The organism is Hydrogenophaga sp., assembly GCF_035481345.1.
GTDB lineage: Bacteria > Pseudomonadota > Gammaproteobacteria > Burkholderiales > Burkholderiaceae_C > Hydrogenophaga.
In genome coordinates, this window is the sequence record NZ_DATIGV010000026.1 from 1 (window position 1) to 51,901 (window position 51,901).

Annotated in this window: 54 protein-coding genes; 10 read left to right on the plus strand and 44 right to left on the minus strand. The window is 67.5% G+C overall.

Annotated elements, in window-relative coordinates; all coding sequences use genetic code 11:
• On the plus strand, positions 1-471 hold a 471-nt coding region (locus VLG41_RS02540), incomplete at its 5' end, for a S1C family serine protease (RefSeq protein WP_325347830.1).
• Between the two features lie 22 nt (positions 472-493).
• Here the strand turns inward: VLG41_RS02540 and tatC are convergent.
• From tatC to VLG41_RS02720, 36 genes are all read right to left on the minus strand, one after another.
• Entirely contained in the window at positions 494-1,291 is a 798-nt protein-coding gene (gene tatC / locus VLG41_RS02545; RefSeq protein ID WP_325347831.1) for a twin-arginine translocase subunit TatC, read from the minus strand.
• Positions 1,291-1,794: a Sec-independent protein translocase protein TatB gene (gene tatB, locus VLG41_RS02550; RefSeq protein ID WP_325347832.1), complete on the minus strand. Its 504-nt coding sequence runs from the start codon at positions 1,792-1,794 to the stop codon at positions 1,291-1,293. The genes tatC and tatB overlap by 1 nt, the downstream gene beginning before the upstream one ends.
• Before the next feature lie 61 nt (positions 1,795-1,855).
• Entirely contained in the window at positions 1,856-2,101 is a 246-nt protein-coding gene (tatA, locus tag VLG41_RS02555) for a Sec-independent protein translocase subunit TatA (RefSeq protein WP_325347833.1), read from the minus strand.
• A gap of 107 nt (positions 2,102-2,208) precedes the next feature.
• Positions 2,209-2,574 (minus strand): histidine triad nucleotide-binding protein, encoded by a 366-nt coding sequence (locus tag VLG41_RS02560; RefSeq protein ID WP_325347834.1) that lies wholly within the window; start codon positions 2,572-2,574, stop codon positions 2,209-2,211.
• A 7-nt stretch (positions 2,575-2,581) separates the two neighbouring features.
• Positions 2,582-2,971: a hypothetical protein gene (locus VLG41_RS02565; RefSeq protein ID WP_325347835.1), complete on the minus strand. Its 390-nt coding sequence runs from the start codon at positions 2,969-2,971 to the stop codon at positions 2,582-2,584.
• Between the two features lie 16 nt (positions 2,972-2,987).
• Positions 2,988-3,356, minus strand: a complete 369-nt coding sequence (locus tag VLG41_RS02570) for a phosphoribosyl-ATP diphosphatase (protein WP_414652421.1) — start codon at positions 3,354-3,356, stop codon at positions 2,988-2,990.
• 66 nt (positions 3,357-3,422) lie between these two features.
• Positions 3,423-3,812: a phosphoribosyl-AMP cyclohydrolase gene (hisI, locus tag VLG41_RS02575; protein ID WP_325347837.1), complete on the minus strand. Its 390-nt coding sequence runs from the start codon at positions 3,810-3,812 to the stop codon at positions 3,423-3,425.
• Complete coding sequence (gene hisF, locus VLG41_RS02580; RefSeq protein ID WP_325347838.1) at positions 3,812-4,573, minus strand: imidazole glycerol phosphate synthase subunit HisF; 762 nt, start codon at positions 4,571-4,573, stop codon at positions 3,812-3,814. Before hisF ends, hisI begins: the two co-directional genes overlap by 1 nt.
• 88 nt (positions 4,574-4,661) lie before the next feature.
• Positions 4,662-5,402, minus strand: coding sequence for a 1-(5-phosphoribosyl)-5-[(5-phosphoribosylamino)methylideneamino]imidazole-4-carboxamide isomerase (gene hisA, locus VLG41_RS02585; RefSeq protein ID WP_325347839.1), 741 nt, complete (start codon positions 5,400-5,402; stop codon positions 4,662-4,664).
• Positions 5,403-5,429: 27 nt separating this feature from the next.
• A complete protein-coding gene (gene hisH / locus VLG41_RS02590) occupies positions 5,430-6,089 on the minus strand; it encodes an imidazole glycerol phosphate synthase subunit HisH (protein ID WP_325347840.1) in 660 nt (219 codons plus the stop codon).
• Positions 6,090-6,108: 19 nt separating this feature from the next.
• Complete coding sequence (hisB, locus tag VLG41_RS02595; protein WP_325347841.1) at positions 6,109-6,738, minus strand: imidazoleglycerol-phosphate dehydratase HisB; 630 nt, start codon at positions 6,736-6,738, stop codon at positions 6,109-6,111.
• Entirely contained in the window at positions 6,735-7,835 is a 1,101-nt protein-coding gene (hisC, locus tag VLG41_RS02600) for a histidinol-phosphate transaminase (RefSeq protein ID WP_325347842.1), read from the minus strand. Before hisC ends, hisB begins: the two co-directional genes overlap by 4 nt.
• Positions 7,832-9,232, minus strand: coding sequence for a histidinol dehydrogenase (hisD, locus tag VLG41_RS02605; protein WP_325347843.1), 1,401 nt, complete (start codon positions 9,230-9,232; stop codon positions 7,832-7,834). Before hisD ends, hisC begins: the two co-directional genes overlap by 4 nt.
• On the minus strand, positions 9,229-9,876 hold the full coding sequence (gene hisG / locus VLG41_RS02610; protein ID WP_325347844.1) for an ATP phosphoribosyltransferase: 648 nt from the start codon (positions 9,874-9,876) through the stop codon (positions 9,229-9,231). The genes hisD and hisG overlap by 4 nt, the downstream gene beginning before the upstream one ends.
• Positions 9,873-11,150, minus strand: a complete 1,278-nt coding sequence (gene murA / locus VLG41_RS02615) for a UDP-N-acetylglucosamine 1-carboxyvinyltransferase (protein ID WP_325347845.1) — start codon at positions 11,148-11,150, stop codon at positions 9,873-9,875. The genes hisG and murA overlap by 4 nt, the downstream gene beginning before the upstream one ends.
• 4 nt (positions 11,151-11,154) lie before the next feature.
• Positions 11,155-11,394, minus strand: coding sequence for a BolA family protein (locus tag VLG41_RS02620; protein WP_325347846.1), 240 nt, complete (start codon positions 11,392-11,394; stop codon positions 11,155-11,157).
• Between the two features lie 5 nt (positions 11,395-11,399).
• Positions 11,400-12,155: an ABC transporter permease gene (locus VLG41_RS02625; protein WP_325347847.1), complete on the minus strand. Its 756-nt coding sequence runs from the start codon at positions 12,153-12,155 to the stop codon at positions 11,400-11,402.
• Positions 12,152-13,099: an ABC transporter ATP-binding protein gene (locus tag VLG41_RS02630; RefSeq protein WP_325347848.1), complete on the minus strand. Its 948-nt coding sequence runs from the start codon at positions 13,097-13,099 to the stop codon at positions 12,152-12,154. The genes VLG41_RS02625 and VLG41_RS02630 overlap by 4 nt, the downstream gene beginning before the upstream one ends.
• Before the next feature lie 132 nt (positions 13,100-13,231).
• Complete coding sequence (locus VLG41_RS02635; RefSeq protein WP_325347849.1) at positions 13,232-13,504, minus strand: STAS domain-containing protein; 273 nt, start codon at positions 13,502-13,504, stop codon at positions 13,232-13,234.
• Complete coding sequence (locus tag VLG41_RS02640; RefSeq protein WP_325347850.1) at positions 13,504-14,133, minus strand: ABC transporter substrate-binding protein; 630 nt, start codon at positions 14,131-14,133, stop codon at positions 13,504-13,506. Before VLG41_RS02640 ends, VLG41_RS02635 begins: the two co-directional genes overlap by 1 nt.
• Before the next feature lie 127 nt (positions 14,134-14,260).
• Positions 14,261-14,995, minus strand: a complete 735-nt coding sequence (locus VLG41_RS02645) for a VacJ family lipoprotein (RefSeq protein ID WP_325347851.1) — start codon at positions 14,993-14,995, stop codon at positions 14,261-14,263.
• Positions 14,996-15,021: 26 nt separating this feature from the next.
• Complete coding sequence (gene mlaD, locus VLG41_RS02650; protein WP_325347852.1) at positions 15,022-15,510, minus strand: outer membrane lipid asymmetry maintenance protein MlaD; 489 nt, start codon at positions 15,508-15,510, stop codon at positions 15,022-15,024.
• Positions 15,511-15,530: 20 nt separating this feature from the next.
• The gene (mlaE, locus tag VLG41_RS02655; RefSeq protein ID WP_325347853.1) at positions 15,531-16,316 is read right to left on the minus strand and encodes a lipid asymmetry maintenance ABC transporter permease subunit MlaE; all 786 of its coding nucleotides are present in this window, start codon (positions 16,314-16,316) and stop codon (positions 15,531-15,533) included.
• Positions 16,316-17,131 (minus strand): ABC transporter ATP-binding protein, encoded by an 816-nt coding sequence (locus VLG41_RS02660; protein ID WP_325347854.1) that lies wholly within the window; start codon positions 17,129-17,131, stop codon positions 16,316-16,318. Before VLG41_RS02660 ends, mlaE begins: the two co-directional genes overlap by 1 nt.
• Positions 17,132-17,226: 95 nt before the next feature.
• Positions 17,227-18,693 (minus strand): glutamate synthase subunit beta, encoded by a 1,467-nt coding sequence (locus tag VLG41_RS02665; protein ID WP_325347855.1) that lies wholly within the window; start codon positions 18,691-18,693, stop codon positions 17,227-17,229.
• A 39-nt stretch (positions 18,694-18,732) separates the two neighbouring features.
• Positions 18,733-23,511 (minus strand): glutamate synthase-related protein, encoded by a 4,779-nt coding sequence (locus tag VLG41_RS02670; RefSeq protein WP_325347856.1) that lies wholly within the window; start codon positions 23,509-23,511, stop codon positions 18,733-18,735.
• 187 nt (positions 23,512-23,698) lie between these two features.
• Positions 23,699-24,406 carry an REP-associated tyrosine transposase gene (locus tag VLG41_RS02675; RefSeq protein WP_325347857.1) on the minus strand — a complete coding sequence of 236 codons (708 nt, stop codon included), beginning with the start codon at positions 24,404-24,406 and terminating at the stop codon, positions 23,699-23,701.
• Between the two features lie 41 nt (positions 24,407-24,447).
• Positions 24,448-25,641 carry a CynX/NimT family MFS transporter gene (locus VLG41_RS02680; RefSeq protein WP_325347858.1) on the minus strand — a complete coding sequence of 398 codons (1,194 nt, stop codon included), beginning with the start codon at positions 25,639-25,641 and terminating at the stop codon, positions 24,448-24,450.
• Positions 25,638-26,801 carry a deoxyguanosinetriphosphate triphosphohydrolase gene (locus VLG41_RS02685; protein WP_325347859.1) on the minus strand — a complete coding sequence of 388 codons (1,164 nt, stop codon included), beginning with the start codon at positions 26,799-26,801 and terminating at the stop codon, positions 25,638-25,640. The genes VLG41_RS02680 and VLG41_RS02685 overlap by 4 nt, the downstream gene beginning before the upstream one ends.
• 61 nt (positions 26,802-26,862) lie before the next feature.
• Positions 26,863-27,987 (minus strand): 3-dehydroquinate synthase, encoded by a 1,125-nt coding sequence (gene aroB / locus VLG41_RS02690; protein WP_325347860.1) that lies wholly within the window; start codon positions 27,985-27,987, stop codon positions 26,863-26,865.
• Positions 27,988-28,030: 43 nt separating this feature from the next.
• Positions 28,031-28,594 carry a shikimate kinase gene (locus VLG41_RS02695; protein ID WP_325347861.1) on the minus strand — a complete coding sequence of 188 codons (564 nt, stop codon included), beginning with the start codon at positions 28,592-28,594 and terminating at the stop codon, positions 28,031-28,033.
• Complete coding sequence (pilQ, locus tag VLG41_RS02700) at positions 28,595-30,724, minus strand: type IV pilus secretin PilQ (RefSeq protein ID WP_325347862.1); 2,130 nt, start codon at positions 30,722-30,724, stop codon at positions 28,595-28,597.
• A complete protein-coding gene (locus VLG41_RS02705) occupies positions 30,721-31,263 on the minus strand; it encodes a pilus assembly protein PilP (RefSeq protein ID WP_325347863.1) in 543 nt (180 codons plus the stop codon). The genes pilQ and VLG41_RS02705 overlap by 4 nt, the downstream gene beginning before the upstream one ends.
• Positions 31,260-31,931 (minus strand): type 4a pilus biogenesis protein PilO, encoded by a 672-nt coding sequence (locus VLG41_RS02710; RefSeq protein ID WP_325347864.1) that lies wholly within the window; start codon positions 31,929-31,931, stop codon positions 31,260-31,262. The genes VLG41_RS02705 and VLG41_RS02710 overlap by 4 nt, the downstream gene beginning before the upstream one ends.
• Positions 31,932-31,945: 14 nt before the next feature.
• Positions 31,946-32,563 (minus strand): PilN domain-containing protein, encoded by a 618-nt coding sequence (locus VLG41_RS02715; RefSeq protein ID WP_325347865.1) that lies wholly within the window; start codon positions 32,561-32,563, stop codon positions 31,946-31,948.
• A complete protein-coding gene (locus VLG41_RS02720; protein ID WP_035620287.1) occupies positions 32,560-33,639 on the minus strand; it encodes a pilus assembly protein PilM in 1,080 nt (359 codons plus the stop codon). The genes VLG41_RS02715 and VLG41_RS02720 overlap by 4 nt, the downstream gene beginning before the upstream one ends.
• Positions 33,640-33,905: 266 nt before the next feature.
• Between VLG41_RS02720 and VLG41_RS02725 the strand changes: the two genes are divergently transcribed.
• Positions 33,906-36,326, plus strand: coding sequence for a penicillin-binding protein 1A (locus VLG41_RS02725; protein ID WP_325347866.1), 2,421 nt, complete (start codon positions 33,906-33,908; stop codon positions 36,324-36,326).
• Here the strand turns inward: VLG41_RS02725 and cyaY are convergent.
• Positions 36,316-36,645, minus strand: coding sequence for an iron donor protein CyaY (cyaY, locus tag VLG41_RS02730; RefSeq protein ID WP_291019513.1), 330 nt, complete (start codon positions 36,643-36,645; stop codon positions 36,316-36,318). The two genes, VLG41_RS02725 and cyaY, sit on opposite strands and share 11 nt — an antisense overlap.
• A gap of 64 nt (positions 36,646-36,709) precedes the next feature.
• On the opposite strand from cyaY, the gene lptM reads away from it, so the two are divergent.
• On the plus strand, positions 36,710-36,850 hold the full coding sequence (gene lptM, locus VLG41_RS22825; protein ID WP_414652424.1) for an LPS translocon maturation chaperone LptM: 141 nt from the start codon (positions 36,710-36,712) through the stop codon (positions 36,848-36,850).
• Positions 36,813-38,078 carry a diaminopimelate decarboxylase gene (gene lysA / locus VLG41_RS02735; protein WP_325347867.1) on the plus strand — a complete coding sequence of 422 codons (1,266 nt, stop codon included), beginning with the start codon at positions 36,813-36,815 and terminating at the stop codon, positions 38,076-38,078. The genes lptM and lysA overlap by 38 nt, the downstream gene beginning before the upstream one ends.
• Here the strand turns inward: lysA and VLG41_RS02740 are convergent.
• The 5 genes from VLG41_RS02740 to VLG41_RS02760 form a co-directional block, all read right to left on the minus strand.
• Complete coding sequence (locus tag VLG41_RS02740; protein WP_325347868.1) at positions 38,048-38,689, minus strand: protein-methionine-sulfoxide reductase heme-binding subunit MsrQ; 642 nt, start codon at positions 38,687-38,689, stop codon at positions 38,048-38,050. The two genes, lysA and VLG41_RS02740, sit on opposite strands and share 31 nt — an antisense overlap.
• 88 nt (positions 38,690-38,777) lie before the next feature.
• The gene (gene msrP / locus VLG41_RS02745; RefSeq protein ID WP_325347869.1) at positions 38,778-39,764 is read right to left on the minus strand and encodes a protein-methionine-sulfoxide reductase catalytic subunit MsrP; all 987 of its coding nucleotides are present in this window, start codon (positions 39,762-39,764) and stop codon (positions 38,778-38,780) included.
• A gap of 94 nt (positions 39,765-39,858) precedes the next feature.
• On the minus strand, positions 39,859-41,226 hold the full coding sequence (gene ccsB / locus VLG41_RS02750; RefSeq protein ID WP_325347870.1) for a c-type cytochrome biogenesis protein CcsB: 1,368 nt from the start codon (positions 41,224-41,226) through the stop codon (positions 39,859-39,861).
• A gap of 4 nt (positions 41,227-41,230) precedes the next feature.
• Positions 41,231-43,372 (minus strand): cytochrome c biogenesis protein ResB, encoded by a 2,142-nt coding sequence (locus VLG41_RS02755; protein ID WP_325347871.1) that lies wholly within the window; start codon positions 43,370-43,372, stop codon positions 41,231-41,233.
• A 174-nt stretch (positions 43,373-43,546) separates the two neighbouring features.
• Positions 43,547-44,161 carry a c-type cytochrome gene (locus tag VLG41_RS02760; RefSeq protein ID WP_325347872.1) on the minus strand — a complete coding sequence of 205 codons (615 nt, stop codon included), beginning with the start codon at positions 44,159-44,161 and terminating at the stop codon, positions 43,547-43,549.
• A 100-nt stretch (positions 44,162-44,261) separates the two neighbouring features.
• On the opposite strand from VLG41_RS02760, the gene yihA reads away from it, so the two are divergent.
• Positions 44,262-44,984: a ribosome biogenesis GTP-binding protein YihA/YsxC gene (gene yihA, locus VLG41_RS02765; RefSeq protein ID WP_325347873.1), complete on the plus strand. Its 723-nt coding sequence runs from the start codon at positions 44,262-44,264 to the stop codon at positions 44,982-44,984.
• A gap of 21 nt (positions 44,985-45,005) precedes the next feature.
• On the opposite strand, the gene VLG41_RS02770 is transcribed toward yihA, so the two are convergent.
• Positions 45,006-45,935: a lipid A biosynthesis acyltransferase gene (locus tag VLG41_RS02770; RefSeq protein WP_325347874.1), complete on the minus strand. Its 930-nt coding sequence runs from the start codon at positions 45,933-45,935 to the stop codon at positions 45,006-45,008.
• A complete protein-coding gene (locus VLG41_RS02775) occupies positions 45,935-46,765 on the minus strand; it encodes a lysophospholipid acyltransferase family protein (protein WP_325347875.1) in 831 nt (276 codons plus the stop codon). The genes VLG41_RS02770 and VLG41_RS02775 overlap by 1 nt, the downstream gene beginning before the upstream one ends.
• Before the next feature lie 148 nt (positions 46,766-46,913).
• Between VLG41_RS02775 and metK the strand changes: the two genes are divergently transcribed.
• From metK to VLG41_RS02800, 5 genes are all read left to right on the plus strand, one after another.
• Entirely contained in the window at positions 46,914-48,098 is a 1,185-nt protein-coding gene (gene metK / locus VLG41_RS02780; protein ID WP_325347876.1) for a methionine adenosyltransferase, read from the plus strand.
• Between the two features lie 173 nt (positions 48,099-48,271).
• Positions 48,272-50,290, plus strand: coding sequence for a PAS domain S-box protein (locus VLG41_RS02785; protein WP_325347877.1), 2,019 nt, complete (start codon positions 48,272-48,274; stop codon positions 50,288-50,290).
• Between the two features lie 44 nt (positions 50,291-50,334).
• Positions 50,335-51,099: an SDR family oxidoreductase gene (locus VLG41_RS02790; protein WP_325347878.1), complete on the plus strand. Its 765-nt coding sequence runs from the start codon at positions 50,335-50,337 to the stop codon at positions 51,097-51,099.
• A 150-nt stretch (positions 51,100-51,249) separates the two neighbouring features.
• Positions 51,250-51,540: a co-chaperone GroES gene (locus tag VLG41_RS02795; RefSeq protein ID WP_325347879.1), complete on the plus strand. Its 291-nt coding sequence runs from the start codon at positions 51,250-51,252 to the stop codon at positions 51,538-51,540.
• Positions 51,541-51,574: 34 nt separating this feature from the next.
• Positions 51,575-51,901: TCP-1/cpn60 chaperonin family protein (locus VLG41_RS02800; protein ID WP_325347880.1), on the plus strand; the 327-nt coding region annotated here is incomplete at its 3' end.

A 51,901-nucleotide genomic window follows, 5' to 3' on the forward strand; every position in this document is an offset into this window, starting at 1 on the left:
GGCGCCCTGGTGGACGTGCAGGGCCACCTGATGGGCATCAACACCGCCATCTACTCGCGTTCGGGCGGCTCCATGGGCATCGGCTTCGCCATCCCCACGTCCACCGCGCGCAGCGTGATGGAGGCCATCGTCAAGGAAGGCCGGGTCACGCGCGGCTGGATCGGCGTCGAGCCGCAGGACCTGACGCCCGAACTGGCCGAAAGCTTCGGCGTGGGCGCGCGCAGCGGCGTCATCATCACCGGCGTGCTGCAGAACGGTCCCGCGGCTCAGGCGGGCATCCGCCCGGGCGACGTCATCACGGCGGTCAAGGGCCAGGAGGTCAGGAACGTGCCGCAGTTGCTGGCGGCCGTGGCGGCGCTGCCGCCCGGTGAAAAGGCCCGCCTGGACGTGTTGCGGCGCGACGCGTCGATGCAGATCGACGTGACGCCAGGTCGCCGCAACCTCACCCAGCAGGCCGCCAACCGCCGCTGAACCCGGCCGCTGGCGGGCCGGTTCAGGACGCGGTCTTTTCGCCTTCGCCCTCTTCGTCCTCGGCCTGGGTGCGCTTGATGAAGATCTGCGCCCCCCAGATGCCGGCCTCGTAGAGCACGCACATGGGCACCGCCAGCGCCAGCTGCGAGATCACGTCGGGCGGCGTCACGACCGCGGCGATGATGAACGAGATCACGATGAAGTAGCCGCGGAAGTCCTTGAGCTTCTGCACCGACACCATGCCCATCTTGACCAGCAGCACCACCACGATGGGCACCTGGAAGGCCAGGCCGAAGGCCAGGTAGAGGCCCAGGATGGCTTCCACGTAGGACGCGATGTCGGGCGTGGCGGCCACGCTGGCGGGTGTGAACTTCTGGATGAAGCCGAACATCTTGTCGAGCACGAAGAACTGCACGAACGCAATGCCCGCGTAAGCCAGCAGGCTGCCCAGGAAGATGAGCGGCACTGCGAAGCGCTTTTCGTGGCTGTAGAGCCCCGGCGCGATGAACGACCACAGTTGGTACATCCACCACGGCAGCGACAGCAGCACCGCGGCCATGGCCAGCACCTTCAGCGGCACGAAGAACGGCGAGAACACGCCCACGGCGATCAGCCGCGCGTCGGGCGGCATGTGGGCGCGGATGGGAATGGCGATGAGGTCGATCAGGCCACTGGGGCCGGGCCAGAACGCCAGCAGGGCCATGCACACCGCCAGGCCGATGACGCTGTAGAGCAGGCGGTCGCGCAGCTCCATCAGGTGCTGCACGAAGGGCTGTTCGGTACCGGCGAGCTCGTCGTCGGAGTCGGGCTTGGTGGACATCAGCGAGACGGGTTGGACGGGCGCGGGCGGAAGCGGGCCACGCGCGCGGCCCCCGACTGGGTGCGGGTGCGCACGCCCGTGCGCGCCTTGAACCACTGCGGCACCGCCTTCTGCTTGAGGCGGAAGTTCTTCTTGGGATGCGTGTAGACCGGGTACACCGGCTGGCCGATGGACTGCATCACGTCCGCCTCGGTCGGCTCGCGCAGCGTGTCGCCCTCAAGGCCGGCGGTGGCGTCGGACCAGGATTTCTCGAACTCGCTGGTGGTGTCCTGCACGGAGGACTGCACGTCGCGCGCCGCGGTCTCCACCGAGTCCTTCATCTTCTTGAGCTCTTCGAGCTCCATGGACCGGTTGACCTCGGCCTTGACGTCGGCCACGTAGCGCTGGGCCTTGCCCAGCAGGGCACCCACCGTGCGCGCCACGCGCGGCAGTTTCTCGGGGCCGATGACGACGAGCGCCACCGCCCCGATGAGGGCCAGTTTGGAAATGCCGAGATCGATCATGGATCAGCCAAGGTCGCGGGACGCGCACGGGACGCGCGCAGCGCGGCGGGGGTGATTCACGTCAGCTTTTCTGCTTGGCTTCGACGTCGATGGTGCCCTTGTCGGCCGAGCTGTTCTGCGTGACCTGGGGGGCGGGGGTGCCGGTGGCATCGGACGGGGCGTTCTGACCGCCCTCCTTCATGCCGTCCTTGAAACCCTTGACGGCGCCACCGAGGTCGGAACCGATGTTCTTGAGTTTCTTGGTGCCGAACACCATGACCACGATGAGCAGCACGATGAGCCAGTGCCAGATGGAAAACGTACCCATGTCAATCTCCAGAGAGGTGGGGTGAGCGCGCGCGCAATGCTCGGATTCTAAGCCGCGGCCCAGGGTTCAACCGGTCGTCCCGCGTATGCCAACAGCGGCCGGATGGATCAACCCTTGGCCCAGGGACGGGGACCGCCGATCACGTGCACGTGCAGGTGATGGACCTCCTGCCCACCCTCCTGGCCCGTGTTGCACACGATGCGAAATCCGCCTTCGGGATAGGGGTTGCAGCCCTGCTCCAGCGCCAGTTTCGGGGCCAGGGTGAGCAGGCGGCCCATCAGGCGCTCGTGTTCCGGCCCCACCTGGGCCATGGAGGGAATGTGCACCTTGGGCACCATGAGGAAGTGCACCGGCGCCCAGGGATGGATGTCGTGGAAGACGAACAGGTCCTCGTCCTCGTACACCTTGCGGGACGGGATCTGGCCCGCGACGATCTTGCAGAAGACGCAGTTCGGGTCGTGCTGAGCGCTCATGAGGGTCTTATTGCGGCATGGGGCGGTTGGCGTTCATGTTCACCATGCCCCGGACGATGCGGTAGAGGAACCAGATGGAGATCAGGCACCAGGCGATCCAGCCCGGCACGAAGAGCAGCAACCACAGCGGAATGGTCACCACGTACAGGATGGCCGCCCAGATGACCGAGCGGATGCGCCAGGAGAAGTGGCTGGCCTGCCAGGTGCCGGCGGCCTCGTCGCGCTTCACCAGGTCGATGATCAGCGCCACGATGAGCAGCGCGATGCCGGGCTGCGCCGACGGCAACACCGCGCCCACCGCCACGATGAGGTGCAGGATGTAACTAAGCCAGCCCACGCTCTTGAGCGACTGGGCCTTTTCGTTGTCGGTCGTTTCCACGTCGATCACGTCGCTCATGGCAGAACTCCTTGCGTCATTCCTTCGCTTCGCGTTCGCGCACCTTGCGCAGCGCCTTCTCTTCCAGCCCGCTCAGGCCTTCGCGGCGCACCAGCTCGGCCACCACATCGGCCGGCGTCAGGCCGAAGTGGGCCAGCGCGATCATGCTGTGGAACCACAGGTCGGCGGTCTCGTTCACCAGCTTCTGGCGGTCGGCGCCCCCGTGCTCCAGGTCCTTGGCGGCCATCACGGCCTCGGTCGCTTCCTCGCCGATCTTCTTGAGGAAGGCATCGGGTCCCTTGTGCAACAGGCGCGCGACGTAGCTCTTCACGGGGTCACCGCCGTTCGCGGGCTTGCGGCTCTCGATCACGGCCGCCAGGCGGGCCAGGTCGTCGGTGCTGCTCAATGGGATACCTCCGCGCAACGCGCTGCGGTGCGAGCGACTTCGGGCGGCCGTGCGTCGCTCATGCGTTTATTTGTAGATGGATTCCGGGTCTTTCAAGACCGGTTCCACGGTGACCCATTGGCCATTCTCGTGGCGCTGGAAGAAACAACTGTGCCGGCCCGTGTGGCAGGCGATGCCCGGATCGTGCCCGAGTTGCGTGACCTTGAGCAGCACCACGTCGTTGTCGCAGTCCAGGCGGATGTCGTGCACGGTCTGCACGTGGCCGGATTCCTCGCCCTTGAACCAGAGCCTGCCTCGCGAGCGACTGTAGTACACGGCGCGGCCCAGTTCGGCGGTCTTCTGCAGGGCCTCGCGGTTCATCCAGGCGAACATCAGCACGTCGCCGGTGGCGGCTTCCTGCGCAATCACGGGCACCAGCCCCTGATCGTCCCATTTCACGGCGTCCAGCCAGTCCATCACAGCCTCACCGGAATGCCGCGCGCGGCCATGCGGGCCTTGGCCTGCGCGACGGTGTATTCGCCATAGTGAAAGATGCTGGCGGCCAGCACCGCGTCGGCACCGCCTTCCTGCACCCCATCGGCCAGGTGATCCAGATTGCCCACGCCGCCCGAGGCAATCACCGGCACGTCCACCGCGTCGCTCACGGCCCGCGTGAGCGCGAGGTCAAAGCCCGACTTGGTGCCGTCGCGGTCCATGCTGGTGAGCAGGATCTCGCCGGCGCCGAAGTCGGCCATCTGCTTCGCCCAGGCCACGGCGTCCAGCCCGGTGTTCTGGCGCCCGCCATGGCTGTAGACGTCCCAGCCCGCGCCATTGGCGCGGCGCTTGGCGTCGATGGCCACCACGATGCATTGGGCGCCGTACTTGTCGGACGCGTCGCGGATGACCTGGGGGTTGGCGATGGCCGCCGAGTTGAAGCTGGTCTTGTCGGCGCCCGCGTTGAGCAGGCGGCGCACGTCGTCCACGGTGCGCACGCCGCCGCCGACGGTGAGCGGAATGAAGACCTGCGAGGCCACGGACTCGATGATGGGCAGGATCAGGTCGCGGCCGTCGCTGGTGGCGGTGATGTCGAGGAAGGTGAGCTCGTCGGCGCCCTGCTCGTTGTAGCGGGCCGCGATTTCCACCGGATCGCCCGCGTCGCGCAGCTCGACGAAGTTGACGCCTTTCACGACACGGCCACCGGTGACGTCGAGGCAGGGGATGATCCGTTTGGCCAGCATCAGGCCGCGGCGCCGGGCCGCCCCAAGCAAGGCCGCACCCCCTCGGGGGGCAGCGAATACATGAAGTGATAAGCGTGGGGGTGCATGTTCATCCGTTGAGCTCGTCCGCGAGCTTCTGCGCGGCTTCGAAATCGAGGTCGCCGCTGTAGATGGAGCGCCCGCAGATCACGCCCTCCACGCCCTCATCCTCCACGGCGCAGAGTTTGCGGATGTCGTCGAGGTTGGAGAGGCCGCCCGAGGCGATGACCGGGATGGACAGCGACTGCGCGAGCTTGACCGTGGCATCGATGTTGATGCCGCTGAGCATGCCGTCGCGGCCGATGTCGGTGTAGACGATGGACTCGACGCCGTAGTCCTCGAATTTCTTGCCGAGGTCCACCACCTCGTGCCCGGTGAGCTTGCTCCAGCCATCGGTGGCGACCTTGCCGTCCTTGGCGTCCAGGCCCACGATGATGTGGCCGCCGAACGCCGTGCAGGCGTCCTGCAGGAAGCCGGGGTTCTTCACGGCCGCGGTGCCGATGATCACGTAGCGCAGGCCGGCGTCGAGGTAGCGCTCGATGGTGTCGAGGTCGCGGATGCCGCCGCCGAGCTGCACGTCCACCTCGCTGCCGATCTCCTTGAGGATGGCGCGGATGGCCTGCTCGTTCTTCGGCTTGCCCGCGAAGGCACCGTTCAGGTCCACCAGGTGCACGCGGCGCGCGCCCTTGTCGACCCAGTTGCGCGCCATGGCGGCCGGGTCCTCACTGAACACCGTGGATTGGTCCATGTCGCCCTGTTTGAGGCGAACGCAGTGGCCGTCCTTGAGGTCGATGGCGGGAATCAGCAGCATGGTCGTGGGCGGGCGCTGGCGCGCGGCTCAGGGGTTCCAGTGGAGGAAGTTGCGGTAGAGCGCGAGACCCTGGTCGGCGCTCTTCTCGGGGTGGAATTGGGTCGCAAAAATGTTATCGCGCGCGATCGCGGCTGCAAAGCGGCCACCGTAGTCCGCCACGCCCGCCACGTGCTCGGGCCTCTCGGGCCGCGCGTAGTAACTGTGCACGAAGTAGAAGTACGCGCCGTCGTCGATGCCCGCCCACAAAGGGTGCGCATCGCGGCCCAGGTCGTGGAACACGCGGTTCCAGCCCATCTGCGGCACTTTGTAGCGGCTGCCGTCGGGTTGGCGCCGCCCCTCGAGTTCGAAGCGCACCACCTGACCAGGGATCAGGCCCAGGCCGTCGGTGGGCCCTTCGTCGCTGCGGTCCAGCAGCATCTGCATGCCCACGCAGACGCCGAACAAGGGCTTGTTGGCGGCGGCGTGCAGCACGGCGTCCTTCAGGCCCGAGGCGGCCAGCGCGCGCATGCAGTCGCCCATGTGGCCCTGGCCGGGCAGCACCACGCGCTCGGCGGCCATCACGTCCTCCGGGCGCTGGGTCACGATGACCTGCACGCCGCTGCCCTGAGCGGCGTGCAGCACCGCCTGCGAAACCGAGCGCAGGTTTCCGCTCTCGTAGTCGACGACGGCGACCGTCCTGGCTTTCATCACGCGGAAAACGGAGGGTTCAGAGCGAACCTTTGGTGGAGGGGATCGCATCGCCCAGGCGCGGATCGCGCTCGAGGGCGAAGCGCACGGCGCGCGCGAAGGCCTTGAACACGGTCTCGGCCTGGTGGTGCGCGTTTTCGCCGTGCAGGTTGTCCACGTGCAGCGTGACGCCGGCGTGGTTGACGAAGCCCTGGAAGAATTCGTAGGTTAGCTGGGTGTCGAACGCGCCGATCATGCCGGCCTTGAAGGGCACGCGCATGTGCAGACCCGGGCGGCCGGAGAAGTCGATCACCACGCGCGAGAGCGCCTCGTCGAGCGGCACGTAGGCGTGGCCGTAGCGGCGGATGCCTTTCTTGTCGCCCACGGCCTGCGCGAAGGCCTGGCCCAGGGTGATGCCCACGTCTTCCACGGTGTGGTGGCCGTCGATGTGCAGGTCGCCCTTGGCGATGATCTCCAGGTCGATCAGGCCGTGGCGGGCGATCTGGTCGAGCATGTGGTCGAAGAAGCCGATGCCGGTGGACAGCACGGCCACACCGGCGCCGTCGAGGTTGATGCGCACACCGATCTGGGTCTCGTTGGTGTTGCGCTGCACCTGGGCCGCGCGGTCATGGGGGCCCGGGACGGGGAAAACGGGCGGGATCGAAGTCATAGGGCGGTCTGCAAGGCCTGGATGAGCCGGGCGTTCTCGTCGGGCGTGCCCACGGTGAGCCGCAGGCATTGGGCCAGCAGCGGATGCATTTTAGAAACATTCTTCACGAGCACGCCCTGGGCCTTGAGACCGTCGAAGGCGCGCTGCGCATCGGGCACACGCGCGAGCACCATGTTGGCCTCGCTCGGGAAGGGCGTGACGCCCGGCAGCCGCGCCAGCGCGGCCATCAGCGCCTCGCGTTGCTCACGGATCACGGCCGCCTGTTGCGCGAACACCTCGGCGTGCTCCAGCGCGAACAGCGCGCACTCGGCGTTGAGCGCGCTCACGTTGTAGGGCGGGCGCAGCTTGTCCACCTCGTTCACCAGAGCCGCCCGGCCCACCAGGTAGCCGATGCGCACGCCAGCCAGGCCGAACTTGGAGAGCGTGCGCATGAGCAGCACGTGGGCGTTGGCCTCGGGCCGGGCGCGCATCTCGTCGAGCCAGGTGTGGCTGGAGAAGGGCTGGTAGGCCTCATCGACCACCACCAGCCCGCCGAAGCTGGCGGCCTCGGCGATGAGGCGGCGCATGACGTCCACGTCGAAGCGGTTGGCCGTGGGGTTGTTCGGGTAGGCCAGGTAGGTGATGGACGGCCGGTGCGCGCGCATCGCCGCGCGCATGGCGGCCTCGTCGAGTTCGAAGCCGGCGGTGAGTGGCACGCCATGGAAGGCCAGGCCCTGCAACTGCGCGCTCATGGCGTACATCACGAAGCCGGGCACGGGCGCCAGCACGCTGGCGCCAGGCAGGTCGCAGGCCATGGCCAGCAGCGAGATGAGCTCGTCGGAGCCGTTGCCCAGCATCAGCGCCTGCCCGGCGGCCAGGTCGACGAACCGCTCCAGGGCGTGCTTGAGTTCGTCCACGCGCGCGCCGGGGTAGCGGTTGATGGCCACGGCGCCCAGGCGCCGGCCCAGCTCGGCCTGCAGCTCGGGCGGCAGCGCGAAGGGGTTTTCCATCGCGTCGAGCTTGAGCATGCCGGCCGAGTCCTGGATGGCGTAGGCCTGCATGGACTGGATGTCCTGTCGGATGCGCGCCAGCGCTTGGGGCAGGAGGGCGCTGTTCATCGCGGCGCTCCCCGCATCGGCGGCACGGTGGGCAGCCGCAGTTCGGCCGCGCGCGCGTGGGCCTGCAGGCCTTCGCCATAGGCCAGTTCGGCGGCCACGGTGCCCAGGGCCTGCGCGCCCCGCTCGCTCACCTCGATCAGGCTGCTGCGCTTCTGGAAGTCGTAGACGCCCAGCGGCGAGGAAAAGCGCGCGGTGCCGCTGGTGGGCAGCACGTGGTTGGGGCCGGCGCAGTAGTCGCCCAGGCTTTCGCTGGTGTAAGCACCCAGGAAGATGGCGCCCGCGTGCTTGAGCAGTGGCTCCCAGCGGTGCGGGTCGGCGCTGGACACTTCCAGGTGCTCGGGCGCGATGCGGTTGCTGATGGCGCAGGCCTCCTCCATGTCGCGCGTGAGGATGAGCGCGCCACGGTCGTTGAGGCTCTTGGCAATGATGGCCGCGCGCGGCATGGTGGGCAGGAGGCGCTCGATGGCGGCCTGCACGGCGTCGATGTAGGCCGCGTCCGGGCACAAGAGGATGCTCTGCGCCAGCTCGTCGTGCTCGGCCTGACTGAACAGGTCCATGGCCACCCAGTCGGCCGGCGTGCTGCCGTCGGCCAGCACCAGGATCTCGCTGGGCCCCGCGATCATGTCGATGCCCACGGTACCGAAGACGCGCTTCTTGGCGCTGGCCACGTAGGCGTTGCCGGGGCCGGTGATCTTGTCGACCTTGGGCACGGTGGCCGTGCCGTAGGCCAGCGCGGCCACGGCCTGGGCACCGCCGATGGTGAAGGCGCGCGTGACGCCGGCCACGTAGGCCGCCGCGAGCACGAGTTCGTTGCGCTCGCCGCGCGTGCCCGTGGCGGCACCGTTGCCACCTTCCGCGCCACCGGTCGCCACGCTGCCGCGCACGGGCGTGGGCACCACCATCACGATCTCGGGCACACCGGCCACGTGCGCGGGCACGGCGTTCATGATGAGGCTGGACGGATAAGCCGCCTTGCCACCGGGCACGTAGATGCCCACACGATCCAGGGGCGTGACCTTCTGGCCCAGCAAGGTGCCGTCTTCGTCGCGGTAACTCCAGCTTTCGCCGTTGGCCTTCTTCTGCGCCTCGTGGTAGCGGCGCACGCGCGCGGTGGCGGCCTGCAGGGCCTCGCGTTGCGCCACGGGCAAGGCGTCGAAGGCGGCCTTGAAATCGGCCTGGGTGAGCTCGAGCTCGCCCACACTCGCGGCCCGCAGGCCGTCGAAGCGCGCGGTGTATTCCAGCACCGCCGCGTCGCCGCGCCGCTGCACGTCGGCCAGGATGTCGGCCACCCGCTGCTCGATCGCGTGATCCGTCTCGCTCGACCAATGCAGGCGCTCGGCGAAGCGCGCCTCGAAATCGGACTGGGCGGTGGACAGGCGAAGGGGCTGGGCGTTCATGCGGGGGTGGGAACAATGGCGCCGGCGAAGGCGTCGATGAGCGGGCGCAGGCGCGCCTGTTTGAGTTTGAGGGCCGCCTGGTTCACCACCAGGCGCGAGCTGATGTCCATGATGCGCTCGACCTCGACGAGGTGGTTGGCCTTGAGCGTGTTGCCGGTGGACACGAGGTCCACGATGGCGTCGGCCAGGCCGGTGAGCGGGGCCAGTTCCATGCTGCCGTAGAGCTTGATCAGGTCCACGTGCACGCCCTTGCTGGCGAAGAACTCGCGCGCGATGGTGGTGTACTTGGTGGCCACGCGCAGGCGCGAGCCCTGGCGCACGGCCGAGGCGTAGTCGAAGTCGGCGCGCACGGCCACGCTGACGCGGCAGCGCGCGATGTTCAGGTCCAGCGGCTGGTACAGGCCCTGGCCGCCATGCTCGATCAAGGTGTCCTTGCCGGTCACGCCGAGGTCGGCGCCGCCGTTTTCCACGTAGGTGGGCACGTCGGTGGCGCGCACCAGCACCACGCGCACGTCGCTGTGGTTGGTGGGCAGGATGAGCTTGCGTGACTTCTCGGGGTCTTCCAGCACCTCGATGCCGGCCGCGCGCAGCAGCGGCAGGGTCTCGTCGAAGATGCGGCCTTTGGACAGCGCGAGCGTGATCACTTGATTCTTTCGATGTCCGCGCCGATGGCGCGCAGCTTCACTTCCATCTGATCGTAACCACGGTCCAGGTGGTAGATGCGGTCGACGATGGTCTCGCCCTCGGCCACCAGGCCGGCAATCACCAAGCTGGCCGAGGCGCGCAGGTCGGTGGCCATCACGGTGGCGCCGGACAGGCGCTCCACACCCTCCACCATCGCCACCTTGCCCTCGGTCTGGATGCGCGCGCCCAGGCGCACCAGTTCGTTCACGTGCATGAAGCGGTTCTCGAAGATGGTCTCCGTCACCTTGCTCGCGCCCTCGGCGATGCAGTTGACGGTCATGAACTGCGCCTGCATGTCGGTGGGAAAGCCGGGGTACTCGGTGGTGCGGAAACTCTGCGCCTTCATGCGGCCCGAGGCGCGGATGCGGATGAAGGGGCCGGCCGCGTTGGCGCCCGCCTCGATCTCTGCGCCCGCCTCGGTGAGCTTGTCGATCACCGCGTCCAGGTGGTCGGCGCGGCCGCAGCGCAGCAGCACGTCGCCGCCGGTGGCGGCCACGGCGCACAGGAAGGTGCCGGCTTCGATGCGGTCGGCCACCACCTGGTGCTCGCAGCCCTTCAGGCGGTCGACGCCCTGCACGTGGATGCGGCTGGTGCCGTGCCCCTCGATCTTCGCGCCCATGCGGATGAGCATCTCGGCCAGGTCGGTGACCTCGGGCTCCTGCGCGGCGTTCTCCAGCAGGGTCTCGCCCTGCGCCAGGGCCGCGGCCATCAGGAAGTTCTCGGTGCCGGTGACGGTCACCATGTCGGTGGCGATGCGCGCGCCGTGCAGGCGCCGCCCCTGCGGCAGGCGCGCCTCCATGTAGCCGTGCTCGACCGAGATCTCGGCGCCCATGGCCTGCATGCCCTTGATGTGCTGGTCCACCGGTCGCGAGCCGATGGCGCAGCCACCCGGCAGCGAGACGCGCGCGCGCCCGAAGCGCGCCAGCAGCGGCCCCAGCACCAGCACCGACGCGCGCATGGTCTTCACCAGGTCGTACGGGGCCTCGGCCCGCAGGCCGTCGGGCGCCTGCAGGCGGATGCCGCCGCGCTCGCCCAGGGTGTCGGTGCGCACGCCCATGTTGTTGAGCAGTTGCCGCATGGTCGCCACGTCGCGCAGGCGCGGCACGTTGGTCAGCGTCACGGCCTCATCGGTCAGCAAGGCGGCGCACAGTTCCGGCAGCGCGGCGTTCTTGGCGCCGGAGATCGGCACCTCGCCGCTGAGCGTGCGGCCCCCGCGGATCAGCAGTTTGTCCATGGTGTCAGTGTTGTGCCGCCCATTCGGCGGGGGTCAGGGTCTGCATCGACAGGGCGTGCACCTCGTCGGTCTGCATGCGGTTGCCCAGCGTGGCGTAGACGGCCTGATGGCGCTGGATCAGGCGCTTGCCTTCGAAAGCCGGCGACACGATGACGGCGGACCAGTGGCGGCCATCGCCCGTCACCTCGACGTGCTCGCAGGCCAGGCCGGCGGCGATGAGGGATTGCAGTTGTTCGGCGGTCATGGGTTTCAGTGGCGGACCTTGTAGCCGATCTTCAACAGGTGCAGGGCCAGGGCACTGACCGCCAGCAGCGCGCCGCCCACCAGGGCCAGGCTCAACCAGGGCGAGACGTCGCTCTGGCCGAAGAAGCCGTAGCGAAAGCCGTCGATCATGTAGAAGAAGGGGTTGAGGTGGCTCACGCGCTGCCAGAACTCGGGCAGCGAATGGATGGAATAGAACACGCCCGACAGGAAGGTCATGGGCATGATGATGAAGTTCTGGAACGCGGCCATCTGGTCGAACTTCTCGGCCCAGAGGCCTGCGATCAGCCCCAGCGCGCCCAGCAGCGCGGCACCCAGCACGCCGAACACCAGGATCCACAGCGGCGCCACGACGCTGGGTTGCGCGAACAGCCAGGCCACGACGAGCACGCCCAGGCCCACCGCGACGCCGCGCACGATGGACGAGCCCACGTAGGCCACGAACCAGGCGCGGTGCGACAGCGGCGTGAGCAGCAGGAACACCAGGTTGCCCATGATCTTGCTCTGGATGAGCGAGGAACTGCTGTTGGCGAAGGCGTTCTGCAGCACGCTCATCATCACCAGGCCGGGAACGAGGAACGCGGTGTAGCTCACGTCGCCGTACACCTGGGCGCGGCCTTCGAGCACGTGAGCGAACACGGCCAGGTACAGCAGCGCGGTGATGACGGGCGCGGCCACGGTCTGGAAGCCCACCTTCCAGAAGCGCAGCACCTCTTTGTAGAACAGGGTCTGCCAGCCGGTCATGCGGAGACTTTCGTGGACGAGGCCGAGGGCACCACCGGCGCGCCGCTGCCCGTGAGATCGAGGAAAACGTCCTCCAGGTCGGCCTTGCGGACCTCAATGTCCTCGGGCATGACACCGGCCTCGCGCAGGCGCGAGAGCACATGTTCCACCGCACGCGCGTCCAGCGCGGGCAGTTGCACCACGCGGCCGGTGATGCGCGCCTGCGCCGCGATATCGGCCGGCAGGGGCGTGTCGGTCTTGAAGCGCAGCACGTTGGAGGCCGCGCGCGCCAGCAGCGCCGAGGTGGATTCGAGCGCCACCACCTGCCCCAGCTTGAGCATGGCGATGCGGCTGCACAGGGCCTCGGCCTCTTCCAGGTAGTGGGTGGTGAGCAGCACCGTGCTGCCCAGGCGCTTGTTCAGGCCCGAGACGAATTGCCACAGGGTCTGGCGCAGCTCCACATCCACGCCGGCCGTGGGCTCGTCGAGCACGATGACCGGCGGCTTGTGCACCAGGGCCTGGGCGATCAGCACGCGCCGCTTCATGCCGCCCGAGAGCTGGCGCATGTTGGCCGAGGCCTTGTCGGCCAGGCCCAGGCCGGTGAGCAGCTCGTCGATCCAGTCGTCGTTGCGGCGGATGCCGAAGTAGCCCGACTGGATGCGCAGGGCCTCGCGCACGTTGAAGAAGGGGTCGAACACCAGCTCCTGTGGCACCACGCCCAACTGGCGGCGCGCGGCCTGGTAGTCGGCGTGCACGTCGTGGCCGTGGACGGTGATGCGGCCTTCGGTGGCGCGCGCCAGGCCGGCCAGGATGCTGATGAGCGTGGTCTTGCCCGCCCCGTTGGGGCCGAGCAGTCCGAAGAACTCACCCGGTTCGATGTCAAAGCTGACCGAACGCAGGGCGTGCAGGTCGCCACGCGAGGTGGCGTAGGTCTTGGAGACGTTCTGGAATGAGACGGCTGGCATGCGCAGCTACACCGCGGGACTGGGGCCCGTGGCACGGGACATCCGTGGCGGGCAAAGAACCGGGGATTCTACGGCTGGCCCTTCACCCGCGCTGGCCAAGGGGCGCGCGCCCGGGCCGCGTGGGGGCGGCCTTCAGGCAGGCAGCAGTTCCTGCACGCCGTAGGCCGCCACCAGTTCCCGCAGGCGAGGCGGCCAGTTCGTCACGTTCAGGGTGCGTCCGGCGCGCTGCGCGTCGCGCCGCAACTCCAGCAACAGCGCCACGGCGGACGAATCGAAGCTTCGCAAGTCACCGGCATCGACGAGGAAGGCACCCGCCGCTTGCGCGGTCAAGGCCCGACGCAGTTCCTGCAGCACGGCCGGGGCCTCCGACGTGGTCAGCCGCGCCGGCAGCCTTGCTTCGCTCATCAGTTGGTCTTGGCGGTGCCGCCGCCACTCTTGTTGCGCTGGGCCAGGGATTCGATCAGGCCGTCGATGCCCTTGGCGTTGATTTCCTGCGCGAACTGGGTGCGGTAGGTCTCCACCAGCCACAGGCCCAGCACGTTGAGGTCGTAGATCTTCCAGCTGTCGTTGGTCTTTTCCATGCGGTAGTCGAGCTGGATGGGCTCGCCACGGCCACGCACCTCGGAGCGCACCACCACCTCGGTGTCGGTCGGCTGCATGCGCAGGGGTTTGAAGCTCAGGGTCTGGTCGCGGACCTCGCCCAGGGCGCCGGAGTAGGTGCGCACCAGCAGGGCTTTGAACTCGGCCTGCAGGCGCTGCTGCTGCTCGGGCGTGGCCTGGCGCCAGTGGCGGCCCACGGCGGAGGACGTCATGCGGGTGAAGTTCACGTTGGGCATGATCTTCTCGTCCACCACGGCCATGATGCGGTCGATGTTGCCGGCCTTGATGGCCGGGTCGGCCTTGATCAGCTCCAGCACCTCGGTGGACAGGCGCTTGACCATGGCGTCGGGGGCCTCGGCCGCGCTCGCGGGCAGGGTGATGGCGGTGAACGCCAGCGCGATGCCGGCCAGCCAGGAACGTCGGTGCAATTTCATCATGTGTGAGTCCTTTCAAGGGCTTGTGGCCCGAGTGACGGCATTGTGGCGGTGCGAGGCGCGGCGAATGTGACCGGTTCCCCGGCGATGGTGACGAGGCGTATCGCAGCGAGCGCCCACTATCGCCTTATTCGGCGCCGTCTCCGTCGCCCAGGCCGATGCCCTTGTCGATCATGTCGTCGATCTGGCGCTGACGGCGGCCCAGGTAGAAATCGCGCATGAGGCTGTAGGGATCGAGCGCGGCGTCGTCAAAGATCTGACCGGCGCGCAGCAGGCCGGCGCGCGTGTCGACCACGCGCAGGGCGTACAGCGAGTTGCGGCTGGGCACGTGGTCCACGTGGGCCACCGGGTCGGCGGCGCTGTCGGCCACCAGGCCGCCGGCGTCGCGCACGGTGGACGGGCCGAAGAACGGCAGCACCAGATAGGCCCCCGAGGGCACACCCCAGCGGCCCAGGGTCTGGCCGAAGTCGATGCGGGTGCGCTGAATGCCGGCCTCGCTGGCGATGTCCAGCAGGCCACCAAAGCCCAGCACGGTGTTGACACCGAAGCGCATCAGGTTGTCGGCGGTCTCACGCGGGCGCAGCTGCAGGCCGGCGTTGACGGCGGACCACAGGTCACCCAGGTTGCCGAAGAAGTTGTTGACGCCGGTGCGCACCGGGCTGGGCGTGACGTCGACGTAGGCCGTGGCCACCGGCTTGAGCACCGCCCGGTCGACCGCGTCGTTGAAGCGGTAGACGCCGCGGTTGAAGGGCTCCAGCGGGTCCTTGGGGTTGGCGTCGGGGCCGGTGGCGCAGCCGGCCAGCAGCACCAGGGCCGCGGCCGCCGCCAGCGCGGGACGGAAGATGAATCGTGGGGTGGTCATTCTGCGAACTCCCTGGGGATCGGGGCTTATTCGGTGCCCGCTTCGGGCTTCTTTTCGGCGCCGTCGGCCGCGCGGCTGAACAGGAACTGGCCGATCAGGTTCTCCAGCACCAGGGCCGACTGCGTCTGCGTCACCAGTGCGCCATCGGCCAGGTTTTCCGGGTCGCCGCCCGGCTCGATGCCCACGTACTGCTCGCCCAGCAGGCCGCTGGTGAGGATCTTCATGGAGCTGTCGCGCGGGAAGGCGTAGCGCTTTTCCAGCGTGAGCGCGACGCTGGCCTGGAAGGTCTTGTCGTCGAAGCCGATGGTTTCGACCCGACCCACCACCACGCCGGCCGAGCGCACGGCCGCGCCGGCCTTGAGACCGCCCGCGTTGTCGAAGCGGGCCGTGACGCGGTAGGTGGGCTCGAAGCTGATCTGCAAGAGGTTGGCCGATTGCAGCGCGAGGAACAGGATGGCCGCGCCGCCGATGAGCACGAACAGGCCGACCCAGAAGTCGTTTTTGGAGGAGGTCATGGTGTTTCTCCGATGGGCCCTCAGATGCTGAACATCATGGCAGTGAGCACGAAATCGAGACCCAGCACGGTGAGCGATGCCATCACCACCGTGCGGGTCGTGGCACGAGAGACGCCTTCCGGCGTGGGTTGCGCCAGGTAGCCCTGCAACAGGGCAATGAAGGTGACGGCGAAGCCGAAGACGGCGCTCTTGATGACGCCATTACCGACGTCCGCCCAGACGTCCACGCCGCCTTGCATCTGGCTCCAGAAGGCGCCGCCGTCCAGGCCGATGAGGCCGACACCGACCACCCAGCCGCCGATGACGCCGACCGCGCTGAACACCGCCGCCAGCAAGGGCATGGCGATGACGCCGGCCCAGAAGCGCGGCGCCAGCACGCGGCGCACGGGATCCACGGCCATCATTTCCATGGCACTGAGCTGTTCGCCCGCCTTCATGAGGCCGATTTCAGCGGTCAGCGAGGTGCCCGCCCGGCCCGCGAACAGCAAGGCGCTCACCACCGGGCCGAGTTCGCGCACGAGCGAGAGGGCCACCAGCAAACCCAGGGCTTCGGTGGCGCCATAGATGCGCAGCGTGTAGTAGCCCTGCAGACCCAGCACGAAACCCACGAAAAGGCCCGAGACGCCAATGATGGACAGCGAGTGGTTGCCCAGGAAATGGACCTGGTCGCGGACCAGTCCGAAACGGCGCAAGGCGCTGCCGCCCAGGGCGAGCAAACGCAGGAACAGGCGCGCGCCATAACCCAGCGCAGTGATCTGCTGGCGCACGGCGCGGCCGACGGTGGCGGGATGCAGGGCCTTGAGCATCAGGTGGCTCCCTCGCCGAAGTCCTCGGCCAGCGTGGGTGCCGGGTGGTGAAAGTGCACCGGGCCATCGGGCCGGGCGTTGACGAACTGCGCCACGAGCGGGTCGGTGCTGTGGCGCACCTCATCGGGCGTGCCCTGCGCGGCGATCTTGCCGTTGGCCAGCACGATCACCTGGTCGGCGATGCCGAAGGTCTCGTTCAGGTCGTGCGAGACCACGATGCTGGTGAGGCCCAGGGCGCCATTGAGTTCGCGGATCAGGCGCGCGGCGGTGCCGAGCGAGATCGGGTCGAGGCCGGCGAAGGGCTCGTCGTACATGACGAGTTCGGGGTCGAGCGCGATGGCGCGCGCCAGCGCCACGCGCCGCGCCATGCCGCCGGAGAGCTCGCTGGGCATGAGGTCGCGCGCGCCGCGCAGGCCCACGGCATTGAGCTTGAGCAGCACGATGTCGCGCACCAGGGCTTCGGGCAATTTCGTGTGTTCGCGCAGCGGAAAGGCCACGTTGTCGAACACGCTCATGTCGGTGAACAACGCACCAAACTGGAACAGCATGCCCATGCGCCGGCGCGCGGCATAGAGCGCGCGCTGGTCCATGGTGGTGACGTCGGTACCGTCGAACAGGGTCTGGCCGCGCTGGGCGCGGATCTGGCCGCCAATGAGGCGCAGCACCGTGGTCTTGCCACCGCCCGAGGCGCCCATGAGCGCCGTGACCTTGCCACGCGGCACGGTCAGCGAGATGTTGTCGAGGATCACCCGCGGGCCGTAGCCGAAGGTGAGATCGCGCAGTTCGACGAGGGGGGTGGGCGGGGTGGTGCTCATCAAGCAAAAGCCGGGCATGGACCCGGCCGCCGCATGATACGGGATCCCGACTGAGCGGAATCCCGTCGCACCCTTACGTTTTGGTAATCGAGTGTTCAGCGCGGCAGGTCGGAATACCCCATGAGGAATTCGTCCACCGAACGCGCGGCCTGGCGCCCTTCGCGGATGGCCCAGACCACCAGCGACTGGCCCCGGCGCATGTCGCCCGCGGCGAACACCTTGGGCACGTTGGTCGCGTAGCCGCCGGTGAAATCGGTCGTGGCCTTGGCGTTGCCGCGGGCGTCCTTGTCGACACCGAAGGCCTCGAGCACCGTGGCCACGGGGTTGGTGAAGCCCATGGCGAGCAGCACCAGATCGGCCTGGTACTCCTTCTCGGTGCCAGGCACCTCGACGAACTTGCCGTCCTTGAATTCCACGTGCACGGTCTTCAGGCCCGTGACCTTGCCGTTCTTGCCGATGAATTCCTTGGTGGACACCGCGAACTCGCGCGTGCAGCCTTCTTCGTGGCTGGAGCTGGTGCGCAGCTTGAGCGGCCAGTAGGGCCAGACCAGGGGCTTGTTCTCCTGCTCGGGCGGCTGGGGCATCACCTCGAACTGGGTGACGCTGAGCGCGCCGTGGCGGTTGCTGGTGCCCACGCAGTCGGAGCCGGTGTCGCCACCGCCGATGACGATGACGTGCTTGCCGTCGGCGCGCAGTTGCCCTTTGATCTTGTCGCCCGCGTTGACCTTGTTCTGTTGCGGCAGGAACTCCATGGCGAAGTGGATGCCGTCGAGCTCGCGGCCGGGCACGGGCAGGTCGCGGCTCTGCTCCGAGCCGCCGGTGAGCAGCACGGCGTCGAACTCGGCCTGGAGCTGCTCGGCGCTGACGGTTTCCTTGGCCCAGTTGGTGACCTTGCTGCCGGCGGGCATGGCGCCCACCAGCACGCCGGTGCGGAATACCACGCCCTCGGCCTGCATCTGCTCGACGCGGCGGTCGATGTGCGACTTCTCCATCTTGAAGTCGGGGATGCCGTAGCGCAGCAGACCACCGACGCGGTCGTTCTTCTCGAACACGGTCACGTCGTGACCGGCGCGCGCCAGTTGTTGCGCGGCCGCCAGCCCCGCGGGGCCGGAGCCCACCACCGCCACCTTCTTGCCGGTCCTGTGCTTGGCCGGTTGCGCCGGCACCCAGCCTTCGGCCCAGGCGCGGTCGATGATGGCGTGTTCGATGGACTTGATGCCCACCGGGTCGTCGTTCACGTTGAGCACGCAGGCGGCCTCGCAGGGCGCGGGGCAGATGCGGCCGGTGAACTCGGGGAAGTTGTTGGTGCTGTGCAGGACCGTGATCGCGTTCTTCCAGTCGCCCTGGTAAACGAGGTCGTTGAAGTCCGGGATGATGTTGTTGACCGGGCAGCCGCTGTTGCAGAACGGCGTGCCGCAGTCCATGCAGCGCGCGCCCTGGACCTTGGCCTGCTGGTCATCGAGACCGACGACGAATTCCTTGTAGTGCTTCAGGCGATCGGGCACGGGCGCGTAGCCCTCCTCGATGCGCTCGTATTCCATGAAGCCGGTGACTTTTCCCATGGTGCTGTCCTGTCTCTCGTGGGGCGGTATCTCGTGGACTTACTTGGCTGGCACGGTGGCCTTCTTGGCCGCGCCCTGCGCCTTGGTGGTCGCGGCGGCGGCCGTCTGCTTCGCGGCCATCTCGCCCAGCGCGCGCTTGTATTCGTTCGGGAACACCTTGACGAACTTGCCACGCGCCGTGGCCCAGTTGTCCAGCAGTTCGCGCGCGCGCTTGCTGCCGGTCCAGCGGTTGTGGTCTTCCAGCAGCTTCTTGAGCAGGGCTTCGTCGGTCTGGCCGCGGTGCCAGGTGCCAGGGGCGGATGCAGCCTCCTGTTCCTTGGCCGTGGGCACGCCCTCCAGGCTCACCATGGCCGTGTTGCAGCGCTCGGCGAAGCGGCCATCCTCGTCGTAGACGTAGGCCACGCCGCCGCTCATGCCGGCGGCGAAGTTGCGGCCGGTCTTGCCCAGCACCACCACAGTGCCGCCGGTCATGTACTCGCAACCGTGGTCCCCAGTGCCCTCCACCACCGCGGTGGCGCCCGACAGGCGCACCGCGAAGCGCTCGCCGGCCACGCCGGAGAAGTAGGCCTCGCCCGTCGTCGCGCCATAGAGCACGGTGTTGCCCACGATGATGTTGCGCGTGGCCTCGCCGCGGAAGTCGATGCTGGGGCGCACCACCACGCGGCCACCCGACAGGCCCTTGCCGGTGTAGTCGTTGGCGTCACCGATCAGGTACATCGTGATGCCCTTGGCCAGGAAAGCGCCGAAGGACTGGCCGCCCGTGCCCTCGAGCTGGATGCGGATGGAGTCGTCCGGCAGGCCTTCGGGGTGATGCTTGGTGAGCTCGCCGGAGAGCATGGCGCCCACGGAGCGGTTCACGTTGCGAGCGACCTCGATGAACTGCACACGTTCGCCTTTCTCGATGGCGGGTCGGCATTTCTCGATCAGCACCTTGTCCAGCGCCTTCTCCAGGCCGTGTTCCTGCTGCTCGGTGTGCTTGCGCGGCACTTCGGCCGGCACGGCGGGCAGGGCCAACAGGCGGCTGAAGTCCAGGCCCCGCGCCTTCCAGTGCGCGATGCCGGCGCGCGTGTCGAGCAAGTCGGCGCGGCCGACCAGTTCGTCGAAGGTGCGGATGCCCAGCTGCGCCATGATCTGGCGCGCCTCTTCGGCGACGAAGAAGAAGTAGTTGACGACGTGCTCGGGCTTGCCCGAGAACTTCTTGCGCAGCACCGGGTCCTGCGTGGCCACGCCCACCGGGCAGGTGTTGAGGTGGCACTTGCGCATCATGATGCAGCCCTCCACCACCAGCGGCGCGGTGGCGAAGCCGAACTCGTCGGCACCCAGCATGGCGCCGATGACCACATCGCGACCGGTCTTCATCTGTCCGTCGGCCTGCACACGGATGCGGCTGCGCAGGCGGTTGAGCACCAGGGTCTGCTGGGTCTCGGCCAGGCCGATTTCCCAGGGGCTGCCCGCGTGCTTGATGGACGACCAGGGCGAGGCGCCGGTGCCGCCGTCGTGACCAGCGATCACCACGTGGTCGGCCTTGCACTTGGCCACGCCCGCGGCGATGGTGCCCACGCCCACTTCCGACACGAGCTTGACGCTGATGCTGGCGTGCGGCGCCACGTTCTTCAGGTCGTGGATGAGCTGGGCCAGGTCCTCGATGGAGTAGATGTCGTGGTGCGGCGGCGGGCTGATGAGGCCCACACCCGGCACGGAGTAGCGCAGCTTGCCGATGTAGGTGGACACCTTGCCGCCGGGCAACTGGCCGCCCTCGCCGGGCTTGGCGCCCTGCGCCATCTTGATCTGCACCTGGTCGGCGCTCTGCAGGTACTCGGCCGTGACGCCGAAGCGGCCCGAGGCCACCTGCTTGATCTTCGAGCGCAGGCTGTCGCCGTCTTCCAGCGGCAGGTCGACCTCGACCACGTCCTCGCCGATGATGGATTTCAGCGTCTCGCCCTTGGTGATCTTGATGCCCTTGAGCTCGTTGCGGTAGCGGCGCTCATCCTCACCGCCCTCGCCGGTGTTGCTCTTGCCGCCGATGCGGTTCATGGCCACGGCCAGCGTGGCGTGTGCCTCGGTGCTGATGGAGCCCAGCGACATGGCGCCGGTGGCGAAGCGCTTGACGATCTCCTTGGCGGGCTCCACCTCGTCGATGGGGATCGCCTTGCTCGGGTCGAGCTTGAACTCGAACAGGCCGCGCAGCGTCATCTGGCGACGGCTCTGGTCGTTGATGATCTGGGCGTATTCCTTGTACGTGTTCCAGTTGTTGGCGCGCGTGCTGTGCTGCAGCTTGGCGATGGCGTCGGGCGACCACATGTGCTCTTCGCCGCGCGTGCGCCAGGCGTATTCGCCGCCGGCGTCCAGCATGCTGGCCAGCACCGGGTCGTCGCCGAAGGCGGCCTTGTGCATGCGGATGGCTTCCTCGGCGATCTCGAAGACGCCGATGCCTTCCACGCGGCTGGCGGTGCCGGTGAAGTACTTGGCCACGGTGTCGCTGTTGAGGCCGATGGCCTCGAACAGCTGGGCGCCGCAGTAGCTCATGTACGTGCTCACGCCCATCTTGGACATGATCTTGGACAGGCCCTTGCCGATCGCCTTGGTGTAGTTGTAGATGGCCTTGTCGGCGCTGAGCGCGCCAGGCAGGTCCTTGTGGATGGCGACCAGGGTCTCCATCGCCAGGTAGGGGTGCACGGCCTCGGCGCCGTAGCCGGCCAGCACGGCGAAATGGTGCACCTCGCGCGCGGTGCCGGTCTCCACCACCAGGCCGGCGCTGGTGCGCAGGCCTTCACGCACCAGGTGCTGGTGGATGGCTGAGAGCGCCAGCAGCGCGGGGATGGCCACCTGCGCCGGGCCCACACCGCGGTCGCTGATGATGAGGATGTTCTTGCCGCCCTTGATCGCGTCCACCGCGGCCGCGCACAGCGAGGCCAGCTTGGCTTCCACGCCCTCGCGGCCCCAAGCCGCGGGGTAGGTGATGTCCAGCGTGACGCTGCGGAACTTGCCCTGCGTCACTGCTTCGATGTTGCGCAGCTTGGCCATGTCGGCAAAGTCCAGCACGGGCTGGCTCACCTCCAGGCGCATCGGCGGGTTGACCTGGTTGATATCGAGCAGGTTGGGCTTGGGGCCGATGAAGGACACCAGCGACATCACGATGGCTTCGCGGATCGGGTCGATCGGCGGGTTCGTGACCTGCGCGAACAACTGCTTGAAGTAGTTGTAGAGCGGCTTGTTCTTGTCCGACAGCACCGCCAGCGGGCTGTCGTTGCCCATGGAGCCGATGCCCTCCTCGCCGTTGGTGGCCATGGGGCTCATGAGGAACTTGATGTCCTCCTGCGTGTAGCCGAAGGCCTGCTGACGGTCCAGCAGTTCGGGCGAGACGCGCTCCACACCGGCCGACTGCGGTTCGGTCTGGGCCACGGGCAGTTCCTGCGCGGCCTCGCCGGCCACCGGGTGCTCCACGTCGTCCAGGCGGATGCGCAGGTTGTCGATCCACTGCTTGTAGGGCTTGCTGTTGGCGAGGTTGGCCTTGAGCTCCTCGTCATCGATCATGCGGCCCTGCTCCAGGTCGATCAGGAACATCTTGCCGGGCTGCAGGCGCCACTTGCGCACGATCTTGTTCTCGGGCACGGGCAGCACGCCCGATTCCGAGGCCATGATGACCAGGTCGTCGTCGGTGACGCAGTAGCGCGAGGGGCGCAGGCCGTTGCGGTCCAGCGTGGCGCCGATCTGGCGGCCGTCGGTGAACACGATGGAGGCCGGACCGTCCCAGGGCTCCAGCATGGCCGCATGGTATTCATAGAAGGCGCGGCGGCGCGGGTCCATGGTGGTGTGCTGTTCCCAGGGCTCCGGGATCATCATCATCACGGCCTGCGACAACGGGTAGCCCGCCATGGTGAGCAACTCGAGGCAGTTGTCGAAGGTGGCGGTGTCGGACTGGTGCGCGAAGCTGATCGGATAGAGCTTCTGCAGGTCGGCGCCCAGCACGGGCGAGCTCATCACGCCCTCGCGCGCCTTCATCCAGTTGTAGTTGCCCTTGACCGTGTTGATCTCGCCGTTGTGCGCGACGTAGCGGTAGGGGTGGGCCAGCGGCCACTCGGGGAAGGTGTTGGTGGAAAAGCGCTGGTGCACCAGGCCCAGGGCCGAGACGCAGCGCGGGTCCTGCAGGTCCTTGAAGTAGGTGCCCACCTGATCGGCCAGCAGCAGGCCCTTGTAGACCACGGTGCGGCTGCTCATGCTCACCACGTAGTACTCCTTGGAGTGCGTGAGCTTGAGGCGCTGGATGGCCGCGCTGGCGGTCTTGCGGATCACGTAGAGCTTGCGCTCCAGCGCATCCTGCACGATGACGTCGTTGCCGCGGCCGATGAAGACCTGGCGGATGATGGGTTCCTTGGCGCGCACCGTGGGCGACATGGGCATCTCCATGTTCACCGGCACCTCGCGCCAGCCCAGCAGCACCTGGCCTTCAGCGGCGATGGCGCGCTCCATTTCCTGCTCGCAGGCGAGGCGGCTGGCGTGCTCCTTGGGCATGAAGATCATGCCCACGCCGTACTCGCCGGCGGGCGGGAGTGTCACGCCCTGCGCGGCCATTTCCTCGCGGTACAGCGCGTCGGGCATCTGGATCAGCAGGCCCGCGCCATCGCCCATGAGCTTGTCGGCGCCCACTGCGCCGCGGTGGTCGAGGTTCTCGAGGATCTTGAGCGCCTGCTCGACGATCGCGTGGCTCTTCTCGCCCTTGATATGGGCCACGAAGCCGACACCACAGGCGTCGTGCTCGTTCGCCGGGTCGTACAGACCGTGCTGTTGCAGGTGCTCTTTTTCGGCGGCCGTGTTCATGGCGCTCATCCTTCTCGTCTGTGGGGCGAATCCGTCGGGATCGCGAGCTTATTGCATTGCACCATGCGTGCCAAGCATTTTAAATGGGGTCAGATTCCATTTAATTACTGATTTGTTTGATCAACATTTAAATGGGGACATATTTAAAGACTCGGTATTGGGGGTCCCGTTGGCCATGCTGGGCCGTTCAGGAGACGGCCTTATCCGCCGTCGCTGCGGCGGGGCGCCCCTTGGCGGCGCGCGACACGCGACGGCTGGTCTGCTTCTGCAGCTCTCCGGCGAAATCTTCGTCCCCCAGGGCCCAGCCGTGCAGGGCGGCATCGGTGATGGCCTTCTGCTGTTGCGCGCTGAGGCCCGATCGCACCCAGTCGGCGTAGGCGGCTTCGCGGGCGAAGGGGGTGTTGCCCAGGGCCCAGTAGACCGGGTGGGCGCTCAGGTACCGGTCCACGCGCTGACCAATGTGGTGCAGGTGGCTCGACCAGGGGTACTGGCGCGGCTCGGCCACCATGCCGGCACGCACCGGATTGAGCTCGATGTAGGCCATGCACGCCAGGAAGTAGCGCTCGGTCTGGATGAGGGTGGACTTGTAGCGGCCCTCCCACAGGGTGCCGGTGCGCTGGTGGCGGTCGTTGAAGCGGCGCACGTAGCTGCGCCCGACGTCCTGCATCCACCGTGGCACGCCCTCGGCGGTTTCAGGTGTGGCCAGCAGGTGGAAGTGGTTGTCCATCAACACCCAGGCGTGCAGTGCCACGCCGTGTTGGCGCGCCCGGGTGGTGATCAGTTCGAGCAGGGTTTCGCGGTCCTCGTCGTCGCGCACGATGGCCTGGCGGTTGTTGCCGCGCTGGATGATGTGGTGCGGGTAACCAGGAACGGTCAGGCGCGGCAGTCGGGCCATGGGGGGGAACCAGGAAATGGAATCTGACCCCAATTAAAGCATCAGGCCGGCAAGGTGCGCTGGATGCGGTGGGCGACCCAAAGGCCCAGCAGCGAGGCGGCACCGGTGACGACCCAGGTGAGCTGCCAGCCACCCATTTGCGTGGCCACCCAGGCCACGAAGGGGGGACCCGCGAACTGGCCGAGGGCCGAGAACTGCTGCATCCAACCCACGGTCGTGGAGAGGGTGTCCTCCCCCGGAGCCAAGCGGATCGCCAGGCCGAACAGGGTGCCGGGAATGAGCCCGCCGAGACCGGAGAACGCCAGGATGGCGAGGTACTGCACCACCGGCGCATCCTGCAGACCGAAGGCCAGCATCGCCCCGACGCCCATGGCCAGGTAGGCGAAGCCCATGACGACCCGGGGGCGCCCGCCCCGCGCGATCCAGCGGCCAGCGCCGATGTTGCCCGCCATGTTCACCGCGGCGGCGCCCGCGCTCAGCACGCCGGCCGTCATGCCGCCGAACCCCGCTTGCGCCAGGATAGTGGGCAGGAACCCCACGACCGCCAGCCATTGCCCCGAGTAGAGGAAGAACGCCAGGGCGACCAGCCAGGGACCGGGCGCCGCGAGTGTGCGGCGCAGGCGAGGAGCGATCGAGGCGCCCTGCCCCGCCAGCACCGCGTCGGGCGGCAAGCCCCGCCACAGGCCCACCAGCGCCAGCAGCGAGCACGCCGTCAGGCCCAGCCACACGGCGCGCCACCCCAGCCATTCGATCACCGGCGCCCCCAGCAGCAGCGCCAGCGCGGTGCCCAGGGGCATGTAGGCCCCCCACCAGCCCAGGGCCTTGGCGAGCAGGCGCGGATCGGCCACGTGGCGCCGGATGAGGCCCGGCGCCGGCAGCACGGCGAGCAGGAAACCCAGGCCCTCCAGGGCCCGCGACGCCAGCAGGTCGGCGGGCGACACCGCCATCGCACCCCAGGCGCTGCCCAGGGCCAGGCCGATCAGGCCGAACAGCATCACCCGCCGCGGCCCGAGGCGGTCGGCCGCCAGGCCCACGAACAGGCCCAGGGTCATGCCCGCCAGTTGCACCAGCGAGAGCAGGAAGCCCGCTTGCACCAGGCCCACCCCCAGGCCGGACTGCAAGGCGGGAATGGCCACGGGCAGCTTGCCGATGTGCAAGGCGCAGGTGACGCCCACGGCCACCACCAGTGCGGCGGCGCGGACGGCGGCGGATGAAGAGGACGGCCGGGATGTCATGGAAAGAGAACCGCGCCGAACAGGCGCTCGTGCTCGCGGATGGCGAAGCGGTCGGTCATGCCGGCGATGTAGTCCGCCACGGCGCGCTCCAGGTGGCGGCGCTGCCCGTGGGCGTCGGGCATTTCACCGGGCTCGGCGAGGTAGCGATCGAACAGGTCCTGGATCACCCGACGCGCGCGGCCGGTGGTTTCGACCACCTGCGGGTGGCGGTAGAGGTTGCGGAATAGGAAGGTCTTGAGCGCCTGGCTGCGCTCGCGCATCGAATCCGAGAACGCCACAAGCGCCGGCAAGGCGCGCGCCTCGTCGGCGCTTTGCACGCCCGAGCGTTCCAGGCGCTCGCGCGTGGCCGAGATCACGTCGTACACCTGATCGCTGAGCATGCGCCGGATGCTTTCGAACAGCAGCCGCCTCCCCTGCAGGTGCGGGTGTTCCTGCAGGGCCTGGCGACGGTAGTGGTCGAACAGTTCCACGGATTCGAGTTGCTCCAGCGTGAGCAGGCCGGAGCGCACGCCGTCGTCGATGTCGTGCGCGTTGTAGGCGATTTCGTCAGCGAGGTTGCACAACTGCGCCTCCAGCGAGGGCGAGCCACCGCGCAGAAAGCGCGCGGCCACACCACCGGGTTCGAGGCGCTCCAGCCGCTCGGCGTTGCGCCGCGAGCAGTGCTTGAGGATGCCTTCGCGCGTCTCGAAGGACAGGTTCAAGCCATCGAACGCGGGGTATCGCTCCTCGAGTTCATCCACCACGCGCAGGCTCTGCAGGTTGTGCTCGAAGCCCCAGCCATCGGGCGCTCGGCCATCGGGACCCAGCGCCTGCAAGGCCGCGTGCAGTGCGTCCTGACCCGCGTGACCGAAGGGGGTGTGCCCAAGGTCGTGCGCCAGCGCCACCGCTTCGACCAGGTCTTCGTTGAGACACAGCGACCGTGCGATGCTGCGGCCGAGCTGGGCGACCTCCAGCGAGTGCGTGAGACGGGTGCGAAACAGATCGCCCTCGTGGTTGAGGAACACCTGCGTCTTGTAGACCAGCCGGCGAAACGCGGTGGAATGAATGACCCGGTCGCGGTCGCGCTGGTACTCGGTGCGAGTGGGCGCGGGCGGTTCCGGGTAGCGTCGTCCGCGGCTGCGCGCCGGGTCGCTCGCGTAGGGCGCGAGTGCGAGGTTCACGGGACGGCCCTCCGTGCAACACACCGCGAGGACGCGCGCGTGGGGAGCGGCCCGGCGGCGCTCATGCCGGTCGGCAACTGCGCGCGATCACGTCGGCCACCAGGGCGTCGCTGGCCGGCCTGAGCGAGGCACTACCCGGCGGATCGATCAGCACGAAACGGATCTCGCCGGCCTCGGCCTTCTTGTCGACGCGCATGAGTTCCAGGTAGCGATCGGCGTTCCGCGAAGGGTCGAGCACCGGCGCGACGATCGGAAGCCCGGCCCGCTTCACCAGGGTGGTCAACCGCTTCACGAAGGCCTCGTCCACCAGGCCCAGGGCCTGCGACAGCCGCGCGGCCATCACCATGCCGCAGCCCACCGCCTCACCGTGCAGCCAGGCGCCATACCCCATGCCGGCCTCGATCGCATGGCCGAAGGTGTGGCCGAAGTTCAGGATGGCGCGCACACCCGACTCGCGTTCATCGGCGCCCACCACCTGTGCCTTGATCTCGCAGCTCCGGCGCACGGCGTGCGCCAGACACGCCGGATCGCGCGCCATGAGTGCGTCGATGTTGGCTTCGATCCAGTCGAGGAAAGCCATGTCGGCAATCGGCCCGTACTTGATGATCTCGGCCATGCCGGCACTGAATTCGCGATCGGGCAGCGAACGCAGCACGTCCAGGTCGCACACCACCTTCAGCGGCTGGTGGAAGGCGCCGATCATGTTTTTGCCAAGGGGGTGGTTGATGCCCGTCTTGCCACCCACCGACGAGTCCACTTGCGCCAAGAGGGTGGTGGGCACCTGCACGAAGGACACGCCCCGCATGTAGCACGCGGCCGCGAAACCGGTCATGTCACCCACCACGCCGCCGCCGAGCGCGTACAGCACGGTCTTGCGGTCGCAGCCGGCCTCCAGCAAGTGATCGAAGATGGTTTGCAGGGTGAGCCACTGTTTGTGGGATTCGCCGTCGGGCAGCACCACGTCCAGCACGCGCGCGTGGCGAGCCTGCAGCGCGCCACGCAACGCCGGCAGGTACAAGGGCGCCACCACCTCGTTGGTGACGATCACGCCCGTGCTCGCGCGGGGCAGGTCGGCGAAGGTTTCGCTGCGGCCGATCAGGTCGGCGCCGATGTCGATGTCGTAACTGCGGTCGCCCAGGTCGATGCGAACGCGTTGTGTCTCGGTGATCCGGGTGGCGGGCAACATGTCTCGAGTGTATGCCGGCCTCTGCCGGGCGCCGACGCAGCGGTCAAGACGTCGGTGGCGGGTCGTGTTGCGGGACGTTCGCCACCCAACCAGCCAGTTCCAGTTGCATGAGGATCATGTTGACCAGTGTCGCCACGGAAGGGCGGCCCGTGTCGATGGCGAAGTGCGCCGTCTCGGCATACAGGGGGTGCCGTTGGGCGTACAGATCCTTGAGCCTGACCAAGGGATCGGCCACTTGCAGCAGGGGGCGATGGCGATCGTTGCGCAGGCGGCGGGCCAGGTCTTCCGGCGTGGAGCGCAGATAGACGACGCGCCCGCGATCGTGCAGGCAGGCACGGTTTTCCGGGCGCAGCACAGCACCGCCACCGGTGGCAACCACTGCCAAGGGGCCACCCGTGACTTCGTCAATGACCTGCGATTCGAGGTCCCGGAACGCCTCCTCCCCCTCACGGTCGAAGAACGCGCGGATGCTCGACCCGATGCGTTGCTCGATCACCTGATCGGAATCGACAAAGGGCAAACCCAGGCGCCGGGACAGTTGGCGCCCGACGGTGGATTTGCCCGATCCAGGCAGCCCGACCAGAAAGACCGACTGCGAGGCGTTCAATTAGTTGATGGCGGTGCGCCCCAGGACGCGCGGGGTGATGAAGATCAACAGCTCGGAACGCTGATCCAGCTGGTTGCGCGACTTGAACAGGTTGCCCACGCCAGGGAGGTCACCCAGCAGCGGCACCTTCTGGATCTCGTTGCGCTCGGTGCGCTCGAAGATGCCACCGATCACCACTGTGCCGCCGTTTTCGACGAGCACCTGGGTCTGCACGTGCTTGGTGTCGATCGCGATACCTTCGGCCGTGGTCTCGCCCCGGGTGTCCTTGTTCACGTCGAGGTCGAGAATGATGTTGCCTTCGGGGGTGATCTGCGGCGTCACCTCGAGCTTGAGGTTGGCCTTGCGGAACGCGATGGCCGTCGCACCGCTGGACGTGGCCGTCTGGTACGGGAATTCCGTGCCCTGTTCGATGAGCGCCTTGACCTGGTCCGCTGTGACCACTCGGGGACTGGACACGACGCGGCCCTTGCCATCGGATTCGAGGGCCGAAATCTCCAGCGCCAGGAAACGCGAGGCGTTCGGGCTGAACAGCGACAACGCATAGGACGCCGCCTGGCCGGACGGTGGCAAGGCCGGCAGGTTCACGAACGGCGACGATGTCAGCGCCGGACCGGTCGTCACGGCCGAGTAGTTGCTCCCGAAGTTGCCGCGCACCGGGTTGCCGTTGGCGGAACCCGCACTGAAGTCCCGTACGCCACCACCCAGACGCACACCAATGGACTTGCTGAAGTCGTCATCGGCTTCCACGATGCGCGCTTCGATCAGCACCTGGCGAATCGGAATGTCGAGCTTCGTGATCAGCTGCTGCACTTGCTCGAGACGCGAAGGAATGTCCGTGACGAACAATTGGTTGGTGCGCGGCTCGGCGATCACACTGCCTCGAGGAGACAGGATGCGCGCATTGCCAGAGCCGCTCGACGAACCACCGGAAGACCCCGTTCCCGACGTCAGCTGCGCGGCGATATCGGCCGCTTTGGCGTAGTTCATCTGGAACGACTGCGTGCGAACCTGCTCCAGGCTCTCCACCGTGGCGCGCGCTTCCAGCTCCTGCTTTTCTCGCGCCGCGATCTCATCGCGCGGCGCGATCCAGAGCACGTTGCCCGACTTGCGCAAGCCCAGGCCCTTGGCCTGCATGATGATGTCCAGCGCCTGGTCCCAAGGCACGTCCTTCAGGCGCAAGGTCACCGAGCCAGAGACGGAGTCGGACGTCACGATGTTGAAGTTCGTGAAGTCGGCAATGACCTGCAGCAGCGCACGAACCTCGATGTTCTGGAAGTTCAGCGACAACTTCTCACCCGTGTAGCCCGGGCCCTGGCTGAGCTTGTTCGGATCGATGCGTTGCTCACGCACCTCGAGCACGAACTGGTTGTCGCTCTGGTACGCGGAGTGCTCCCAGTTGCCCACGGAAGACACCACCATGCGCACCCGGTCACCGGTCTGCGTGGTCGTCACCGATTGCACCGGTGTGCCAAAGTCGGTCACATCCAGTCGGCGGCGCAGCCCTTCGGGCAAGGAGCTCTTCAGGAACTCGACGACCAGTCCGGAGCCCTGTTGCCGGATGTCGACGCCAACCTGGTTGTTGGGCAGTTCGACCACCACACGGCCCGTGTTGCCGGTCCCGCGGCGGAAGTCGATGTCGCGCAAGGCGCTGACGTCCAGATTGCGGCTCTCTGCAAAGTGGGTGGATGGGTTGGTTTGTGCCGTGACCGCCTCGGGCCGCTCCAGCACCACGAGCAGGCTGCTGCCCTCCACGCGCGTCTGGAACTGCGCGGGTTGCTTGAGGTTGATCACCACGCGCGTGCGGTCACCGGCCTGCACCACCGTGGCCGAGCGCAGGTTCCCTTCGTTGATGTCGACCGTGCTGCGGCCCATGGCATTGGCCACGCCCGGGAAATCAAGCGCGATGCGCGCGGGCGATTGCACGGAGAAACTCGATGGCGTCGCCTTCAAGGGCTCCGACAGATTGATCCGGATCACCTCGGCACCACTCTGGATGCCACCGGTCACCGACTGGATGGCGGTTTGTGCCTGAGCCCAGCATGCCGACAAGACGAGGCCGAGCACCAGCCCCCCCTTGACAATCCTCCGCCCCCACGCTGTTCCAGCGGTCGCCTGTTCTGGCTTGTTCATTTAGCGTCCTCTACTAACTGCAGCGCCGTGGGGCGCTCGATCCATTCACCCGACGGGTCTTGAACGATTTCGCGCAAGGCAATCTCGGTTTCGGTGATGCGGGTCACGCGTCCGAAGTTCTGGCCCAGGTACTGCCCCTGACGGACCTGGTACAGCAGACGATCCACCTTGATAAGCGCCACCAATTGGCCGGAGCGGTCAAGGCTGCCCACCATGGTCATGGAGTCCAGGGGGAAGGCTTCCAGCGGCTGACGCCGACGGGCCAGCTCCGGCTCGATCAGCGCGGCGTTGGCGGCGGTGGCCGTTTGGGTTCCGCGCAGCAGGCTGGCCAGCTTCTCCGTGCTGAAGGGCGGGGTCTCGCGTTCTACGCTGTAGGGCTGAGGCTCAAACCGCGTGGGTTCAGGAATCGGCTGCACAGACGGTTTGATCGAATTGCGTTCGGTCTGCATCCATGACTGCAGCTCGTCCTGCCCGGACGACGTGCAGCCCGCAAGCACAGCGGCCAGGGCCAACAGGGAGCAAGGTGCCAAGCGCTTCACTTCTTCGCCCCTTTCGCCTTCTGCTGGGCAGCAACTTCCTCTGGGTCGAGGTAGCGGAAGGTCTTGGCCACGCCGTCCATCGTCAGGTAGCCTTCACGGCCGGCAATGGGCGTGAGGCTGAGGTTGTTCAGGGTCACGATCCGGGACAGGTTGGCGACGTCAGCGGCGAACAGGCCGACGTCGTGGTACTTGCCCGTAACGCGAATGGTGATGGGCAATTCCGCGTAGTACTCGCGAACCACGATCTGGCCCGGGCGGAACAACTCGAACTGCAAACTGCGCCCCAGGCCCGCCTGGTTGATGTCGGAGAGCAAGGCGTCCATCTCGGCCTTGCTGGGCAGTTGCTTTTCCAGTTGCGTCACGTATTGCTGCACCTGCTCGAGCTGTTTGCGCAGGGCGTCCAGGTTGACTGCCTGCACCAGCTTGCTGCGATATGTGGTGCGCAGTTGTTCTTCACGGGCCTTCTCCGCCACCAGTTCTTCGTCGACTCCCTTGAGCCAGAAGAACCACAGCGCGGCCAGGACACCGACGCAGACCGCCACGAACAGCAGGTTGCGGGGCAATGCCGGCCACAAAGACGGGTCGTTGGGATCAAGGCCGGTGAACTGGGCGCGCAGCTTGTCCTGCACACCCTTGAGGTCGATATTGATGTTTGACTTCTTTGCCATCACGCCACCCTGGGTCAAACCTTGCCCGCCGCCGGTGCGGTGGCTGGCGCGGCGGAAGCAGCGGGCTTAGCCGCCGGCTTGCGCAAGGTCACGCGCATGGTGAAGTTGGCCACGCGGCGCGCGTCGGTGCCGCTGACTGCAGCGTTGGCGGACACGATCTCCACCAGTTCAGGGCGCGTCAGGGCCGGACTGTTGTTCGACAGGTTGCGCAGCAGTTCGGACACGCGCTCTTGCGATTGCGCGGTACCCGTGAGCAGCACGCTCATGTTCTCCTGCTTCATGGAACGCAGGAAAACACCTTCAGGCAATTGATTGACAAGTTCCTCGAGCAGGTACACGGGGAGGTTCCGACCCGCCTGAAGGTCTTCCACCGCCGTCTGACGAGCCCGCAGCGAAGCAATCTGCTGCTGCAGCGTTGCAATGTCCTTGATTTCCGCATCGAGCTTGGCGATCTCTTGCGTGAGGAACTGGTTGCGCTCTTGCTGGGCCGAGATCTGCCCCTGGTACCACGTGAAGACGGCCCCGCCGATGATGCCGCCCAACATGGCCGACAGCGCCAACTGCGTGAAGAACCGCTCCTTCTGGCGCTTGCGCGCTGCCTCGCGGTGAGGCAGCAGGTTGATGAGGATCATTGGTAGAACCTCCGCAGCGCCAAGCCGGTGGACGTCAGATACGCCGGCGCTTCACGGGAGATCTTTCGCGCCTGAATCGAGGACCCCAGTTCCATGGCGTCGAACGGATTGATCAACATGCAGGCGAACGACGTCTGGTGCGTCACCGCCTCGGTCAAGCCCAACAGGGCGGCACTGCCGCCCGCCAACAGGATGTGGTCGATCTTGTTGTACGGCGTGCTCGTGAAGAAGAACTGCAGGGCGCGTCCGACTTCCTGGGACATGCTCTCGATGAAGGGCTCCAGCACAGCGCTCTGGTAGTCCTCCGGCAGATCCCCGGACCGCTTCTTGGCTTCGGCCTCATCGGGAGAAAAGCCGTATTGGCGAATGATGAGCTGGGTCAGCTGGCCGCCGCCAAACGCCTGATCGCGCTCATACAGCACCTCGTCGTTGCGAATGACCTGAAGGCTGGTGGTCATTGACCCGATTTCAAACAGGGCCACCAATGCATCGACACCCTGATTCGGCAGGGTCTCGATGACACGGCCCGCAGCCAGGCGCGATGCATAGGACTCGACATCCATGACCACCGGCTTGAGACCCGCGGCTTCCGCCAGACCCTGGCGGTCGGACACCTTTTCCTTGCGAGAGGCTGCGATGAGCACCTCGACATCGCCCACGGAGGTGGCGCTGGGACCGACCACGCAGAAGTCGAGGCTCACCTCGTCAAGCGAAAACGGGATGTACTGGTTCGCTTCGGACTCGACCTGGGCTTCGAGCTCCTTGTCGCTCATGCCACCAGGGAGGACGATCTTTTTGGTGATCACCGCCGAGGCGGGAAGGGCCAGGGCCACGTTCCTGGTCTTGCTGCCGCTCTTGCGGACCACGCGCCGCACGGCATCGGCCACCTCATCGAACTTTTCGATGTTGCCATCGGTGATCCAGCCGCGCTCCAGCGGCTCCATGGCACACCGCTCCAGCACGAATTCACCCGCGCGGTTGCGACTGAGCTCCACGAGCTTGACGCTCGACGTGCTCACGTCAATGCCCAGCAAGGGCGCTGGTTCTCGGCTGAAAAGCGATCCCATTGAGATCAAGATGGCCCCCAAATCGCGTGGCGCGGTGCCCCGCCAGACTTAAGAAATCACTTCAATGCTAGCAGTAAGCCCATTGAGCGGCAAAGATTTATTGCCAAACGCACAATTCGAAACGTTGTCAAAAGCCGACGGGACAAGGACCCGGTATGTCGGACGGAACGCCCTTCGACAGACCGGATCCGATACCCACATCCACCCGCTCCGGTGATTCAATGTCGGCGTCCAGACCGACTTCTAAAATGCGGGACGTTTCAGTTCCAGTTCGCATGCCCCAAGAATCCAAGTCCTCTCAAGCAGGCACTGCGAAGGCAGTATCTGCGGCTCCTCGCACACTCATCTGGATCGGTCGCTTGGTGGTGGCTGTAGCCGGACTGGCGGCTGCGGGTGTTGCAGCCTTGTTGGTGGCGGTCGGCATCGCTTTGGCGGTGGCTTATCCCAACCTGCCCGACGTCACCGGTCTGGCCGACTACCGCCCCAAACTTCCCCTGCGCGTGCTCGCGGTGGATGGGCAACTCATCGGCGAATTCGGCGAAGAGCGACGCAACCTGCTGACGATCGACCAGATCCCCGATGTGATGAAGAACGCGGTGCTGGCCATCGAGGACGCACGTTTCTTCGAGCACAGCGGCGTGGACTACCGCGGCATGGTGCGGGCTGCGTTGGCCAACCTGCGGGAAGCCAAGAGCCAGGGGGCGTCGACCATCACCATGCAGGTGGCGCGCAACGTGTACCTGTCGGCGGAGAAGAGCTACACGCGCAAGATCTACGAGGTGCTGCTCACGTTCAAGCTGGAGCACATGCTCACCAAGGAGCAGATCCTCGAGATCTACATGAACCAGATCTTCCTGGGTCGGCGGGCCTACGGCTTCGCCTCGGCGTCGCAGATCTACTTCGGCAAGCCGCTGCAGAACGTGACCATCGCCGAAGCCGCGATGCTGGCGGGCCTGCCGCAGGCGCCCTCGGCCTACAACCCGGTGCGCAATCCCAAGCGCGCCCGCGCGCGCCAGCTGTACATCATCGATCGCATGGTGGAGAACGGCTTCATCACGCCCGAGCAGGCGGAACAGGCCAAGGCGCAGGAGATCAAGCTGCACCGCGGCGCACAGGACGAAGGCCTGCACGCGGAGTTTGCCGCGGAAATGGTGCGCCAGGCGATCGTGGCCCAGTACGGAGAAGCCGCCTACACGCGAGGACTCGTGGTGTCGACGACCATCGATCCGCGCGCGCAGGAGGCTGCGTACCGCGCGGTGCGCCAGGGCGTGCTGGACTATGAACGCCGGCAGTTCTACCGCGGTCCCGAACTGTTCATCGATCTGCCAGACAACCCTCAGGAGCGCGACACGGCCATCGACGAAGCCCTCGCGGAACGTCCCGACAACGGCGATCTGCTGTCGGCGGTGGTCCTGGAGGCGAGTGCGCGCAAGGTCGTGGTGATGCGCCAGGACGGCGAGCCGATCGAAATCACCGGTGAAGGCCTCAAGCCGGTGCAGAGCGGGCTGTCGGACAAGGCCGGGCCCAACATCAAGCTGCGTCCGGGCGCAGTGGTGCGCATAGTGAAGGTGGGCGACAAGTCCTGGCGCGTGACGCAGCTGCCCGAGGTGGAGTCCGCCTTCGTGGCCCTGGATCCGCGCAACGGCCGCATCGCGGCGATCATCGGTGGCTTTGATTTCAACAAGAACAAGTTCAACCACGCCACGCAGGCTTGGCGGCAACCGGGATCGAGCTTCAAGCCCTTCGTCTATTCCGCCGCCCTGGAAAAGGGCCTCACGCCGATGACGGTGGTCAACGACGCACCGCTCTTCTATTCCGCCGCGGAAACCGGTGGCAAACCCTGGGAGCCCAAGAATTACGACGGGCAGTTCGATGGCCCGATGTCCGTGCGGCGCGCGCTGGCGAAGTCGAAGAACATGGTGTCCATTCGCGTGCTGCAACTGGTGGGCACGCAGAACGCCCAGAGTTGGGTGACGCGCTTCGGCTTCGACGCGGAGAAGCACCCGCCTTTCCTCACCATGGCCCTGGGCGCCGGTGCCGTCACGCCGCTGCAGATGGTCACGGCCTATTCGGTGTTCGCCAACGGCGGGCACCGTGTGTCGCCCGTGCTCATCACGCGCGTGACGGATTCACGTGGCCGCGTGCTGTTCGAGGCCCCGCAGACCACGCTGGACAACGCGCCGCGCGCGATCGAGCCGCGCAACGCCTTCATCATGAACAGCCTCTTGCAGGAGATCACCCGCTCAGGCACGGCCGCGCGCGCGCAGGCCACCCTCAAGCGGCCCGACCTGTACGGCAAGACCGGCACCACCAACGACGCGGTGGACGCCTGGTTCGTGGGCTACCAGCCGACGCTCGCGGCCGCGGCCTGGGTGGGCTACGACACGCCGCGCAACCTTGGCAGCCGCGAAACCGGTGGCGGCCTGGCCCTGCCGATGTGGATTTCCTTCATGCAGGAGATGCTCAAGGACGTGCCCGTCACCACCTACAGCGCGCCGCCGGGCGTGGTCAACATCGGCGGCGAGTGGTACTACGAAGAGTACGGCCCCGGCAATGGAGTGCACGGCCTGGGCCTGGCCGATCCGTGGCCAGGCGCCCCCGGTGGCACGCCGGTCGATCCCAACGGTGTGCCTGTGCCGGCGCCGCTGCCGCCGGTGGAGAACCGGCGCAGCATCCTCGACCTGTTCAGGAACTGAAGCTCAGCGCCTCGCCCGACTGCTCACTCGCGTAGCGCGAGAGGTTGGCGAAGAATTCACCATTGCCCTTGGTGTCCATCCAGGCGCGCCCGTCGTGCTTGTAGTGAAAGCCTCCAGCGCGCGCGGCCATCCATACCTCGTGCAAGGGCTTCTGCAGGTTGATGACGATCTGGCTCCGGTTCGCGAAGGTCAGGGTGATCATGCCGCCCACACGCTGGTTGTCGATGTCCGCGTCGGTGTCTTCGTTGATGCGGTCGCAGTTCAGCTCGATGGCGCGCAACAGGGCCTCGGCGCGATCCTGGTATTCGAGGTCGGTCATTACAATGCGCAGGATGTTTGGGTGGCTGCGCATTCTAGGTTCCTGCTTCGGCCCCGCTCGGGTCATGGCCTTGTCGCTGGTTCTGTCGGGCTTGGTGGCGTGCGGCCAGCGGGGCCCGCTGTACCTGCCACCCGCCAACACCCCCGAGTCCACACCCAAGCCCGCCAATGCCCCTGCCCGCCTACCTGACGCAACGCCACGGTGAACTGCATGTCGAGGACCTGAGCCTCGACGCCCTGGCCCGGGCCCACGGCACCCCGCTCTTCGTTTACAGCAAGGCCGCCATGCTGCAGGCCCTTGGCGCGTACCAGCGAGGCCTGGCGGGCCGCCCGCACCTCATTTGCTACGCCATGAAGGCCAACTCATCGCTGGCCATTCTGCAGACGCTGGTGCGCTCGGGTTGCGGACTCGACATCGTCTCGGGCGGCGAGTTGGCGCGCGCGCTCGCGGCCGGCTGTCCGCCGGAACGCATCATCTTCTCTGGCGTGGGAAAGACGCGCGCCGAAATGCGCCAAGCGCTCGAAGTCGGCATCGGCTGCTTCAACGTTGAGAGTCGCGCCGAACTGGCCGTGCTCGATGAGGTCGCACGCGCCACCGGCCAGCGCGCGCGCGTGAGCATCCGCGTCAACCCCGACGTGGACGCGCAGACACACCCCTACATCTCCACCGGCCTGAAAGACAACAAGTTCGGCATCGCGCACGGCGAGGTGATCGACACCTACCGCCAGGCGGCCGCCTGCGCGGGCCTCGAAGTGGTCGGCATCGATTGCCACATCGGCTCGCAGATCACGCAGGCCGGGCCTTACCTGGACGCGCTCGAACGCGTGCTCGATCTGGTCGAGGCCATCGAACGCACGGGCCTGCGCCTCAAGCACATCGACTTCGGCGGTGGCCTGGGCATCGACTATCGCGGCGACACGCCACCCGCCGCCGACGAACTGTGGGCGAAGCTGCTGCAGCGTCTGGATGCGCGCGGCTTCGGCGACCGCCAGATCATGATCGAGCCGGGCCGCTCCATCGTGGGCAACGCGGGCGTGTGCCTCACCGAGGTGCTCTACCAGAAGCCCGGCGAGCACAAGAACTTCCTGATCGTGGACGCGGCCATGAACGACCTGCCGCGTCCCGCGATGTACCAGGCCTACCACCGCATCGAACCGGTTCGCCCACGCGCCGACGCCCCCCCGCTCACCTGGGACGTCGTGGGTCCGGTCTGCGAAAGCGGCGACTGGCTGGGCCGCGACCGTGAGCTGGCGGTGCAACCGGGCGACGTACTCGCGGTGCTGTCCGCGGGCGCCTATTGCATGAGCATGGCCAGCAACTACAACACGCGCGGGCGCGCGGCCGAGGTGCTGGTCGACGGCGCCCAGGCCACGGTGATCCGCCAGCGCGAAACGGCCGCCGATCAGATGCGGCTGGAAACGCCGCTGCCCTGAGGCGCACGCCAGCGTCGCCAGACGCGCCAGCCCAGCAGCGTGGCCAGGATGGCCGCGTACACGGCCACTTCATTGAAGTCGTTCTTGCCCGCGCGCATCCAGAAGAAGTGCAGCACCGCGAGCCCGGCCACCGCGTATACCAGCCGGTGCAGGCGCTGCCAGCGCGACGCTCCCAGCGCGCGGATGGCGCGGTTGAACGAGGTCGCGGCCAGCGCGAGCAGCATCAGCCAGGCCAGCGTGCCCACCAGGATGAAGGGGCGCTTGGGGATGTCGGCGACCACCTCGGCCCAGTCGAAGCCCATGTCGAACCAGACGTAGGCTAGCCAGTGCAGCGTGGCGTAGAAGAACACGAACAGGCCCAGCATGCGCCGAAAGCGCGCCAGCGCCGGCCAACCCAGCGCCACGCGCAGCGGCGTCACCAGCAACACGAGCACCAGGGCGCGCAAGGTCCAGTCGCCCAGGGAACGGATCAGCGCCTCGGCGGGGTTCGCGCCGAGGCGGTCGGCCACCGCGGCCCAGACCAGCCAGGCGAACGGCAGCAGCCAGACCGTGAACACCAGGGGTTTGGCCAGCGGGTGCAACAAGGCCCGCTGAACCGCGGCTCGGCTCATGGGATCCGGCGCAGGGCCGCCCCAAGCCGCATCAGCCCACTCGGGGGCAACGACCCGCGCAGCGGCGGCGCGTGGGGGCTCATCATGTTCAGTAGAACTTGCGCAGGTCCATGCCCGCGTAGAGCTGGCCCACCTGGACTTCGTAGCCGTTGAACATCTGCGTCTCGCGGCGCTTGGCAAACAGGCCACTGCCTTCGCCGATGCGTCGCTCGGTGGCTTGGCTCCAGCGCGGGTGCGCCACCGTCGGGTTGACGTTGGAGAAGAAGCCGTATTCCTGTGGCGCCGCCAGGTTCCACGAGGTTCGCGGCGCCTGCTCGACGAAGCGGATCTTCACAAGGGACTTGCCGCTCTTGAAACCGTACTTCCAGGGCACCATCAGGCGCAGGGGCGCACCGTTCTGGTTGGGCAGCACTTCGCCGTACATGCCGAAGGCCAGCAAGGTGAGCGGGTGCTGCGCCTCGTCCATGCGCAGGCCCTCCAGATAGGGCCAGTCCAGCACATTGGAGCGCAGACCGGGCATCTGCTGCCGGTCGGCCAAGGTCACGAATTCCACGTACTTGGCGCTGCCCTGCGGCTCCACGCGCTTGATGAGTTCGGCCAGCGAATAGCCCTGCCAGGGAATCACCATCGACCAGCCCTCGACGCAGCGCAGGCGATAGATGCGCTCTTCCATGGGGGCCAGCTTGAGCAGCGCGTCGATGTCGAAGCGGCCCGGCTTGTTCACCAGGCCCTCGACCTCCACCGTCCACGGGCGCGGCTTGAGCTTGCCGGCGTTGGCCACCGGGTCGCTCTTGTCGGTGCCGAATTCGTAGAAGTTGTTGTAGCTGGTGGCGTCCTCGTAGCTGGTGGCCTTCTCCATCGTGTTGGCGCCCGCCACCGTGGACGCCTTGCCCGGCAGCGGCGCCAGCTTGCCGGGGCGCGACGCACCTTGGGCCCAGGCGTCGCGCGAGGCCCAGGCCACGCCCGCGGCGGCCAGGCCAGCCAGCCACTGCCGGCGCTGCAGATAGGCGCTGCGCGAGGTGATCTCGCTGCTGCGCGGGTGGACGAAACCGTCCCGGTCGGTTCGGATGATCATGGCCGTGTTCCCCGAAAGAGCGCGGGCGCGAAGGATGCCGCGCCCGCTGACCCGTCAGTCGTGTGATCCGCCGAAACCTTACGCGGTTCCGGAATCAGAGTTCGCCGTAGCTGTGCAAACCCGAGAGGAACATGTTGACACCCAGGAAGGCGAAGGTGGTGATCACCAGACCCACCAGCGCCCACCAGGCGGCCACGGTGCCGCGCAGGCCCTTCATCAGCCGCATGTGCAACCACGCCGCGTAGTTGAGCCAGACGATCAGCGCCCAGGTTTCCTTCGGGTCCCAGCTCCAGTAGCCGCCCCAGGCCTCGGCCGCCCACAGGGCGCCCAGCACGGTGGCGATGGTGAAGAAGGCGAAGCCGACCGCGATGGCCTTGTACATCACGTCGTCGAGCACCTCGAATGCCGGCAGGCGCGCCGCGATGCGCCCACGCACCGACAGAATGCCGCCCACGATGAGCGCCGACACGCCGAAGTAAACGAACCAGTACACGCCACCCCGCTCGGTGGCGCCCTGGCGGAAGACCAGCGGCTCGAAGCACAGCACCACGCCCAGCAACCACAGCGGCGCCAGCTTGTACCAGCGCGTCTCGCCCGCGCTCTGCTTGATGAGGTAGGCGAAGGCCAGCATGGCGGCGATGGCGAAGGTGCCATAGCCGATGAAGTTGGCCGGCACGTGCAGCTTCATCCACCAGCTCTGAAGCGCGGGCACCAGGGGCTGGATCTCGTGCGCTTCGCGCACCACGGTGTACCAGAGCAGGAAACCCACGGCCGCGCTCACGATGAGCATGGCGAAGGCGCCCATGCGGCGCGTGCCGTACTGGTCTTCGTAATACAGGTAGAAGGCCGCCGTGAGCCAGCAGAACAGCACGAACACCTCGTAGAGGTTGCTGACCGGGATGTGGCCGATGCCGGGGCCGATCTGGTGGCTCTCGTACCAGCGAACGAGGGAGCCGATGAGCGCCAGGCCCACCGCCACCCAGGCCAGGCGCGAGCCCAGGGCCTCGAAGGTATCGCCCGCGCGCGTGAACATGCCCAACCAGTAGAAGGCCGTGCTCATGAAGAACAGCACGCTCATCCACAGGATGGCCGACTGGCTGGAGATGAAGTACTTGAGCAGGAAGACCTGATCGCCGCGCGCCAGATCGGCGCCGCCACCGGGTGCCTGGTACAGCCAGATGGCCAGCAGCGCGAACACCGCGACCGCCGCCGCCAGCAGGCGCAGCGGGCGCCAGAACCAGCCCAGCCACACCACGCTGGGCACGGCGCCGGCGAGGATCCATTTCTCGTACACGTCCATCGCGCCGCCGTACCGCATGAAGGCCCAGACGGCGCCGGCCAGCACGAAGGCGGCGAACAGCCAGTCCCAGCGGTCGCGGCGCGCGAAATAGCCCGGGGCCGCGTCGGCGCCGGCCCGGGTCTTCTTGAGCTCGATGGTCTGGGAAGCGGTGGTGGTGTTCATGCGGTCACCTGGAGAGCAATCGGGTCTTGAGCTGGTCGAACTCGCGGTCGGCGTCCAGCGTCTTGCGGTTGGTGGACAGGGCCATGCTGGCCTGCGCGCCCTGCCCGGCCGGCGCCAGCCAGACCCACAGGCGGCGCTCGCGGACATAGAGCATGGCAAAGACGCCGATGATGAGCAACAGGCAGCCGAGGTAGACGACGGTCTTGCCCGGCGCGCGCGCCACCTGGAACACGCTGGCCTGCACGTGCGTGAAGTCGGCGAGCTGGAAGGTGAGGGGCGCCGGGTAGAAGAAGGTGTCCGACAGGCTGATCACGGCCTGGGTCATGAAGCGCTGGGCAGGTTCGTCGCGCGGCAGCGGCGCCAGCCCCGCCTTCTCTCGGCTGAGCTGGAGCAGCTCGAACAGGGTGCCGTTGAGGATGCGCACCAGCACATCGCCGGCGCGCTCGCGCTCGGTGTCGGGCACGTTGGCCTGCAGGAACGCGGCCACGGCTTGCAGGCCGCCCTTGGGGTTGCCACCGGCAGCGCCATTCGCGCCGTTGGCCGCATCGGCCACCGCGGTCACGCGCTCCGCACCCGCGAACAGCGCCAGCGCCCGCGAGGCCGAGGCCACCAGGGCTTGCTCCAGGTCGGCACGCCCCGGCTCCACCGACTGCGCGGCGTAGCGGCGTACGGCCTCGGCGCGCATCGCCGGGTCGTCGAGCGCAGCGCGCAGCCGCACGAAGCCATCGAGGCTGTCGTTCTCGTCGGCCGGCACGCGCAGGTAGCGGAAACTTTCCTGCGGCGTGTCGCGCAGGCCCAGCAGGTACACGCGCTGGCCGTCGAGCTCGACCGGCAGCATGTAGTTGTGGTACTCCACGGCCTGACCCGCCGCGTCGCGCAGCTTGTAGGTCACGCTGGGACCCACGTTGCGCAGGGTCTTCTCGGTCACGGTCTTGTGCGCGGCGCCCAGACGGCTTTCGATGGACTCGCGCAGGTCGACCTTGCGCACGTCGGCCCCGCCGCCGGTGGCGGAGAAGTTCTCCACGTTGATGACGCGCAGGCTGGTGAACTCGAGACCGAGCTTCTCATCGCCGTTGCTGAGCTCGGTGGAGCCGCCGATGTTGCCTTCCACCTCGAACGGCCGCGCGTGGCCATTGATGGGCACGGCCTTGAGCTTCACCCGGGAGCCGCCATCGTCGAAGCTGGACTGGTAAATGGCGACGCCGCGGTGAAAGGCCGGGTGGTTCACCTCCACGCGCGCCTCTTTCTGCTCGCCGGTCTCGCGGTCGTGGATCACGATCTCGCTGGCGAAGAGGCGCGGCATGCCGGTGTCGTAGTACTCGACGATGAACTTCTTGAGTTCCACCGAGAACGGCAGCTCCTGCAGCAGAACACCACCGGGTTGCGTGAGGATCGCCGTGCTGGACGCCGTGCCTTCGGTGACCAGCAGATTGCCGCGGAAGGTGGGGTTGCTGGTGGACAGGCGGTGCTGGGCCGGCACGTCGGCGATCAGGCCGCCGCCTTCGTAGATCTGCTTGCCGTTGAACCAGGTCTGGGCGCGCACCATCAGGTCGCCGTCGAGCACGCTCCCTACGCAGATCAACACGATGGCACTGTGCGCTGCGATGTAGCCCCACTTGTTGGCCGCGCCGGTCTTGGCGGCCACCATCCAGCCCACGCCCTGGGGCGTTTCGCGCGACTGCAGCTTTACCTTCCAGCCCGCGCCCAGCAGGGCTTGGCCCATGCGGTTCGCCGCGGCCTCGGGGGCCTCGGCCAGCTCGCCTTGTGCCTTGTGCGGAAAGGCGTTGAGGCTTTGCTCGCGGATGTTTTCCTTGTAGGCCTTGAGGTCGACCAGGATCTTGGGCGTGTTGCGGGCGATGCACAGGCTGGTGCTCGTCACCAAACAGGCCATGAACAGCAGAAACCACCATGAGCTGTAAATGGTGTACAGCTTGGCCGCCAAGAACACATCAGCCCAGAAAGGGCCGAACTGATTGACATAGTTGTTGAAGGGCTCGCTCTGCTTGACCACCGTACCGATGACCGCCGCAATGCACAGGACGACCAGGAGGGCAATAGCAAAGCGCATCGACGACAGCAACTCGACCCAGTCGCTCAACCGCCGCGAGACGGAGCGCAATTGCAAACCTTGGGTGGAGACGGTCATGACGGAGCGTGGGGGCAGAAAAAAAGGCGCGTCCCGAAGCGGAAAGCGCCCTGTTCAGATGGGATTCGAGGCCGGCGGTTCAATTCACCAGAGGGCGGGCCGCATTGTGGGGCCAAACATCAACTGGCGCTTATATCCCGATCGGGCCGAGGGCGCGGACGGGCCGCGCGGCGCTCAGCGCAGGCCGGCGATGTAGTCGGACACCGCCTTGATTTCGCGGTCGGTCATCTTGGCGGCCACGCCAGTCATCTGGGCGCTGTTGGCGCGCGTGCCGTCGCGGAAGTGGCGCAACTGCGTGTCGGTGTAGTCGGCGTGCTGGCCGGCGAGCTGCGGGAACTGCGAAGGAATGCCCGCGCCGTTGGGGCTGTGGCAGCCCGCGCAGGCGGCGATGCCGCGGTCGGCCAGGCCGCCACGGTAGATGCGCTCGCCCAGCTTCACCAGATCGGCGTCGGAGGCGAAGCCTTCCTTGGCTTTCTGCGAGGCCAGCCAGTACGCAATGTTGCGCATGTCGTCGTCGGACAACGAGGCCGCCATGCCTTGCATGATGGCGTTCTTGCGTTTGCCGGACTTGTATTCCTGCAGTTGCTTGACGAGGTACTCGGGGTGCTGCTGCGCCAGCTTGGGGTTGGCCGGCGTGGTCGAGTTGCCGTCGGCGGCGTGGCAGGCCACGCACACGGCGCCGTAGGAGGCGGCGCCCTTGGCCAGGTCGGGCTTGGCCGACTGCGCGTTCGCGCTCAGGGACAGGGCGGCGGCCGCGGCAGCGACCAGGAGGGAGGCATGCAATTTCATGTCGGGCTGTCGTTGCGGTCGACGGATACGTGGGGGCCGAATCGATGTTCGGCTGGACAAAACCGCCGGATTTTACAATGCACCCCCAACCTGGTTCCCAATGACCCACGACCCTACTGCGGACCCTGGCCGCGATCCCCGCCTCGCGCACGGCTGGCTGCACACCGCCCGCTTCCTCACCACCGCACCGCAACTGGAGCACCTGCCGGCCCTGGAGGTGCCCGAGATCGCCTTTGTCGGGCGCTCGAACGCGGGCAAGTCCACGGCAATCAACACCCTCACCCAGCAAAAACGCCTGGCCTTCGCCTCCAAGACGCCCGGACGCACGCAGGCCATCAACCTGTTCTCGCTGGGCAAACAAGGCATCACCGACGCGGTGCTGGCCGACCTGCCGGGCTACGGCTACGCCGCCGTGCCGCGCGAAGCCAAGCTGCGCTGGCAGCGCGTCATGGCCAACTACCTGCTCACGCGGCCCAACCTGGCAGCCGTGGTGCTGCTGGTGGACCCGCGCCTGGGCCTGACCGAACTCGACGAGACACTGCTGGAAGCCATCCGCCCGCGGGTGGAGCAGGGGCTGAAGTTCCTGCTGCTGCTCACCAAGGCCGACAAGCTCACCCGCACCGAGGCCAACAAGGCCCTGGCGATCGCCAAGCTGCAGTCGGCCGGCGGCGAGGCGCGGCTGTTCTCGGCGCTGAAGAAGCAGGGACTGGACGAGGTGGCCACGCTGCTGTGGCGCTGGAGCCATGAGCCGACCGACGACGGTGGCGGCGAGAAAGGCAACGGCCTCGATCCCGGCGAGGCCGAACCGGACGCACTGGATTGAGCGCCTGACGGCGCCTCTCCACTAGAACAGGTAGAAAGGAGGCGCGCCTGGCGGGCGCGTCTTGAAGCGCTTGTGCACCCAGTAGTACTGCTCGGGCATGTCGGCGATGAAGCCCTCCAGCCGGCGGTTCATCTCGGCGGTGTCGGCGGTCACGTCGCCAGTGGGGTAGTCCACCCAGGGTGAGTGCACCGTGACCTCGTAACCATCGGGCACCAGCCGCGCCGTCACCGGCACCACCTGCGCCCCGCCCAGGCGCGCCAGGCGCGGCAGCGAGGTGAGCGTGGCCGCCGGCACGCCGAAGAAGGGCACGAAAACGGCGTCGCGCTCGCCATGGTCCATGTCGGGCAACAGGTACAGCGGCAGGCCCTCGCGCAGGGCCGTGGCCAGCGCGCGCAAGCCCTGGCGCTTGCCCACCACGTGCGGATGGCCGAAGCGCTGCCGGCCTTCGGCCATCCAGCGGTCCACGTCGGCGTTGAGCTGCTCGGCGTACAGGCCGCAGAAGCGACGCGGCAGGTGCGCGGTCAGCGCCGTCCAGCCCGCGTCCATGCCCACGAAATGCGGCGCGAAGATCACGGTGGGTGCCTGGCCCTCGAGCACGCCCAGGTCGCCGCGCAGCAGCAGGCGCTGCTTGACCACGTGGCCCGGCGCCTCCCAGAGCCAGCTGCGGTCCAGCCAGGCCTGGGCGAAATAGACAAAGTGGCGCCGGATGGCGGCGTCGCGCTCGGCCTCGGAGTGATCGGGAAAGCAGGCGGCCCAGTTGGTGCGCGCGATGCGCCGCCGCCGCGTGGCCACCGCGTGCAGCGCGGTGCCCAGCGCCCAGCCCAGGGCGCGCACCCACGACAAGGGCAAACGAGCCAGCAGGCGCATGAGGCCCAGCCCCAGCCGGTTGCTCAGGCTGGCCCTCGGCACGGTGTCTGGCGCGGGTGCGGGGGACGGGGTGGAAGACGGCATCAGCGCGGCTGCTTGTAGCGGTCGTACGACCACAGGTACTGGGCGGGCGATTCTCGCACCAGGGATTCCATGGCCGCGTTGACGGCGCGGGCCGCTGCCTGAGGATCGGCCGGCAGCGGTTCGGCCAGCGGCCGCACGTGCACCACGTAACCCTGGCCCCAGGGCAGGCGCTCACCCCAGCTCAGCAGCACCTGGGTGTCGGCCGAGCGCGCCAGCCGGGCCGACAGGGTCATGGTGTAGGCGTCGCGCCCGAAGAACGGCGCCCAGACGCCCAGACCCTTGGGCGGCACCTGATCGGGCAGCAAGCCCACGGCCTCGCCCGACTTGAGCGCCTGCACCAACTGGCGCACGCCCGACAGCGTGGTGGGCGCCGTGCGCAGACCGGGCCGCTCGCGCGAGTGGTCCACCAGTTCGCGCAGCCAGGGCTGGCGCGAGGGGCGAAACAGCACGGTCATGGGCCGCTGGCCGCCGAAGCGCGCGGCGTAGGCCTGGGCCGTGATCTCGAAACAGCCCAGGTGCGGCGTGAGGAAGAGCAGGCCACGCCCGGCCGCCATGGCGGTCTCGATGTGCTCGGCACCGTCCCAGCGCACCGGCACCGGCGCCCCCAGCCAGAGCCGGGGCAGTTCGGTCACGAGCTTGCCCGACTCGGCCACCGAGCGCCAGGCCACGCCGCCCGGCAGGGCGGCCAGCCGGGCATTGGCCAGCAGGCGGCGCCGGTAGCGCGGCGACAGCAGGAAGCTCAGCCAGCCCAGCAGCACCCCCGCGCCGTGCAGCACGGGCAAGGGCAAACGGCTGCCGAGTGTGAAGAAAAGACGGATCAGCGTGGCCAAGGAAGGGGTGGCGGCGTCGGCGGCTGCACTAGAATCGGGCGATCGCCGAGTTGATGAACTGATTGCGGGGCGATTCACAAATACCGCTAAAGCGTTCGCCGACTTTTGAGAGACCGGCAACGCCGATCAAGCAACCTCAGGAGTTTAAATGGCGAGCGATTTCCTCTTCACGTCCGAATCCGTGTCCGAAGGCCACCCCGACAAGGTGGCGGACCAGATCTCCGACGCCATCCTCGATGCGATCTTCGAACAGGACCCGCGCAGCCGCGTGGCCGCGGAGACCCTGACCAACACCGGTCTCGTGGTGCTGGCCGGCGAGATCACCACCAACGCCCACGTCGACTACATCCAGGTCGCGCGCGACACCATCAAGCGCATCGGCTACGACAACACCGAATACGGCATCGACTACAAGGGCTGCGCGGTCATGGTCTGCTACGACAAGCAGTCCAACGACATCGCCCAGGGCGTGGACCACGCCTCCGACGACCACCTGAACACCGGCGCTGGCGACCAGGGCCTGATGTTCGGCTACGCCTGCGACGAGACGCCCGAGCTCATGCCCGCGCCCATCTACTACGCGCACCGCCTGGTCGAGCGCCAGGCCCAGCTGCGCAAGGACGGCCGCCTGCCCTTCCTGCGCCCCGACGCCAAGAGCCAGGTGACCATGCGCTATGTCGATGGCAAGCCGCACAGCATCGACACCGTGGTGCTCTCCACCCAGCACTCGCCCGACCAGAGCGAGACGCCCACCAAGATGAAGGCCAGCTTCAACGAAGCCATCATCGAGGAGATCATCAAGCCGGTGCTGCCCAAGGAGTGGCTCAAGGACACCAAGTACCTGATCAACCCCACCGGCCGTTTCGTCATCGGCGGCCCGCAGGGCGACTGTGGCCTGACCGGCCGCAAGATCATCGTGGACACCTACGGCGGTGCCTGCCCGCACGGCGGTGGCGCCTTCTCGGGCAAGGACCCGTCCAAGGTGGACCGCTCGGCCGCCTACGCCGCGCGCTACGTGGCCAAGAACATCGTCAAGGCCGGCCTGGCGCGCCAGTGCCAGATCCAGGTCGCGTACGCCATCGGCGTGGCGCGTCCCATGAACATCACGGTCTACACGGAAGGCACGGGCGTGATCCCCGACGAGCAGATCGCCCAACTCGTGCAGGAGCATTTCGACCTGCGCCCGAAAGGCATCATCCAGATGCTCGACCTGCTGCGCCCGATCTACGGCAAGACCGCCGCCTACGGCCACTTCGGCCGGGAAGAGCCCGAGTTCACCTGGGAAAAAACCGACAAAGCCGCCACGCTGCGTGCAGCGGCCGGCCTGAAGTAAGCCAAAACACTTCACACCAAGCCCCGCCGGCGAGAGCCCGCGGGGCTTTTTCGTGGAGAAATGCGCCGGAAACACCCCGCTGTTGCTGAGCGGACTGGCTGAATTTTTCCGTTTGGCATCCGATATCTACCGGCAAGGAACCCTTTCGCCGAGTCAACCGTACCGGAGCCTCCATGGAGATCGACCTGCCCCTCACCGGCCCTGCCTGCGACAGCGCTGCCGGCCTGTTCGACCATGCCCCCTGCGGCTTGATCGCGCTGGACGCCGAGCTGCACTGCCTGCGCGCCAACGGCACGCTGCTGCGCTGGCTCGGCCACGCCGACGCGCCGGCCCACGCCCTGTCGGGCGTGTTCGAGCCCGCCGACCACGGCAGCCAGCAGCAGGTGCGCCTGCACCTGGACCTGCTGCGCCAGACCGGTGAACCCCAGACGCTCGACCTTAGCCTGCGCCGCGCCGACGGCAGCGTGTTCCGCGCGCGCCTCACCTCCTCGGCCGTGCTCGACGCCGACGGCCACTTCCTGCACAGCAGCAGCCTGGTGGTGCCCGCGCCCGAACCCGTGGCGGCGACGGCCACCGCCGCGTCCCCCACCGAAGCCCTGCTGCGTGGGGTGACCGACCGCATCCCCGCGCGCCTGGCCTACTACGACAAGGACCTGGTGTGCCGCTTCGCCAACCTGGCGCACGCGGCGCGCTACGGCAAAAGGCCCGAGCAGATGGTGGGCTCGCACCTGAGCGAGGTGGTGCGCCCCGACGTGCTGCCCGAGATCCTGCCGCGCGTGGCGGCCGCCCTCAGCGGCCAGCGCCAGACCTTCGAAGCCGAGCGCCTGGACGCCGCGGGCCAGCGCTGCTACTTCGAGATCCACTACATCCCCGACCAGCAAGGCAACGAGGTCAAGGGCCTGTTCATCGAACTGCACGACATCAGCGAGCGCCGCCGCACCGAAGAGCTGGTGCTCAACGCCAACCGCGACCTGGAAGAGCGTGTGCAGGAGCGCACCACCGAGCTGTACGAAAGCGAACAGCGCTACCGCCTGATGGTGGACGCGCTGCAGGACTACTGCATCTATTTCGTCGACGACGGCGGCCGCATCACCGAATGGACCGAGAGCGCGCAGCGCCTGCACGGCCACGCGCGTCCGCAGATCCTGGGCCAGAGCTTCTCCGTGCTGATGAGCAGCGACAACGCCGGCGAGGACGAGGTCGATCCGGCCCAGGTGCTGCGCCTGGCCAAGTCGCACGGCCAATGGGAATCGCGCGGCTGGCGCCTGCGCGAGGACGGCTCGCGCTTCTGGGCCCACTCCGTGGTGACCGCGCTGCGCAACGAGCGGGGCGAACTGCGCGGCCTCTCGTGCATCACGCGCGATATGACCGCGGCCAAGAACCTCGAGGACGTGATGAACGACCTCAACCGCGAACTGGAAAAGCGCGTGGCCGAGCGCACACGCCAACTCGTGGCCGCGAACAAGGACCTCGACGTCTTTTCGCACATGGTCTCGCACGACCTGCGCGCGCCGCTGCGCCACATCTCCAGCTTCACCGGCCTGCTCAACGAGCAGCTCGGCGAGTCCGAGGACGCCATGGTCCAGCAGTGCCTGCAGTCGATCGGCAAGTCGACCAAGCGCATGAGCCAGATGATCGAGGGCCTGCTGGAGTACGCGCGACTGGGCCGCGTGTCCATCGAATCGCAGCCCGTGCCGCTGAGCCCGCTGCTGCACGGTGTGGTCGCGCACCTGCGCCAGGAGAACGCGCAGCGCCAGATCGAGTGGGTGATCGACCCCGACTTGCCCATGGTGCGCGGCGACGCCATGCTGCTGGCCCAGGCCTGGGGCAACCTGCTCGACAACGCCGTGAAGTACACGCGCAAGCACCCCAAAGCGCGCATCGAGGTGGGCTGCAAGGCCAACCCGGTGGGCGGGCACATGTTCTACGTGAGCGACAACGGCGCAGGCTTCGACCTGGAGAAGGCACACAACCTGTTCGTCATGTTCCAGCGCCAGCACCACTCGATGGACTTCGAGGGCAACGGCACCGGCCTGGCGATGACGCAGCGCATCATCGAACGCCACGAAGGCCGCATCTGGTGCGAAACCGCGCCGGGCCGCGGCTGCACCTTCTACTTCACCCTGCCCTTCGACGGCCCGGAGCACGCGCCCGAGTTCACGGCATCGGCCATGGCCGCACTGGCGGCCTGAGCGCGGCCAGGGTCCGTCGCGCATGGCCGGGATAATCCCCGGCCATGCCTTCTCCCGCCACGCTGTTCGACCTCGGCGCGCGCACCGCCCTTGTCACCGGCGCGGCGCGCGGCCTGGGACGGGCCATCGCCCAGGCCCTGGGAGCGCACGGCGCGCGCGTCTGGCTCGGCGGCCGCGACGAAGCCACCCTGCGCGCCGTGGCCGAGACCATCGGCCCGCGCGCCCGCCCCCTGCCCTTCGACGTGACCGACCACGCCGCCACCAGCGCGGCCGTCGCCCGCGTGCTGGCCGAGGACGGCCGGCTCGACATCGTGGTCAATACCGTGGGCCAGCGCCGCCGCGAGCCCTTGCAGGCCCTGCCCGCCCAGGCCCTGCGCGAGATGCTCGAATCCAACCTGGTGGCCGCCTGGCATCTGTGTCGCGAAGCCAGCGAACCCATGCGGCGCCAGGGCCATGGCCGGCTGATCAACATCACCTCCATCGCCGGCCCGCTGGCGCGCGCGGGCGACGCGGCCTACACCACCAGCAAGGGCGGACTGGAGGCCATGACCCGCGCGCTGGCGGCCGAACTGGGGCCGCACGGCGTCACGGTCAACGCCATCGCCCCGGGCTACTTCGCCACCGAAACCAACGCGGCCATGGTGGACGACCCGGGCGTGGCCGACTGGCTGCAGCGGCGCACCTCCATCGGCCGCTGGGGCCGCCCCGAGGAAATCGCTGCCGCCGCGGTGTTCCTGGCCTCGGATGCGGCCAGCTACGTCACCGGGCAGGTGGTGGCAGTGGACGGCGGTTACCTGGCGCACTTTTGAGGGGCGCCCGTGTGGCGTCGCCTTGAAAACCCCGGACCCGGCCTCCACCATTAGCACTCGCTGGCGCTGAGTGCTAACATCCGCGCCCGTGTCCCGGCTCCGTGCCGGACCCCCCTTTTCCCTAGCCCTCTTTTCCATTCAGGAGATGCAATGAACCTTCAGCCTCTTGCCGACCGCGTGATCGTCGAGCGCGTCGACAGCGAAACCACCACCGCTTCGGGCATCGTGATTCCCGACGCCGCCGCCGAAAAGCCCGACCAGGGCATCGTGCGCGCCGTGGGCCCGGGCAAGACCAACGACAAGGGCGAGACCAAGGCACTGACCGTCAAGGTCGGCGACCGCGTCCTGTTCGGCAAGTACAGCGGCCAGACCGTCAAGCTCGACGGCAAGGAATTGCTGGTCATGAAGGAAGACGACCTGTTCGCGGTCGTCACGAAGTAATCCCTCCCCCTGATTCGTATTGAAGGAGCCAAACATGGCAGCTAAAGACGTGGTTTTCGGCGGCGAAGCGCGCGCCCGCATGGTCGAGGGTGTGAACATCCTGGCCAACGCAGTCAAAGTGACCCTGGGCCCCAAGGGCCGCAACGTGGTGCTCGAGCGCTCGTTCGGTGCCCCCACCGTCACCAAGGACGGTGTCTCGGTCGCGAAAGAGATCGAACTCAAGGACAAGCTCCAGAACATGGGCGCCCAGATGGTCAAGGAAGTCGCTTCCAAGACCAGCGACAACGCCGGTGACGGCACCACCACCGCCACCGTGCTGGCCCAGGCCATCGTGCGCGAAGGCATGAAGTACGTGGCCGCC

Excerpts from the sequence above, each read along its gene's own strand:
- tatC (WP_325347831.1), bottom strand. The coding sequence starts at position 1,291 with ATGTCCACCAAGCCCGACTCCGACGACGAGCTCGCCGGTACCGAACAG.
- tatB (WP_325347832.1), bottom strand. The coding sequence starts at position 1,794 with ATGATCGATCTCGGCATTTCCAAACTGGCCCTCATCGGGGCGGTGGCG.
- tatA (WP_325347833.1), bottom strand. The coding sequence starts at position 2,101 with ATGGGTACGTTTTCCATCTGGCACTGGCTCATCGTGCTGCTCATCGTG.
- VLG41_RS02560 (WP_325347834.1), bottom strand. The coding sequence starts at position 2,574 with ATGAGCGCTCAGCACGACCCGAACTGCGTCTTCTGCAAGATCGTCGCG.
- VLG41_RS02565 (WP_325347835.1), bottom strand. The coding sequence starts at position 2,971 with ATGAGCGACGTGATCGACGTGGAAACGACCGACAACGAAAAGGCCCAG.
- hisI (WP_325347837.1), bottom strand. The coding sequence starts at position 3,812 with ATGGACTGGCTGGACGCCGTGAAATGGGACGATCAGGGGCTGGTGCCC.
- hisF (WP_325347838.1), bottom strand. The coding sequence starts at position 4,573 with ATGCTGGCCAAACGGATCATCCCCTGCCTCGACGTCACCGGTGGCCGT.
- hisA (WP_325347839.1), bottom strand. The coding sequence starts at position 5,402 with ATGCTGCTGATTCCCGCCATCGACCTCAAGGACGGCCACTGCGTTCGC.
- hisH (WP_325347840.1), bottom strand. The coding sequence starts at position 6,089 with ATGAAAGCCAGGACGGTCGCCGTCGTCGACTACGAGAGCGGAAACCTG.
- hisB (WP_325347841.1), bottom strand. The coding sequence starts at position 6,738 with ATGACTTCGATCCCGCCCGTTTTCCCCGTCCCGGGCCCCCATGACCGC.
- hisC (WP_325347842.1), bottom strand. The coding sequence starts at position 7,835 with ATGAACAGCGCCCTCCTGCCCCAAGCGCTGGCGCGCATCCGACAGGAC.
- hisD (WP_325347843.1), bottom strand. The coding sequence starts at position 9,232 with ATGAACGCCCAGCCCCTTCGCCTGTCCACCGCCCAGTCCGATTTCGAG.
- murA (WP_325347845.1), bottom strand. The coding sequence starts at position 11,150 with ATGGACAAACTGCTGATCCGCGGGGGCCGCACGCTCAGCGGCGAGGTG.
- VLG41_RS02620 (WP_325347846.1), bottom strand. The coding sequence starts at position 11,394 with ATGACCGCCGAACAACTGCAATCCCTCATCGCCGCCGGCCTGGCCTGC.
- VLG41_RS02625 (WP_325347847.1), bottom strand. The coding sequence starts at position 12,155 with ATGACCGGCTGGCAGACCCTGTTCTACAAAGAGGTGCTGCGCTTCTGG.
- VLG41_RS02630 (WP_325347848.1), bottom strand. The coding sequence starts at position 13,099 with ATGCCAGCCGTCTCATTCCAGAACGTCTCCAAGACCTACGCCACCTCG.
- VLG41_RS02635 (WP_325347849.1), bottom strand. The coding sequence starts at position 13,504 with ATGAGCGAAGCAAGGCTGCCGGCGCGGCTGACCACGTCGGAGGCCCCG.
- VLG41_RS02640 (WP_325347850.1), bottom strand. The coding sequence starts at position 14,133 with ATGAAATTGCACCGACGTTCCTGGCTGGCCGGCATCGCGCTGGCGTTC.
- VLG41_RS02645 (WP_325347851.1), bottom strand. The coding sequence starts at position 14,995 with ATGACCACCCCACGATTCATCTTCCGTCCCGCGCTGGCGGCGGCCGCG.
- mlaD (WP_325347852.1), bottom strand. The coding sequence starts at position 15,510 with ATGACCTCCTCCAAAAACGACTTCTGGGTCGGCCTGTTCGTGCTCATC.
- mlaE (WP_325347853.1), bottom strand. The coding sequence starts at position 16,316 with ATGCTCAAGGCCCTGCATCCCGCCACCGTCGGCCGCGCCGTGCGCCAG.
- VLG41_RS02660 (WP_325347854.1), bottom strand. The coding sequence starts at position 17,131 with ATGAGCACCACCCCGCCCACCCCCCTCGTCGAACTGCGCGATCTCACC.
- VLG41_RS02665 (WP_325347855.1), bottom strand. The coding sequence starts at position 18,693 with ATGGGAAAAGTCACCGGCTTCATGGAATACGAGCGCATCGAGGAGGGC.
- VLG41_RS02670 (WP_325347856.1), bottom strand. The coding sequence starts at position 23,511 with ATGAACACGGCCGCCGAAAAAGAGCACCTGCAACAGCACGGTCTGTAC.
- VLG41_RS02675 (WP_325347857.1), bottom strand. The coding sequence starts at position 24,406 with ATGGCCCGACTGCCGCGCCTGACCGTTCCTGGTTACCCGCACCACATC.
- VLG41_RS02680 (WP_325347858.1), bottom strand. The coding sequence starts at position 25,641 with ATGACATCCCGGCCGTCCTCTTCATCCGCCGCCGTCCGCGCCGCCGCA.
- aroB (WP_325347860.1), bottom strand. The coding sequence starts at position 27,987 with ATGTTGCCCGCCACCCGGATCACCGAGACACAACGCGTTCGCATCGAC.
- pilQ (WP_325347862.1), bottom strand. The coding sequence starts at position 30,724 with ATGAACAAGCCAGAACAGGCGACCGCTGGAACAGCGTGGGGGCGGAGG.
- VLG41_RS02710 (WP_325347864.1), bottom strand. The coding sequence starts at position 31,931 with ATGGCAAAGAAGTCAAACATCAATATCGACCTCAAGGGTGTGCAGGAC.
- VLG41_RS02715 (WP_325347865.1), bottom strand. The coding sequence starts at position 32,563 with ATGATCCTCATCAACCTGCTGCCTCACCGCGAGGCAGCGCGCAAGCGC.
- VLG41_RS02725 (WP_325347866.1), top strand. The coding sequence starts at position 33,906 with ATGCCCCAAGAATCCAAGTCCTCTCAAGCAGGCACTGCGAAGGCAGTA.
- cyaY (WP_291019513.1), bottom strand. The coding sequence starts at position 36,645 with ATGACCGACCTCGAATACCAGGATCGCGCCGAGGCCCTGTTGCGCGCC.
- lptM (WP_414652424.1), top strand. The coding sequence starts at position 36,710 with ATGGCCTTGTCGCTGGTTCTGTCGGGCTTGGTGGCGTGCGGCCAGCGG.
- lysA (WP_325347867.1), top strand. The coding sequence starts at position 36,813 with ATGCCCCTGCCCGCCTACCTGACGCAACGCCACGGTGAACTGCATGTC.
- VLG41_RS02740 (WP_325347868.1), bottom strand. The coding sequence starts at position 38,689 with ATGAGCCGAGCCGCGGTTCAGCGGGCCTTGTTGCACCCGCTGGCCAAA.
- msrP (WP_325347869.1), bottom strand. The coding sequence starts at position 39,764 with ATGATCATCCGAACCGACCGGGACGGTTTCGTCCACCCGCGCAGCAGC.
- ccsB (WP_325347870.1), bottom strand. The coding sequence starts at position 41,226 with ATGAACACCACCACCGCTTCCCAGACCATCGAGCTCAAGAAGACCCGG.
- VLG41_RS02755 (WP_325347871.1), bottom strand. The coding sequence starts at position 43,372 with ATGACCGTCTCCACCCAAGGTTTGCAATTGCGCTCCGTCTCGCGGCGG.
- VLG41_RS02760 (WP_325347872.1), bottom strand. The coding sequence starts at position 44,161 with ATGAAATTGCATGCCTCCCTCCTGGTCGCTGCCGCGGCCGCCGCCCTG.
- yihA (WP_325347873.1), top strand. The coding sequence starts at position 44,262 with ATGACCCACGACCCTACTGCGGACCCTGGCCGCGATCCCCGCCTCGCG.
- VLG41_RS02770 (WP_325347874.1), bottom strand. The coding sequence starts at position 45,935 with ATGCCGTCTTCCACCCCGTCCCCCGCACCCGCGCCAGACACCGTGCCG.
- metK (WP_325347876.1), top strand. The coding sequence starts at position 46,914 with ATGGCGAGCGATTTCCTCTTCACGTCCGAATCCGTGTCCGAAGGCCAC.
- VLG41_RS02785 (WP_325347877.1), top strand. The coding sequence starts at position 48,272 with ATGGAGATCGACCTGCCCCTCACCGGCCCTGCCTGCGACAGCGCTGCC.
- VLG41_RS02790 (WP_325347878.1), top strand. The coding sequence starts at position 50,335 with ATGCCTTCTCCCGCCACGCTGTTCGACCTCGGCGCGCGCACCGCCCTT.
- VLG41_RS02795 (WP_325347879.1), top strand. The coding sequence starts at position 51,250 with ATGAACCTTCAGCCTCTTGCCGACCGCGTGATCGTCGAGCGCGTCGAC.